This is a genomic window from Bradyrhizobium sp. Unk1, from assembly GCF_059512345.1.
Genome location: NZ_JCAMOP010000008.1, coordinates 1 through 57,671 on the forward strand (window position 1 = coordinate 1; position 57,671 = coordinate 57,671).

The following is a 57,671-nucleotide window of genomic DNA, read 5'->3' on the forward strand; positions in this document are numbered from 1 at the left end:
GATTACAACACCGTTCGTCCGCACAGCGGGATCGGCAACCTGCCGCCATCAACTTACGCCAGGCTAACAGCGTCCGACATGCAACGGGACGGGACGCTGCGCTGTGTCGAGGGCTCCGCGCCCCGTCCCGTTGCATCACCTAGCCACACAGGCTCAAATGACCAAAGGATTCTGCCCATCGCTGGATGACCTTTGGGGCTCAGGTCAACCGTAACGGCGGCGAACGCGTGGCTTGTTGCCCAGTAATATATGCGGCTCGGCCGCCGGTGATAAATCGTCGGCCGCGCTAGCGTAAGGTGCTAGCGGATCGGGGTAAGCAACTGGCCACATCCAATAACTAGTGCTCATAATTCGCAGGCGGCAAGAGAAAGACTGACTCCAGATTATACTACCTCTTCGCGAATCCGATTGAAGTGCTACCAGTAATAATCTAGCTTTGTTCTTGATTATCGTGGATGGAGTACTGTGTAATGGCCGCCCCCGAGCAGATTGACGCATTGGTTGATTACTGCATAAGCAAGGGATTTAAGCGCGTTCGAATTAAAGGAAGGACCCAGGAGTTACGTACCTTCTTCGCTAGAGATCAGGTTGAGAGCTATTTGTCTGATCGTCTCAAATCGTTCATCTCGGAGCTTTTGGAAGATAGGCACGGTGAGCTTGAGACCATTTACCTTGCCAAAGTGTTTGATGATCTTTGCGATCAAATTGGATTCGAAGAGCTTCAGGACCGCATTTCTGCGAGGTTGAAAGCTGTGTTCCCGCAAGAGGGGCCGCTTATGTGGACGCGATTCGAAGCCTCTCAAGTTACGTACCCGACTCCTGAATTAACGGCATATGATCGGCATCGGCGCGAGATAGAAGTAGGCTTTCGCGAGTTAAACCTGTTGTCCCAGTTGGAGTATCATCAATCGCTCGAACAGGTGTTGGCGGATGGTGACGAGACACGCGTGAGCCAACGATTGGAGCGGCTGGTCGGTGTGCTCGTAAAACAACCATACGCGGAGGTTCATTACGAGCAGTCCCCATCAAGTCGAACTTCGGCATATCGATCTTGGGATTTGAAGAGCGACAGCGAGTTTCAGAAGGCCGCGGCGGAGAATCCGCTACTCGACGAAATTCGGAATGAGTTGAAGGTTGAAGCGAGCACTTACCAACTCGCGCAAGATGCGAAACATGAGTTGGGGTTCTTTGGTCTCTATGCTCGCTCCATCCGAAAATACCTTTGTGGCGACAAGGCGATCCGAAAGAAGGCGGATGATGCGTTCAGGATCTATACGAAATCAAAACTCGGCGGCCCAATAAAAGCTCCTACGCCGGAAGCATTGGTCGGCGTCAGCGGCTTAAGCTTGGGCGTCGAATTATCTCAGGCTCACCCGATCTTTGCGGTAGCAGGAGCGCCCGTGATCGCCGGTATTGTGCTTATTCTTTACACGCTAGGCATCGATGCGTTCTGTAAGTGGGCCGAAGAAGGCGGCCGAACGGACGAAATCGAGAAGCACTGATGATTGCCCTTACATAAAGCAACTAGCGTGCTTTGTTTGCTATCCTCTAGGGGGCCGCGCGGTTGGCGAACGGATGGCTTGGGTTTTGGCGTAGCGCCTAGCGCCGACTACGGCCGGTGACGAAAGCCATCGGCCGGACTCGCTACGACCCACATTAGGTTCACATCGTTTGCACATCCCGACGAGGCAAATTGCACTAGCGGGCAAGCTTCCTTCGAACTCGTTGGCTGTATCCCACGCATCAGCATACACCCCGAACCTTATGCTAGGCACCGACCTGCGGCGACGCGGACCTACTCCGTCACAGCTTGTCGTTGTATCGTGTACTAATGGGTAGTATTGAATGGTTGCCGGTCTCAGTTACGGAGACTGAGCACTTTTCACATTTCTAATGCTTGATCCATTTTACTAATGAGTGTTCGTATGAAAGGCAGTTTTGGTAAGGGCGGGGGAGATTCGCTACAGCCCGACGACGAAATCTACATTTTGGACGCATCTCGACTGCAAATTGGAGATGTGATCTTGACCAGTTCACCAGGTCACTTCGAAAGCATGGCCATCAAACTTGCGACCTGGGCGAACTTCAGCCACGCGGTGTTGGTCTTGAACCCACCGGCTCTCATGGAGTCAGCCAACGCAGGTGTGGTCCAGTTCAGACTTGATCGGATGTGCGTTCGCGCTCCAGAGAACATCCTAGTGAGGCGAGTTTGTGCGGAACACCACTTTGATCCGATCATTTTGGTGAAGACCGCTGAGTCGATGATGGGAGTACCTTATGCGGACAATGATGCAGTCGCATCCATACTGAAGTTCATTCCACCAATAGATCGCGGCCGCGTGTTCTGCTCTCAACTTGTCGCATATTGCTTCCTTCAGGCCGGACTCGAAATCTGTCCGGGCAAGCAAGTGTTCAAGGTGGTCCCGGCAGACCTCGCGAAGTCATCAGTCCTTCACGACCTCGATAATGGCATGATACTCAAGAAGACCACGGTAAACGACTTAGGGTTTGTTCCATATTTGCTTGACGGCCCGAACGAGCAAACACCCAATGAGACAATGAATGTTATTGCTCACGCGGCGTTAGAAGGTATTCGGGATGAACTAGCGTCTTTTGGCTTAGAAATCTATTCCAGAGAGCAGGCCATAATGGCTGTGGCACGAGCTCACACGGTGCGGGCACCTTACGCAAGTGCTCTTGATGAAGCGGTGGCTCGCCTTTATCGAAAGTTGAACGCTCCGGACGTGCTCCGAAATTGGTGCCCGCCAGACGATGAAAGCTGGTTTGCGGACCTAGCTATCGCAAGGGCCATAGTGTCGGGTCAATTGGATAAAGAATACGCGGCCTCACTGCTTCGGTTTTACAAGCGGCGCAACGAAATCTCGGCAGATGCGGTGGCACGACGACAGTCCTTCATTCTTGCGGGCCGAGCCGCGTTTTATGCCACAGGATCAGAAAGCACGCGTCTGAATCTGGTCGCAGAGCTGGAAGCGTCTGAACTGAACCAGAAGTGGCTCGACCTAGCACTGAGGTGCATACAAGTGTTGGACGCCTTCTTATCGCACGACGGTGATCCAGCCGAACTCGACCAAACCTTGCCTTTCTTGCTTGCCCCCGGCTTGGATTCTCTCATTGCGCAGAACCGCACCTAGCCGCAGGTACCCGCACGTGCCACGGGGGGCTTCGATCTGTAGGGCTTTAAGGGGCTGAACCGGCCCATAGATAAATTGTTACCTCCACAAAATAGAGATTCTCGCCGGAACTAGGAATACCGTGGGGTTTAGATTCTGTACGGACCGGCGGATGAACGTTGCATGATCAATGAGGCTGCTGCGGCAGCGGAAATTTCAAGGCAGCACTGTCAGCCGGAAATATCGAGCCACTTGGCCGACCCATTAGGGTATTCCAAAACGGAGTCACAATCTGTTGGCGAAAGCAGTCTCTATCGTCAAGTGCCGACAAAGGTATCGCGAACAACCATGCGCGTTTTGTCCAAGGTGTCTGGTCTTTCTCCGTTCCGTCTAGATACTGAAGTAACCTTCCTTCTTCATATGCCACGTACCTTTCGGCCCATAGCGGCCAACCGTCAGTATCGAACCGTAGACTAAGGGGATCATAGGTTTGGTCAGTCACGTTGTTTCCAGCGATGAAGACGATCGTTAGAAAACTCTCCTTCGCATGGGGTAGCACGCTGCGAATGGCGGCAGGAGCAGTCTCTCGGAAAAGGTCCATACAAATTACGATTCTACCGATTGGCCTATTGTCTCTCGGGCCTTGGGCTAAGACAGTGGCGCTAATAGCCGCCCAAACACAAAGCCATTCGTGCTGCGCGTCCTTTTCGTGCGGCGCCCACCGAAAAGAAGAGAGGTCAAAGCCAGCCGGAGCGCTGAACAGATCGCGAGCCGTCTGTTGCAAAGACGACAACTCGCTTGTCACCCGAACGACGTTCGAGAAGGAATTGTAAATATTGGACATCTGACTCTTTCGTCAGGTGAGGGAAAACAGAGAGGGCGTTACGTCAGTCAATTCGGGTAATGACCATTGCCGTCGCGAGAAGCGATGGGATTCTACAATTTGGACCTTCTCCAAGCTGAGGTGGGCAAATCCGTTGAAGGTTCCGATGCCAAGCTTTTCGAGGAATGCTATCGCATCGATGCACCAAGCCGCAGATGCTCCGACCGTCGTTTCCTGGCCGTAAGCGCGGCGAAGAGAGGACAGTAGTTGGTACCACTGAATGATAGTACTATTTGGGCTTTGAAACGCCTCTAGTGCCGCTGTTTTAACTAACGACACATGAAAGGTCTGAGCGCCCGGCCTAGCGCACAGCCGGGCTTGCTCCTCGATTTGGGAGCGCAGTAATTCTGCATCCCATTTTACTTCGACAATCCAGCGGGCAGGTTCTCGGTCAAGCTGCCCGTCGAAGATAAGATCAGGCTCAATCGTGTACGCATTCAAAGCGCCCTTATCGACTCGGAAACGAGGCCAAAATTCGATTCGGCTTACTTCGATGGCGCGCGCAGACGTGGGGTAGATTAGCCAAGACAGTATCTTCCCAGCCTCTGGCGGAGACATAAACCTCAGCGGAGTGAAAAGCGTGGACGTAATCGGATCTTCGATCGGCCTGCGCGCGCCATCGACGTAGGTCGGAAGCTTCACTTTGCTCTTCAGATAGGCATCTAGCATCGGCGCTTCCTCTAAAAATCGTCTCGTTGGCTGGTTAGCCGCTTTGGTAGGGGGCGGCTAATCTTCACGCTGCAACGGTTCCGAACCTTTTCGTCTAGGACGCAATCGGGTCATCTAGAATGTCCAAGATTGTTCCAATGTCCGTTGCAAGAATCGCCTTTTCGCTTCGCCGCCTCTCTATTAGCACGCCAGCTAATTTTGCTGACTCCGTTGCCGTAGTGCTGATGGAGTCAATTTGACCAAGACAAAAGAGGCCACCGCCACTTAGCCCTTTTGGGCCGATAGAGTTCACGATGCTGCCATCAACAGCACGGGATTGCTTCTCGTAGCTCATGCGCAGCAAATGATTTGGCTCAAGTTTCTCGATGGTCGCCTGTGCTCCACTTGGCAGCCACAACGGGCCTCCGTGACTAAACCGCTGTGGGATGACACGGCGGATCTTATGATCTATCCGTTTCCTATTCTTTGAGTTCGGAAAACCAAGGGCCATATACGGCCGGCGGCTCATGATCGTCGTCTGAATTTCGTGGGGCTCAACATACCGAACTGCTCCAAGAGAACTAACGAGCTTTGGAGGAAGATCGAGCGCTGCGAAGTCGTAATGATCATCGTCACGCTTTCCATTGGGTGCGACTGTTATGATTCCGCTGCCCTCAAGCCGCTGTAGCCTTCCGTTCACGGGGATGTAAAGTGACGCTAACCTGTTCCCGTCTACAACGTGTGCTGCAGTAAGAAGCATACGTCTCGAACCGGTATTGAGAAGGACGCACGATCCAAGATGGTCGGCCCTACCATCGGTAGTGGCATAATAAACCGGGCAAACGGCGCGGCCAATGTCGCGGACGGCGCTGCTCATCAGCGAATGGAGGGCGTAGGAAATGGATCGGTGCAGATCGTCCAAAGCGCGAATACCTAGACATTACGGGGGTGAGAGGGTCACCTCAAGCATGAAGTGTGTGCGAGCTTGCGCTCGCCCGGGCAATCCTGAGGCAGCGAGCAATTACTCTCCCTGCTGTGGTTTTTGCCCGTGGTAGCGAAGTGCTTAGCTTCGCCAAGATGCTCTGTTAGCAACCCTCTCGTCTGCACCTTAGCGCTCTAGTAGACGGCGCTCAACTCCTTCTTTCTCAGGTGATTCAGAAGATCGATTTCTTTCCAATTCACAAACCAGGAGAACTTCTCCACTTCCTTCAAGAACAACAACGAATATAGCCGATTGGCTGAAAGGTTCAGACCTTTGAATAACGTCTCCGCACATAGTTTTCGAAAACCGCTAGTCAAATAGGGACAGGCAATGAGGTCCAAAAGAAAGTGCGCATCATGAGAGTTTCTAATTGGCGCGGCCTTCGGAAGAAAATGCTTCCCGAGCTTTCGTTCGACCTGCAAGGCGAAATCCCGATCTGCCCGACCGAAATAGAACAGAAGAGACACCACAGAGAAATAATCGACGTCATCCTCCCGTAGAACACGCCAGCCGATTGGGAACACATTGGTTCGATAATGCTCCGGCAACTCCGTAGATGCTAGGATGATGTTCAGCATCTCAATTGGTACGCATTCGCTCATTGCGACGCTCAGCAAGCTTGGATTGCTGATCGCGTCCTGAATTAGAAGCCGAACGATTTCGTTTATATGATCAGCCGCACTCGGAAGATGGTCCCTGAAGAACCGAATCGAAAGGACCGTAGCCTTTGCGACCTGATAGGAGCTGCCCACGGTCGCATGTACGACGAAGAAATAGTAAAGAGAGGATAGCAGCGCTTCGAAAGCACGGGCATACCTCTCAGCATCTTGCTGAACTTCGGTCGGCGTGGAGCTGTAGCCCGCAATAAGAGACTCAATAGTGTTAGTAATCGAACCGATGATAAATTGGCTCACGTCTTCGTAGCCCGCGTCGCCGTTGGTGCAAGCAACTCTCACATCATTGGCCAAGGCTCGCACCAATGCCTTCGGATCACGAACGCGTTTCGGTCGTGATGTGTAGTTCACGTCGCGTTCCTGCACTGCATCGCGAAATTTTCGGACCGCAGGAGTCGCCCCCGATGTGATTTGGGATTTGCGCGTTTGAAGAGGACGTGACTTTGTAAACGTTTTGGCCTCGTTCAAATGGAGGTTAAACATCAGCAGCGAATCTGAAACAGCGCGCTGCACTGCGTCAAGCACGTCATGCTTGTTCGCAAAGATAACAATATCGTCCACGTATCGTCGGATTGCATAGCCAGAGCCGTGGTCAATCGCCGGCCCGAGCTTTCGAAGTACGCTCGCATCGGCAGATTGTAATATTATCTCGGCGAATATCCTGGACAATTCCGCGCCAACCGGAATGCCGTTAGTCTCATTGTAATTGGAGAACTGCATCAATGCATCGAAGTCATTCGCGAACGATGCAGCCTGAGTAGACTCCTTGCCGTGCTGGACATCCTTAACTGCCCAGGCGAGTGTATGACTGTAGATTGACGAGAAGCACTTAGAAACGTCGGTCAACCGCATGATCGCGAAGGTCTTTTCGAGCCCGATAAATTCTTCCGAATTGAAGAACTTATAAAAACGGTCGTATCCTTTATAAGCAAAGAACGAACCTGGATTGCGAACGGTCTGGTCATGCAAGAGCATGTCGATGGCGGCGCCCTTATACTGCTTTCTTTCTGCGCCCGGGTTCACATAGAAGAACGTGCTCCCGACCTTGGTTGGCCTTCGCAAAGATACAGCTTCGTGACGACAAAAGTACGGAATCAAGTGCGCGTATTCTCGATAGAACTCGCACGCACGGTATTGGGCGGCGGGATGCGCCAAGCTTAGCTGGCGGCTTGTCGTATTGGAAAGCCTGATGCGATATCGATAGGGTATTGTGTATCTCTGGTCGTTCTCTTTCACCAAGGCAATTAGGACACGTCGAAGCCCTTCGGAAACCGGCCTGCGCCGCAGGTTGATGTGGTAGCCGTCATTTGAGAAAACGATTGGAACGTCCGTCGGGGCGGTGTCTGTCAGCAGCGCCCTGTCGAAGTCGGAGCGTTGGATATTTCCTCGCTTCCTCACCGACTTAGACATTCTGCCAACATCGCCGTAGTTCTGAAAGCTTATACATGGGAAAATTGTAGAACGGACGCGTCTTAAAATTGTCCACGAACCCGTATCGCAACAGGTATTGCCGCGCTTTGATATGAGCCGAAAGCGCGAATCGATTCGCGATGTGGCTTTTGTTTCCAACCAAGACTGACCGAAGGAATGAATCGAGTTCTGCTAGTGCTTCAAAGGAATTAACGCGCTTGTAGTTTGACCACAGACCAACATTTCTTGATCTGCCAGTCGAAAAGTCCTGCAGATTGTGGTTTCCTGTTAGGAGCTGAAGCCTCTGTTCGAGCGAGACGGAGTCGCTGTCCTGCAAATACTGGCAGACCGCAAGGCAAATGCGCGATTTGATTCTTCGAACCTTCTTATCCGCAATTGTCACCCCGACTTTCCGATGAAAGCGGTTGTCGGTGGTAGATCTCTCCACAGGGTGCATCAGGAAACTGTAACCGAGATAATCAAACTGGCCTACCAAACCACTTGCCTGCCCCCTGGTGAAAGCTGGGAGATCGATCCGCTTGGTCTTTTCGTCGTTGAACTTCAGTCCATAGGGCAGCAGGTCGCGGAGGGACCGCGCGAATTCCTTGGCGTTATCGCGCGCGCCTGTGATGACAATAATGTCGTCAACGTATCTGGCATGAAAGTACACATCAGGAAGTAAGGAAATCTCACGATCAAATTGCCTAAGAGCAAACTCAGACAGCGTGGCGCTCAACTGGACTCCTCTTGGGAGACCGGAGATACCGCGATCACGCAGTTCTTGGAAATAATTAGCCAATGCGGTTACGGCGTTTCGAGGAATTGCCGGAACGAGCCATAGTTCTTTTAGGAGCAAGCCCGCGTCAAGACTTTCGAAGAACGACCTGATGTCGAACTTGTAGACTCGGTGCTGGACACCTTCTCGGAGAATAGTAATGAGGCGTCGTATGATTGTGTCTCTATCAGCGGGTTGGATATTGGTTGTTTTCCGCAGTATTTGATTAAGCCCGCGAAGAACGAGTGTGTGCGGCGTTGATCGAATGCAATGTGCAGTATTTCCTCTGATTGAAATTGGTTCGATATTTAGGCTGGCGAACCCAAACCTGAGAACAAGCTCAGCCCGCTGCACTAGTCCTTCCTCATCGCAGGGGTTTGCGAGGATGTCCGGGTTTTGAAGATCGGTCGAAGTGACGCACCGCGACAGCAGGTCTTTATTCAGCCCCGATAGCACCGATTTCCCCAGATGTTCTTGCGTGACTCGTTGATCGCCATCCAAGCGCAACCAGCCAGCGAAATCAATGATTGTGTGGGAGGACGGCATCAGGCAAAAGTTGCGTTGCAATACGGCAACGGGCGAACGCAGGCGGATCGACTATAAGGCTAAGCTTCGGGTCGTAAAAATTGTCCACAGCCACAGTGGCCAGTAGGTCGATAGCTTTCCTGCGTCCAACAGATTGATAATTTGCACTATCGGATCCGGTGCGTATCTCTTTTGGCGCCATGTCCACGAAGTCCCGCCAGCCAAGGAAGCACGCAAGGAAGCGGACAAGCTGGCTTGCGAGGCGTGGAATTATCGCATGCTTGGCTACAAGGGGCCGGCTCAACCGTCGCCGACGATTGGCGATGCGATTAACGCCGGATACCTCTACATGGAGGTTCGATGTCTTGGGTGCGACACCAACCAGACTGTAGCCATCATCAGGCGCGCGAAGACAACACCCGTTCATGAGTTTGAGCGCTACATGCGCTGCAATGACTGTTCTGCGGTGCGACGATATCCGTATAGATTCCCAGCAGGACGGCCACGCTAAAGGATGATTCCGACAAAAACCTTGCTCATCACGAACAGCGCGCGCTTAGCCTTTTAGATTAAGGACGTACGGCCTCAGCGCTCTATCCAACATTATCATATGATCTACTAGTTGGGCGTGAAGGATAGGCCACTCCGCCTCCGGACTTCGATAGCCACCAGGCAGTATCCTTCGAACCCGGCAAGCTCGACTGTCGGGAAGCTCCTGCCACTCAAGCTCGCTACCGAATGCCTTTTCTATATTCGCGCGAGAAGTCTGGAGAGTATTAAGGAGCTCAACATTCGCTGCCTCGCTGTTTGGACCTAGGTCAATGTACAGCTCCACCTGCGACTCCCGCTCGCGGACCACGTAGTTGAGCTGGAAACCCCTTCCAATGGACGCGCCAATGTAACTGTGGATTCCGGGTGTCCTACCAGAGTGCAAATCGGTTTTGGTTTTTGCCAGCCGAAGCAACTCTGACCAGAATCGAAATCGGAGATCGTGCCGCTCTGCTCGCTCTGCCCGCCCCGCCTGGTCCTTAGCTCTAACTTGCGTCTGATACTCGGCCGCTTCAGGTAGCGGCAAAAGTTGCTGAACATCGATCAGCACGCTCCCATCAGCATCTCGATAAGGCTTCAGCCGTACACAGCGGATATCGAGGCCCATGTCATTTAGCCACAGGACTGACGTAGTGAGTTCTTTCGAAAAGTCGGCAGACGCTAGTACGATACGAACCTCCTTTGCAAAACGATCATCCTCTGCACGTTCCCACTTCAGGAAACCTAGGATGTTTTGTTCAGCAGCGGATGATTCATGTCCGAGCTTCTCCAGATAATACTTATGAGCTTCAACCAGCTGCTGAAATGTGACGCGGGAAATCATCGCAGCATATCGGACCGCCTGCAGCTCCATATGGCCGCCATCTTGCGTGCGCTTGAGCTCCACAACAACGAGGTTCGCGTCCTTGTCCAGGCATAGCAGATCGATGCTGCGAGAACTGTCGATCCATTGATTGAACTCTTCGCTGACAACCATTAAGTCAGGATCGATGAGAGCAATCTGGGATCGTAGCAGCCGCTGAAGGTCTTTTCGCTCGAGGACGTTCTCCACGGAGAATTGCGTCTCCGAAAGCGGAACGAACGCCTCTTTGGTCATCCTAAAGATCGCCATGCACTTGTTGCCTGTCGTTCGTACAATCAGTTCAGTCGTTCGTTACATCTAAATCGCCAAGATATTCTGAAACCGGTGCGACTCCCGTAATTAGTAGATGTTCCCGCGCTCGCGTGCAGGCCACGTAGAGCAGTCGCCTCTCAGTTTCATAGATGTCGTCCAACTCGGCTTCGTCGGCAGCGTCCGAGACGCGCTCGTCGAGTGGCAAAATGCCCTCCTCGCAGGCCATCACCACGACCACACGAAATTCCAAGCCCTTGGCCAGGCCCATTTGCGCGGTCACCATCTCGTTGGCACCTGGCAATCCATCAATTGCAGCCCGCGCGCGCGCGACCAGTTGTGGCGTCCGGACAAATAGGCCAATCTCTTGGGCTGCGATGCCCTCGCTGCGCCAGCCTTCGATTGACGCCCGAACAGCTTCGGCCTCCGCGGCAGGGGTTGGAAAGGATTTGACCTCGGGTGGAGGTCCGGCGAAAACCGAAACGATCCCACGCCGTTCGTCATCAAGACCATCGCTGTCACGCAAGACGGTTGGCAACAGCCGGTCTGCTGCCCGACGTATCTGTTGCGAGGTGCGATAGCAGACCTTCAAGGTGTGCGATCGGCCCCGCACGTCGACGCCAAGGCTTGCCCACGAATAGGGATGCTGGAAGATGCGCTGACCGATGTCTCCAGCGAGAAACAGGCAGTTCGACTGGGCTGGTGCCATCGCCGCGAAAAAGTGCAGCTCTGCCGGCGCCAAATCCTGCGCCTCGTCGATGATCACATGATCAAAAGGCTTGGTGGGACGTCCCTGAAGCGCTTTCGCCAACCCGGTGAAGACCTGCGCCCAAGTCAGATAACGCTCCGCCGCCAGCGCCTCCTGGACCGCCGCGAATACCGGCCACAGGCGCGCGCGCTGATTGGGCCCAAGCCTGCTCTTACGGCCCATTCGTTCGACGGTCGAATAGGCATCAAACGACGACAGCCCCCAGGCATCCACGACGTTGGTCCATTCGGAGAGCAGAAAGCGCTCCGAAAAGCCCTTCAGTCCGCTCGCGGCGGCGGCCGTGCGGAGGCACTCGCGCAGTGTGGTATCGGGTGCAATGCGCGGACGGACGCCGTGTTCGAGCTGAAACATCTGCTCGGCAATTCCCCGGAACGACGCGGTCGTGATCCGAGGAACGATACCGCCCGTCTCCGGCGCGAGCACCAGAAGCTTCTTCGCCAGCGCATCCGCCAGCGGTTCCGAAAAACTTGATAGCAATATTTTGGCGCTAGCATTCTCTCGGGCAAGGCGGACCGCGCGATGAACCGCAACGATCGTCTTGCCCGTACCCGCTGACCCTGCTACGCGAGCCGGCCCAGAGAAAGACCGCTCGACGAGCGCACCCTGAGACGGGTGGAGGAATACGCCCCATTTCTCCCATGGAAAGGCCAGCGCCCGTTCCAGCTCTTCCTGGTCCGCAATCAGACGAATCCGGCGCAGCGCATCAGGATGTCTGAAGGGATCGACCGTCGGCCGGGCCGGTACAGTTAGCCTGCCGGTGGCGGCAAACTCCAGCAGGGCTTCGGAAGCCTCAGCCGGAAGGTGAGCGGCCAGCGCAAAGAAGCGATCCTCATTGGCCGCGCCAACGTCCGCCAGCCAATCGGCAGGCACGCCGATCGAAAGCAGAGCGTCGTCATCCAACGAAGAAAACAGCGGCGGGGAGGCCGTCTCCTTATTCTTGTCCTTGGCCGGCTCTCTAAAAACAAAATCGAAGGTCGGCGGCGGAGCGACGTCCTCCACCCGCTCGCGAATTTCGACGATCTGGATGGCGCCGGTGCGCGGATGTGCCTCGATACGCCGCCGTTCTGCCCAAGCATAGGCGGCATCGTGGTGATCGACATAGGCAACGAGAAGACTTTCAGCTGTCTTGTGCACGATCAGGCGGATGTCGCGATTGACCCGAGCCGACCAGAAGTTTGAATCCTTGCTCTTGCCGATCCGATGCAGTTGCAGACCATTGCCGCTACGATCCATCTGCAGGTCGAAGACGCTCGCCTTCACCGCCTTCTGGTCCACGCCGGAGAGACGATTGAACGATGCCGTGAAGGTGTCTGCGATCAAAAAGTTCATAGTCCACCAAGCGCCATCCTTGCGCCAGCTTCCGCCAATAACCCTAGGCGACCGCGCTCGTGACGTTCGCCGCTCAACCAATTTGGCAGCAGAGGTCCTTGCGAGGCGAAGTGCTCAGTGTGGACCACAACTACCTTGCCATCAGCATAGGTCACCTCATTTATCTTTCGCCAAGGTCCGGGGCGGGCCCGACAGAGAGCTTGGCGACAAGCGGCGACATAATTTCCAGCCGTCCCGAGACCCAGCATGACAATCAACTTTGTCTGGTCCGGCAAATCGCTAAGAAATCGGGTTGAGCAGTTTGCAAGAACGTCCCTGCCGAAATCACTCTTGACAAATTTGTCCAACATGCCACCGCCTGTACCTTTCCATTGCTTTTCCGGATCGGTTTCCTTTTTATCGAACCGCTCGACCGTACATCGGATTAGCGAGGCAAAGTGAAACCTACCATCGCGATCGGCTATCGCTTGATCCACCAGCCGCCCCTCAGGAGCCTCCATCAGTCCAATGTGATGGAGTATTTTCGCCAAGTTTGTGCGGCCACCTCTATAGGCGATTTGGTCATGTGGCTGGCTGGCCAGCGCTCCAGCTTGAGTCGGCCCCTTGGAAAAGCCCAATACTACGATTTCGGGCCTAGAATTTCCCCAAGCTAGGGGATTGTTGGTTATCCGCCAGCCAGCTTCCTCCGTACGAGTCCTATCGAACGAGTAAGATTCACCGCGGTGGCAAAGAGCACATTGAACACGACCGTGAAAAGGGAGCTCAGTCATTCATTACACCCCAAACACCTTCATCACCTCGTCGCCAAAATGGTTGATCACTTTCACCGCGATGCGGTGGCCGGCGGGCCGGGGAAATGGGCGCGAGGTGTCCGAATAGAGTGTTGCCCACGCATCCTCATCAATCTCGGCCTGGAGCGCGGCCCTCAGGCTCTTGTAGGGATCATTCGCCCCAAGGAAGTAGGCATGACGAACGAAGAAGCTTTCTTGATTGTAGTCCGTGTCGATGAACCATGCGGCTATGCCCTTGGTGTCGTTGGAACGGATATCGCCGGTGTTCGGATCGAACACGTCAATGCCGTTCACCTTCACCCGGATTTCGGGCCCGCCATCATCAAGAATTTTCACGTCAGGCTCGCCGAACACGACGAACATGTTGCCGCGGCCAGTGTTCTTTAGTTCGTGCGACATGTGCATATCGGGATTGATGCGCGCCTTCAGGATCTTCAGGCTGCCCAGACTTCCCAGTTCTGAAGAATGAGCGTCGAAATTGAAGGCGCAGGCGATCAGCACGTCGAAGCGCGCATCCACTGCCTCTCGCGCCGCCGCGACAATGTCCTGCCTGCCAACGGTGCCGTATTCGGGGCCGATCAGGATCGCGGCGCGGCGCTCAGGGCCGTTCTGACCCTCGATAAAGGCACCGCTGGCCCCGATGAAATTGCCGGGCCACGGGGTCAGACTCTCGAAGCTGATGCGATCGCCCTTGGCATGCTGCTTAACGCCCTCAGATTTGAGGTAGTCCATCACAATGGTCGAAAAGTCCTGTCCGGCAAGGTCCGCGTCGGCGGCCGAACGTTTGCCCTCCGTAGCGTCCAGCACATCGATCAATTCCTCTTCGCTAGCGGGAAGCACACGGTGGGGAGATAGGCTCTCCACGGTGAAGGGGCCGGCGACGCGGACGCGAGCATTGTCGGTGTATGGCTTGTCGTAGAGATATTCGACATCGGCCCGCGCGGCGATGCTGGCGTCGATCTCGCGCTGCCGGGCGATTCGCGCCTCCCACAATTTGGCGTGTGGCTGGGTAGCAGCCGCCGGCGCACCGGCAAATAGTTCTCGTGGAACCTGCCACTCGCTCCAATTCTTGTTAGTCGCCTCATTCAGCGTGGCACGTAGCGGCTCGAGGATCGCTTCCCATTTTTCCCAGATATCGTCAATTAGCGGATTGCTAGCGATGGATTTCAAAGTGATGTGTGGAACGCGCTCATAGACGAATCCCTGGCGAATGTCGTTATGAACCGGGGTGTCAAGCAGCGTACGCTTCTGGAGATCGGCTTCCTTGGCGCGGCCCTCGCGGCTATCAGCGAGCAGATACCAGCGATAGCGCGCCGCCATCAGCCGCGTGCGCGCGAGCGTGAGCGCCACACGACTGGTGTCGATGGTGATCCAGCGCCGGCCCCATTGCTCGGCGACGTAGGCCGTTGTACCCGAGCCACAGGTGGGGTCCAGTACGAGATCCCCGGGATCGGTGGGATGCAGCGTTCAACAACCGCAGTTCCGGTTTGAACCACGTAAGTCTTGTCTCGCCCGGCGCCTGCAATTAGGTCGTCCCAAAAATCGGTAACAATCTGCCCGGGAGCATCATCGAGATACTTCTTCAGACGAATGTTGTTTCCTGAAAGGGCAATCCGGCCTGCCTTTTGAAGGCGCTTCATCCCACCTTCTGTCGTTGTCCAGCCGCGTCCTTTGGACGGCAGAAAGCGCATTCCCCGGAATTCAAAAGGGTATCCCATGGCTGACATCTCGGATGTGTCACGCCCTTGTCGCTGGCTAGTCAGCGTGATGAGTTGGAGAGCCTTACCATTACGCGATGCCTCGATGGCTTGAGCCTTGGTCATCCACTGATCGAAACCATATTCTACAAGACCGTAATCCTCATCGCGCCGAGAGCCGTCGGCTTGATACATTTTTCGGAACTTCAACTTAGCCTTACTATTGGCGAACCAACAAACGAAGTCTGTAATCCCTGGCAGATACTCGCTCGTCGCTCCGCCCGATTTCTTAAGCTGAATTTGAGCCACGAAATTCTCTGCTCCAAACACTTCGTCCATGACCGCCCGCACGCGATGTACGTTCTCGTCACCGATCTGCACGAAGATCGAGCCACTTTCGGTCAGCAGGTCACGCATCGTCGTGAGACGATCCCGTAGATAGGTCAGGTAGCTGTGGATGCCGTCCTTCCAGGTGTCGCGGAACGCCTTCACCTGTTCAGGCTCGCGACTGATATCGACCTGCTTTCCGTCCTTTACGTCACGCGACTGTGTCGATACCTGCCAGTTCGAGTTAAACTTAATGCCATAAGGCGGATCGAAATAGACGCACTGCACCTTGCCTTTCAGGGTCTCGCGCTCGGAGAGGCTCGCCATGACCTGCAGGCTGTCGCCCAGGATCATGCGGTTCGACCAATGTCCATCGTGCTTGTAGAATCCATCCTCCACCCAGTCCTTCGGCAGACCATTGAAGTCAGCAAACATGTCGGGCGCCTCAGTTTGCGCCTCACGCTTTTCGGCGGTGTGCCGTCTGAGATCAGCTATGATCGCCTGAGGTTGGATCTTCTCCTGGATGTAGAGTGGCGGCACGTTGACGACGAGGTCCGACCAGTCCTGCTTGTCCTTGCCGCGCCAGACCACTTGCGCATCCGACAGCGTGACCCGGCCAGTCTCGGCCAGCTCCTTCATCTGCTCTTCGGTGACGGTGAACTTCACGCCGTTCCATATCAGCTCCGGCGTGCGCGGCTCCTCTGCCGTACGCGTCGCGCGCTCCGCCAGCGGCCGGGCCCGCGGATAGCGCTTCGGAGGCATCGGCGAGGCATCTTCGTCGCGCCGGAAGAAGCTCTCCATCTCCGCGGTCGGGATGTTGCGCCGGCTCGCCGCGTCATGCTTCAGCGCGTCGACCTGCTTGGACGATTTTGGCAACTTCGGCGAACGGGCCATCACGCAGGAACCTTTTTCAACAGTCTGTCGACCAGTGTGGCAAAGTCTTCGTCCATCGCCGCCCAGTCGCGAAATTCGGCGAATGCCCAACTTCCGAAGCCGCCGAGGGCGTTGACGCTCGGCACCCACAGATCGCGCGCGGTCTGCGCCTTGGCCTTGTCGCTCTCGTCCCGGAGGCCCTTGACCTCGAGGATCAGGTTCAGCGGTGCATCGTCACTGACGTCGAGCTGCACCAGAAAATCGGGAACGAAGCGCCGCATCACGCCGGCGTCGAGGTAGGGAATGTCGAATCCCATCGCCTGATTCTTGGCGTAGGCGCGCACGCGGGGATGGTTTTCGAGGGTCAGAGCGAGTTGCTCCTCCCAACTTGAGTCGAGCACGACATGGCTGATGTGGCACTTCGGCGGCTGTGCGCCGGTCTTCCAGACCGGCTTCGAGGTGATGAAGTTGACGAGGCGCGTCGATCCCCTAGGATTGTAGGGATCAAGCACGGCGAGCAGGCGCCCTTCGGTGCCGCGCGTGAGCGCGATGTCGATCTTTTCCGCGGCACGGGCGAGTTGGTCTTGGTACAAGATCACACCGATCGGCACGCCCCTCGTGACCAGATAGCCATCGTCGAGCCATTTCCGCGCGATGCGCTGAATCTGCGGAAAGAGATGCTGCTTGGGAAAGCCCTCGTCATCGCGAAAATGGGTGTAGAGCAGATGCTTGGCCAAGTTGAAGCTGATCTCGGAGGGCCGCAGCCGCTCCAGCACCTGTGGCGTGATGGTCACGCCCGCACCGACGATCCCTTCCATCACGACTGAGGTCGGACCGATGTCGGCTGGTGTGATCTCCAGCCGGCTGTCCGCCGTGAATTTAGCCTCCAGCTTCTCCGACGGCAGGTCGCGACGATAGCCGCTGACGCGCGGAAAGCGGATTTCGAGCTCCGCTCGCTCCTTGATGGCGTGGACGCGCGCGACCGGCTTGGGCGCAGTCGGCGTTGCCTTCTGCGGAGAGGTCGCGAAGTCGAAGGGGATGCCCATGATGTCGGCATATTCGACGTCGAACAGGCCCGTGTTCGGATTGAGGTCGTAGGATTGGCGACGCAGGCCGCGGCCTACCACCTGCTCGCACAACAACTGGGTACCGAATGCGCGAACGCCGAGGATGTGAGTTACCGTGTTGGTATCCCAACCTTCGGTCAGCATCGACACCGAGACGACGCAGCGGATTTGCTCGCCAAGCCGGCCGGGACGGCCTACGGTGTTCATGACCTCGCGCAGCAACTCACTCTCGCTTGTTTCACCGTGCGCACCGCCAGCGCCTTCGCGGGCGGCAAGCTCACGCTTGAACTGCTCGATCTCCGGCCCAGCGGCTTCGCGAAATCCTTTGTCCAGTGCATGGCCTGATTCGATCTCGCGCGAATCGATCAGCAGCGTCTTCGGGCGGGCGAGGCGCCTGCCCTGATCGTCATAGTTCCGGAACAACTCAAGATGACCGGCGTGAAAGGTGGCGCGTTCTCCGTCCTCCGCGTCACCCCGCTCGAAGCCGGCGATCCACTCGAACACGAGTTTCGAGATTGCCGTATTCTGGCACACTACAATGAACACCGGCGGCACCCCGATGCCGGCGCGCTGCCAACGTTCGAACTCACCTTCGTAATGGCTGTAGAGCGCATTGAGCGCGGTTCGAAGCATGTTGGGAAGATCGAAGGGGCTCAGCTTATTGGCCCCAGCCGCGGTCTTAGGCAGGTCTTTGCCAATATGCTTCCACAGGTGACGATAGACGACCGAATCAGTCTGTACATCATTGTCGGTAACCGGAACGCGCGGCAGCTTGACGATGCCGCTCTCGATCGCGTCCATTAGGCTAAAATCGGACACGACCCAGGGAAATAGATACCCTTCGGGATAGCCCGAGCCCCGCAGGAAGAAAGGAGTGGCAGACAGGTCATAGACGGCCCGCACGCCCTTCGACAGTTTACGGCCCAGCGCTTCGATACCGTTGATCCAGAGCCTGGCGGCCTCCTCGTTCTCGGCAGCCTCCTTTTTGTCCTCCCCCGTCAGAGCACCTTCAGCGTCAGCGCCGACCTTGTGTCTGTAACAATGATGCGCCTCGTCATTGATCACATTGACGCGGTCAAAGTTCAGCAGCTTGCCGCAGGCTTCCGCGAGCATTTCCGCGTCGGTCTGTAAGGTCCTAAGCGATTCAGGCGCGTTGCCCTGGAGGAAACTGCGCGCCACCTTTGGCAAGGCCAAGCTCTCGCGATGCTGAAACGCATGGTAGTTGGTGATCACGATCTCTGCGCGGCGGACTTCCCGTAGCATTTCCGGCGGCACGATTTCACGCGTCTCGTAGTAGTTGTCGGGCTCGCTCGGAAGCAACACGCGCAGGCGGTCGCGGATCGTAATGCCGGGGGTGACGATCAGAAAGGCCCGAGAGAAATCCTTTGAATCCTTGCGGGCCGCATTCACTGCCTGCCAGGCGATTAACATCGCCATCACCGTGGTCTTGCCGCTGCCCGTCGCCATCTTCATGGCCAGACGGAAGAGTTCAGGATTGGCTTCGGCGTTTGCCTTTGCAAGCTGATCGAGCAGCCCCTTCGTCGCCGCACGTTTCGGCGCGACTTCCGTCAGCCAGATGATGGTTTCGACTGCTTCGATCTGGCAGAAGAACGGCGTGGGGCCGTTGAATTTATGATTGCGCCAGTGTTCGAGTAGGCGCTGCGTCACTCCGGTCACGCCCCAGTCGGCGGGATTGCGCAGCTGGCGCCAGCTATCGAGATAGCCGCGAATTTCATTGATCAGCGCGTTTTCGGTATAAGTCTCCAGATCAAGCGATGCCTGATCGTTCGCCGCCTTTTTCCTCGAAGCCGGGACGGGGACGATGAACCGAGATGGACGGCGACCACGCCGTGGCTCCCCTTCGACAGGCTGGCCGTTGTCGTCGAGAGGATGATGCAGACCGGGCGACCGGTACGGCGAGTTCAGAATCGGCCGTTCGTAAAAGCTAGTCAATTTCTACGGTCGCCCCATTTTTCGCGAAATTGATGCGATGCACCGCAGCTTAGGTCGCGCCGTGCGGCGAATGCACTCTAGGTTGAAGCTTGTAGATGGGCTATCGGAAAAACGAGTGGCGGCCTCGTTGTCCAGAGACACGGCCGGGCTTGAGTTGCTCTGTTTAGATGTTCACCGGTGCTCCGATTTGGACATCGCCGAGTGTCGACACTCGGAGATGCAGCAGGCCAATGATCGCTTTGCTGCAGGCCAGCAGCGATTCTCCACGCTCGAAAACTAGCTCGCCGACTGCAGCCGAAACTCGCATGTTCCGTACCCTCCTTCAGGCAGAACCGGGCTTTCGGGCCGACATCGAACTACGTTGGAGCTAGCTACGCGCCGCGTTACCCCAGGTGTTACCCTAGAGTTGTTTGCAGCCTACTGTAGGCCTTGCAGATTGAGGTAAGCCTTTGTAATCGCTGGCGATCCCGGCATGACTCGAACATGCGACCTACGGTTTAGGAAACCGCCGCTCTATCCGGCTGAGCTACGGGACCGCGGAACCCGCTGGTACGGGTTCGATCCCGTCATAGCAGAGCAAAATGCGGTTCGCCAGCCGTCAGGCGGGCCGGATCATCGTCAACCTGAACAGGGCGGCAATACAATCGCTTCCAGGCCCCTCTCGGCGGAGCAGATCACATGATCGAAAGCATCAGCGCCATCACGCTGGGCACGCATGACATGGGGCGCTCCGTGCACTTCTACCGGTCGCTGGGGTTCGAGCTCCTGTATGGCGGCGAAACCGCCGCATTCACCAGCTTTCGCGCCGGCACCGGCTATCTCAACCTGACGGCGCAGCCGGACGACAAGCGCTGGTCCTGGTGGGGCCGCATCATCTTCCACGTCGCCGATGTCGACGGGATCTACGAGCGCGCACGCGCCGCCGGATGGCAGCCGTCGACCACGCCGCGCGATGCAGAATGGGGTGAGCGCTACTTCCATCTCACCGACCCCGACGGCCATGAGCTCAGTTTCGCGCGGCCGTTGTCCTGACCGAACAAGTCACACCCGCTGACGTTCCCAACACGCAAGTAGCGCTGTCTCAGCCGCCGTGGCAAGCTCTGCGCGGTTGCCTCAAGCGAGAATTGGATCTGGGTTCTAACCAGGGAGGACGACCATGGTAACCTATGTCGTGCTGGCGAACTTCACTGATCAGGGAGTCCGCAACATCAAGGACTCGCCGAAGCGGGCCGACGCCTTCAAGGAGATGGCCAAAACGTTCGGCGTGACCGTGAAAGAGATCGTCTGGACGCAGGGACGATATGACGTTGTAACCGTTCTCGAGGCTCCAGATGAGGCTGCCGCGATGTCGCTCAGCCTTAGTCTCAGCGCACTCGGCAATGTCCGCACCGAAACGCTGCGCGCGTTTTCGGCGACAGATATGACAAAGATCGTCGGCAAGATGCTCTGACGCTCAAGCCCGCGCGAGCGCACCGGACTTGGCACCGAACCTGGGATGGCAATCCCGGGCATGGGCTTTTCATGCCTTGATATTGTTGTCCTTCACCACCTTACCCCAATAGGCGACCTGCTTGTCGAAGAAGGTCTTGAATGCGGCGCCGTCCTGGAGCAGCAGCGTCATCTGCTGGGTTTCCTTGAGCTGGGCGGCGGTCGCGGGCTCGCTCAGGATCTCCCTGGACGCCGTCGCCATGGCCGCAACGACATCCGGCGGCGTGCCCGCGGGCGCAAAGATGCCCCACCAGGCGAGCGTCTCGAAGTCCGGAAAGCCCGCCTCGATCGCAGTCGGCGTATCCGGCAACGCCGGCAGGCGCTCGCGGCCGAGTTGCAGGATCGGCCGCAGCATGTTGGTGCCGAGCTGAGCCGAGACCAACGCCGCCGATCCCGCGATCAGATCGACATGGCCGCCGAGCACGTCGTTCATCGCCGGGCCGCCGCCGCGATAGGGCACGTGCATGATCTCGACGCCGGCCTTGGTGCCGAGCACCGTCATGGCGAGATGGCCGAGCGTGCCGATGCCGACGGAGGCATATTTCACCGCGCCGGGCGTCGCCTTGCAGGCGGCGACCACGTCGGCAAAGCTCTTGTAGGGACGGCCGGCGCCGGCGGCGATCACATAAGGCGCGGTGCCCACCAGCAGCACCGGCATCAGCTCGCGCTCGACATCGACCGGCGGCTTGTCGAGGATGGACGGGATCACCGCGTGGGAATCGAAGGTGACCAGGAACGTCGAGCCGTCCGGCGGGCTCTTGGCGACTTGCGCGGCCCCGAGCGCGCCGGCGGCGCCCGACTTGTTCTCGACCACGACGATGCGGTTGAGCTTTGTCTGCAGATTTGCCTGCAACAGCCGCGCCATCGCATCGGTCGATCCGCCCGGCGGAAACGGCACGACCAGAGTAATCTTGCCGGCCTGCGCGAGCGCTGGCGCGATTGCGAGAATAACGGGCGCTGCCAGCAGCGTGCGTCGCGTGATCGTCATGGTCCCCTCCCCTTTGGTTTTGCGCCCGGCCTTATGCTCTTTGGCGCCTAGGTCGTGCCGAAGCCCGACCCCGCTTTTTTGTATTCTGGCCGTGGTGGACTGAAAATGTCCAGCACGCGGGCCCCATCGGGGCCGGCGCGCATCGTGTGCGGCACGTTGCCGGGCGTGCGCCAAAAATCGCCCTTCTTCACCGGAATTTCCTCATCACCCTGGACGCGGATGGCGGAGCCGTCGAGCAGCACGCCCCATTGCTCCTCGGGATGATGATGCAGCGTGCCCTGCGCATGCGGGGCCAGCGTCACCACCGAAAGCATCGCTTGCTCGCCGGAGAAGATGCGCGTGGTGACCCCCGCCGCGAGCTCGCGAAGCAGCCCGTCGCTGGCATCGTCGATATTGTGGAATTCGTCCTTCTGGCTCACGTCACTTTCCCTTCGTTTTCTCTGATCAGGATTTGCCGTAAGCCCCCTGGTAGCGGCCCTCGCGGATCGCCTTCATGGTCTCCTCCTCGCGCGCGACCTGGGCGCGGACGGCTTCCAGCAGCGCCGCGGCGCCGGCGACGGGGAACGAGACCACGCCGTCCTCATCGCCGACCACGATGTCGCCGGGCGAGATCACGCTGCCGCCGATCGTCACGGGCACGTTGATCTCGCCGGGGCCGTTCTTGTAGGGGCCGCGATGGATCACCGCGCGGGCGTAGCAGGGAAAGTCGTCAGCGGCGAAGGCGGCGACATCGCGGATCGCGCCGTCGATGACATAGCCTTCGGCTTTGCGCCACTGCGCGATGTTCTTCATGATCTCGCCGACCAGCGCGCGGGTCTCGTCGCCACCGCCGTCGACCACGATGACGTCGCCGGGGCCGACCAGTTCAAGTGCGCGGTGGATGGCGAGATTGTCGCCGGGACGGGTGCGCACGGTGAAGGCCGTCCCCACCAGCTTGCCGCCGCGATGATAGGGTTTCAGCCCCACCGCGCCCGGCAACCGGGCGAGATTGTCTGAAATGACCGAGGTCGGCGCGCCGCGAAAACCCTCGATGATCTCGGCCGGCGGCTTCGGCACGCTGTTCGCTGCGATGGTGATCGTCATGTCTCAGTCCTTCTGTATTCTTTTTATTCGGCGTGCGCCCGCGCCTTCGCCGGCCAAATCCGGAAAGCGCGCCCTTCCTTCATCCACGCCGCGCGCTCGTCGCGCAACAGGGTGCGGCGAACTTTTCCGGAATCATCGCGCGGCGGGGCGCTGACGAGCAGCAGCATCAGGCGTTTCCACTTCTTCTTGGCGTCGTCCCAGGATGAGGACGTCGCGAGACGAAGTGTAACAGCCGGAGCCAACGCTTCAAGGGATCTGCCTTCAAGGGATCTGGCTTCAAGGCATCGGCCTTCAAGGTGCCGCCTTCAATGCATCGGCATCAGCGCTCGGCCTCGCAGCCCGGAATATCGAACAGCGCCGCGAGGCCGCATTTCGAGGTCAGCATCTTGTCGCCGTCATGGCCGACGCCGGCGACGTCCCAGACCCGGTGATTGGGCGTGCCGCGGTCGCGCCTGGCCATCGCATCCGCATAAGCGTGGCCGCGGGCGTAGCGCGTGGGACCTTGCGCCTCGGCCATGCAGCTCTTGTCCAGCGCGGAGTGCTTCGGATTGGTGTCGAGCGTGCCGAGCAGATAGATCACCTCGCGCTCGACATAGCGCTGCTCCAGCGCGGCCGGCGTTGCGTTCGCAAGATAGAGCGGACGCCCGTCCATGCCGTATTTCCAATTGTTGTAGCCCGGGCAGGATGCGGCGATCGCCGGCACGGGCCGCGTGTTGCTGAAATAAGCGTAGGAGGAGGGATTGGCGACGACGTAGCGGACATCGATATGCTGGCGCGACAGCGCCGCCTCGCCTTTGCCGGCGATGGCATAGCGTTGCGCGACCTGGCCACCGCCGGAATGGCCGGCAACGACGACCTGCTTCAGATTCGGGAAGATACGCCGGTCCGAGAGTTTGGCGAGGATCGCATCGAGCGCATCGAAGGACGAGACCGGATTCGGCGCCAGCGCGGCGTCGCCGCCCTCCCATCCCTCCAGCGACCAGCGCAGCGTATCCGCGGGCAGCTTGTGCGCGTCGATATCGATCTCCGCCAGAAACTGCGGGACGATCATCAGCGCGCTCTTGCCGTCGTCGCCCGCCGCAACCTGCGCAGTATGGGCCGACATGTAATATTCGTCGGCATTGCGCAGGCGTCCGTGCAGCACGATGATGGCACGCGAGATCGCCGGCAGCGGCAGCGACCAGTCGCTGGAGAGATAGAGCGGCAGCATTCCCTGGCCGCTGACCGAGAGCCGCGCGTCGGCGATCGCCCTCACCGGCCTGCGGTTGGGCGCTTCCTCGTCCGCTGCGAACGCATGGCTGGAAATGAACGCCAATGTGATTGCGGCGAGACGGGCCAACGCTCTCATGACGGATATTCCCCTTCGAATTCAAACCAATAAAAGTCTAAGCCGATCATGGGCTGCGCGGCTGTGACTCCCGCGCCACGTCAAGCAAAAAATGTCAGCATTCCAGCCATGAAATTCCCGAGTTCCACGGGTGACAAGCCGGCGATAAAGGGGCAAAAATCGGACCCGACTCAGTTCGGGTTGAGTTTTGTAAGGAATGCTCCTGTAGAATGTCGGACGTAGTTGCATCGCGTCGTGCGGCGCTTGTCGTTGCCGCAGCAGGATTTTTTCTGCTGACGCCGTTGCATGCCCATGCCCAATGGTGGAAGCGCGCGCCCGTCGATTTCGAGGAATGCGCCGACGCCGCCGAGAAGGCGGCGAACAAGACCGAGAAGACGGCTGCGCTTGCCGATTGCAACGCCAAGTTCGCCGGCCGCCGCAAGCCAGGCGGCGGATATTCCTATTACGATTTCCTCCAGGACCGCACCTTCGACATCGCAGGTCCCAATCCGACGCCGGAGGAGCAGAAGAGGATCGACGAATCCTACACCGCCTACCTGGCAAATCAGCGCCGCAGCAATGAAGCGGCCCAAGTCGCCGCGCGCCAGCAACGCGAGCAGCGCGAGCAGCAGGAACAGCAAGCGCGGCAGCAGCAGGTCGCGCTGCGAACCGAGGTCGAGCGCGTGCCCGTCCCGGTCGAGCGGCCCAAGGTGCAGCAGTCCGTCAGCCCGCGACCGAAGGGCCCGCCCTGCACCAAGGGCTCGTTCTCCTGCGAATGGCCGCGGCTATCGGAAAGCTTGAGCGATCTGAAGAAGCTGTTCACCCCGGCGCCAAGCAAGCCGGCAAAGAAGGGCTGAGTCGCGGCTTCAGCCGTCATTGCGAGCGTAGCGAAGCAATCCAGAGTCTTTCCGCGGAGGGATTCCGGATTGCTTCGCTGCGCTCGCAATGACGAGTTGGATGGATATTCGTGCCCCCATCCTCAGTTCGGATGCTTCTTCTTGACGCGCTTGGGTGCGGGCACCGATTGACTCCCCGGCGCCGTTGTCGTCGGCGAAGCACTCAACGCCTTGCGACTCTCCTGCAATCGCGCGTCATAGCCGGGAGAGTTCATCACCGTCGGCGGCCTGGCGTGCGTGAGCGTCGATGCGCCGCAGAGCGCGGCCAGCGCGAGACCGATCGCCAAACAACGCCTCATCGCGTTCCTCCTTAGCACTCAGGCCGCTCCGCGGATCTGCTGCGGCGTCAGCCGCGGCGGACCATTGCCTGCCGCCTCCGCCTGCTTGATCAGCGCAACAATGCGGCGCATCAGCGGCACGTCGACATTGTTCTGCTCGGCGAGTGCGATGACTGCGCCCTGGAGATAGTCGATCTCGGTCTTGCGGCCCTGCTTCAGGTCCTGCCACATCGAGGAGCGCGCCTCGGGATCGATCTTCATCGTGCGCCCCAGGATCGCATTGAAGATCACATCGGGCAGTCTCAGCAGGGTCGGCGTCCACCTCAGCGGGATCGGCGTCGCCGAGACCGGCGCGATGCCGGCGGCCTTCATCGCAGCCACGCCTTCGGCCATCTGGTCGGCGAACAGTTTTCGCCAGTCACGGTTCGCCAGTTGCGCGGCGAGCGGCATGTCGGACAACGCGCTGAGCGCATTGTTCAAATTGATGATCAGCTTGCCCCATTGCACGCCGGTGATGTCACGGCTTGCGCGCATGGCGAGGCCGGGCACCGACAGCGAGGCGGCCGTATTCGCCTCATCCTCGCCGACATGGATGTCGCCGGACGTCGAGCGGTGGAAGCGTCCCTCGCCCATCGCGATCACGTTGAACGGCACCATGCCGGCGAGCACGCGCCGGCCGCCGAGCCGCTCGCGCAGAACCGCGACATTGCCGACGCCGTTCTGCAGGGAGACGATGACGGCGTCCTGCGGCGCGTGCCGGGCAATCTGGTCCGCGACATCGGCGGTGTCGGCGCTCTTCACCGTGACCAGCACGATGCCGGCGCTGTGGAAGATCGCGGGATCCTCCGACAGCGCGAGCTGGCCCGCGCCGAGCTTCTGCTCGGAGCCGTCGAAATCGGTCAGCCGCAGGCCGAACCGCTCGATCTCGGTTTTGACCCGCGGCCGCACCAGCAGCGCGACGCGGCGCCCTCCGGCCGCCAGTTGGCCTCCGACGAAACAGCCGATGGCGCCCGCGCCGGCCACCACGATCGGTCGATCCGCAACCACCTGACCTTGCTCCCTTGAATGACGCGCCCTCGATAGCAGAGGCAACGCCGGCTGCCCATTGGTTGCGGTGCATTCGCCTTGTAACCGTCATGAGAGCCTCATATGTTTTTGCCCCGGGGGCTGTCACCGGCGAGAACTCGCCGACGAGAACGCCAAAGGAGAGCACCATGGGTCTACTCGACGTCCTCAACGGCATGCAGAACGGCCCCCGCGGCCCGAGCACGCCCAGCTCCGAGAATTCCTCCGGCGGCATGTCGCCGATGACCATGGCGCTGCTCGGCCTGATTGCCTGGAAGGCCTTCAAGCATCTGACGGCAGGCCAGCCCGAAGCAGCGCCAGCATCGCAGCAGCGCTCGCCGCTGCCGCCTCCAACGCCTGTCAATACGGGCAGTAGCGCTGTTCCCGGCGGCCCCGGTGGTAGCGGCGGCCTCAGCGATCTGCTCAAGGGCGGCCTCGGCGGCCTGCTCGCGGGCGGCGCCGCCGGCACCGTGCTGAGCGGCGGTCTCGGCGATCTCCTCAACCAGCTCCAGCAGGGCGGCCATGGCGAGACCGCGAGCACCTGGGTCGGCAAGGGCGAGAACAAGGCGATCGCGCCCGGCGATCTCGCCAATGCGCTCGGCGCCGACCAGATCGAAAGCCTGTCCTCCCAGAGCGGCCTGTCGCGCGAGGAACTGCTCTCCGGTCTCAGCCAGTATCTGCCAAAGGTGATCGACCACCTGACGCCGGACGGACGGCTGCCGACCGAGAACGAACTCTCGGGCAGACTTTAATCGAACTTTGATCGACGCATTCTCGGGAAGGGGAGCACTGACATGAGCATGGGCGGCCTGTTGTGGATCATCGTCGTCGGCTTCATCGCCGGCCTCATCGCGCGCTGGCTGGCGCCGGGACCGAACAACCCGAGCGGCTTCATCCTCACCACCATCCTGGGCATTGCGGGTGCGTTTCTCGCCACCTTCGTCGGCCAGGCGATCGGGCACTATAGCCCCGACCAGGGCGCCGGCTTCATCATGGCCACGATCGGGGCGGTGGTGGTGCTCTTCATTTGGCACCGGCTGGTCGCGAGCGGCGTGATAAAAGGATAGCGGTGCGGGACGTCGGGCACGACGCCGCCCTCGCACTCCGTCATTGCGAGGAGCCCTTGCGACGAAGCAATCCAGATTGTCCGCGCGGACGCTCTCTGGATTGCTTCGCTTCGCTCGCAATGGCGAATTAAGTTATCAAATGCATCCCCGCATCCATGCGCACGACTTCGCCGGTCATGTTGCTCGACGCCGGCGTTGCCAGGAAGCAGACCAGCTGCGCGATGTCATTGGCGGATGATGCGACCTTGAGCGGCACCTTCGCCACCACGCTGTCGCGCACCTGCTTGGCGCCGGCCTCGCCGCGGCCCTTGGTGAACCAGGGCGTGTCGATATAGCCGGGGCACACCGTGTTGACGCGGATCAGCGGCGCCAGTGCACGTGACAGCGACAACGTCATCGTGTTGAGCGCGCCCTTGCTCGCAGCATAGGCGATCGACGAGCCGACGCCGCTGATGCCGGCAACCGAGGACACGTTGACCACGGCGGACGGCCGCTCCGAAGCCTTCGCGCCGGCCTCGAGCAGGCTGCGCGCCGCGCGCACCATCTGGAACGGGCCGATGGTGTTGACGCCGTACAAGCGCTGGAAATCTTCAGCCGACAATCCATCGAGATCGGCATGCGCGACATGCTTGGTGATGCCGGCATTGTTGACGAGCACGTCGAGCCGGCCCCAGCCGCTGGCTGCCGCGACGATCTTGCGGCAATCCTCGTCGCGCGAGACGTCGCCCTGCGCGACCAGAACTTCCGGAGAGCCCGCCTTGCGGCAGAGTTCGGCGGTGGCCTCGGCTTCCTTCTGGCTCGAGGAATAGTTGATGACGAGCCGCGCCCCGCTCCGCGCGAGAATTTCCGCGGTCGCAGCACCAAGTCCGGATGCGGACCCCGTCACGATTGCGCACAGACTGTCTTTTGCCATCCGGATTTCCTTCCCCTTGATTGAATGCAAGCCTTAAGCAGCTGGCCCTATTTAGCGAGTTTGCCGCGCCCTGCAAATCGAGCAAACTCCGCTAAGCGGAATTAGTCCATAGCAGCTCTTGCGCCCATGCCGGAGCCGCAGATGGGCCTGCGATCAACGCTTGTCAGGGCCATGGCTTTTTCGGATCATCGGGCGCAAGAAGAGACCGCGCGCCGCACCGACTGGACGGAACGCGCCAATGGCAAAACACGGGGAACGCTGTGGCGGAGAGTGACAATATCGTCGTCGAGACCGCGGAGAAAATCTTCGCCGATCTCGCCGATCCGCAGACCATCAACAACGACAAGAAGGGTTCGTGGCAGGCGCCGCTGTGGCAGGCGCTGAGCGAAGCCGGCTTGCCTCTGTCCTGGGTGCCCGACGATCTCGGCGGCTCCGGCGCCAGCCTTGCCGACGGTTTTGCGCTGCTGAACGCCGCCGGCCGCTTCGCGGTCGCGGTTCCCCTGGCCGAGACCATGCTGGCGGGCTGGTTGCTTGCGCAGGCGAAAATCGCTTCACCGGAAGGCGAGATGACGGTGCTGCCGGCCTCGCCGAAGGATCGCATCACGCTCGATGCCGACGGCGCGCTCTCGGGCCGCGCCCGCGGCGTGCCCTTTGCCAAGGCGGCGAAGCACTTTGCGGTGCTGGCGCACGGCAAGGATGGGATCTCGATTGCCTTGGTCGAAGCGAGCAGGGGCCGGATCGACTCCGGACTCAACCTCGGCTACGACCACAGCGATACCGTGACGCTCGACAAGGTCCAGCCCGTCGCCGTCAAGCCCGCGAAGGGCTTCGACCAGACCACGCTCATGCTGATGGGCGGCGTCGCGCGCAGCCTTCAGATCGCGGGCGCGCTGGAAGCGATGCTCGACATCTCCGTGCGCTATTCCAACGAGCGCGTCGCATTCGAGAAGAAGATCTCGAAGTTTCAGGCCGTGCAGCACAATCTCGCCCGTCTCGCCGGCGAATCCGCTGCCGCGCTTGCGGCCGCAACATCCGCGGCCGACGCCATCGCGAACGCAAAGTCATTCGACGACGAGGTCTATCTCGAAGCCGCCTCGGCAAAGATCCGCTGCGCGGAAGCCGCGGAGAAAGGCGGCGCCATCGCGCATCAGGTGCACGGCGCCATCGGCTTCACCAGCGAGCACATCCTGCACCGCTTTTCGCTACGGGCGCTGGCCTGGCGCGACGATTTCGGCTCGGAGAGTCACTGGGCCGTCGAGCTCGGCAAGCTGGTCGCAAACCGCGGCGCCGACGAATTGTGGCCGCTCGTGGCTTCGCGCTGATCAGGGGACGAGACAACAATGACCGCTGCCCTCCGTTTCGATCCGATCCGCCTGCCCGAGAAGTGCGAGCAATTGCGCAAGGAAGTGCGCGCCTTCCTCGCCGAGGAAATCGCGGCCGGCACCTTCGATCCGCACAAGCCCAACCGCGAAGACACCGACGCGCCGGAATTTTCCCGCCGGGTCGGCGCCAAGGGCTGGCTGGGCATGACCTGGCCGAAAAAATATGGCGGCCAGGAGCGCTCCTTCCTCGAGCGCTACGTGGTGACCGAGGAAATGCGCGTCGCCAACGCGCCGACGCGGCGTTTCTTCGTCGCTGACCGCCAGAGCGGGCCGGTGCTGATCAAATACGCGCCCGAGCATATCAAGATGGATATCCTGCCGCGCATCTGCCGAGGCGAGATCTGCTTTGCCATCGGCATGAGCGAGCCGAACTCCGGCTCCGATCTGTTCGCGGCGAAGACGCGCGCGACCAAGACCGACGGCGGCTATCTCATCAACGGCACCAAGATCTGGACCTCGTCGGCGCACATTGCCGACTACATGATCGCGATCTTCCGGACCTCGCAGCCGACCAAGGAAAACCGCCGTCACGGCCTGACGCAGTTTCTGGTCAAGATGAAGCAGCCGGGTATCCGAGTGAACCCGATCGGCCAGATCACCGGCCAGTACGAGTTCAACGAGGTCGTCTTCACCGACTTCTTCGTGCCCGATGATCACGTGCTCGGCGAAGTCGACGGCGCCTGGAAGCAGGCGACGAGCGAGCTCGCCTATGAGCGTTCCGGCCCCGAGCGTTTTCTGGAGACCTATTACGTGCTGACAGAGCTGGTGCGCGCGGTCGGCCCCAACCCGGACACGCGCAGCGCCGAGGGCATCGGCCGGCTCGTGGCGCAGCTCCACACCATGCGGCGCATGTCGGTCTCGGTTGCGGGCATGCTGCAGGCCGGCAAGGAGCCGGTCGTGGAGGCGTCCATCGTCAAGGACATCGGCACGGTCTGGGAGCAGCAGCTTCCGCACCGCGTGCGCGATCTCGCCGCCTTCGTCGAGGAGACCGCGACCAACCGCGAGACGCTGGAGCGGCAACTCGACTTCGCCATCAAGACCGCACCGAAACTCACCATCCAGGGCGGCACCACCGAGGTGCTGCGCGGCATCATCGCGCGCGGACTTGGGCTCCGCTAAACTTTCGAGGACATCATGAGCACCTACAAAGATATCGGCGTCGAGAAAATTGGCCACGTCGGCACCATCGAGATCCGCCGCCCGCCGCTGAACTTCTTCGACATCTCGCTGATCAACCAGATCGCGGATGCGCTCGACGAGTTCGATCGCGACATCGAGATCCGCGCATCCGTGCTGTCGGCGCAAGGCAAGGCATTCTGTGCCGGCGCCAATTTTGGCGATCCGGCGCGGCAAGCGCAGGAAGCGCGCGAGGCCGAGAAGAAGGGCGACCCGGCCGACAACCTCGGCCCGATCAACCATCTCTACATCCAGGCCGTGCGCATCTTCCGCGCCAAGAAGCCGATCGTCGCCGCGGTGCAGGGCGCAGCCATTGGCGGCGGACTTGGTCTCGCAGTGTCGGCCGACTTCCGCGTCACCTGCCCGGAAGCGCGCTTCTCCGCGAACTTCACCCGGCTCGGTTTCCATCCCGGCTTCGGCCTGACCGTGACGCTGCCCGAGCTGATCGGCAAGAACAACGCCGAGCTGATGTTCTACACCAGCCGCCGCGTCACCGGCGAAGAGGCCGTCAAGTGGGGCCTCGCCAACGAGCTGGTGCCGCAGGACCAGGTGAAGGCAGGCGCGATGAAGCTCGCCGCCGAGATCGCCGAATGCTCCCCGCTCGGCCTCCTCTCCACCCGCGCCACGATGCGCGCCAACCTCGCCGACCGCGTGATGGCCGCGACCAACCACGAACTCGGCGAGCAGACGCGCTTGCGGGCGACGGAAGACTTCAAGGAAGGCGTCAAGGCCACCGAAGAGCGCCGCGCGGCGAATTTTAGGGGAAGGTAGTCTCTTTCTTCCTTCTCCCCTTGTTGTGGGAGAAGGAAGCACGGGCCGGCTTTCAGCTTACGCGGAACGTCACCCCGCCGAGCAAAAACTCATTGCCCGCCACCGCGAGCCCCTTTGCCTTCGCGGCATGCAGCACGCTCGCGACATCCGCCACCTGAAACTCCAGCGCGCTCATGATCTCGCTCGCGCCCCTCACGAAACGGAAGGCGGCATTGGGCAGTTTCAATTCGGCATCGCCACAAGGCGCGACCCCGATGATCTTCCCCCAATGTTCTGCGAGCCCCCGCGGATCCGGGCTCTGCATCTCAACGCCCGTCAGCGCCAGCGTCACATCCTTGCGGATGAACTTTTGCCAATCCGGCCCCGCGGGCGGATACGGCCCCAGAATATCGTCGCTGCCTTTTGTATGGTTGAACTCGATGAAGGCGGCGCGGCAGTCGCGCGGGTGGAGCTGCACGCCGTGATAGGGCGCGTGGTCGATCACGTTGGCGGTGCGCACGCCCATCGCATTGGCGTTGCGGCCGCGTTCATCCGGATCGTTGCAGCAGAAGATCGCCATATAGCCGCCGCGGCCGCCGGTCTTCTCGATGAAGCGGCCGGCGGTGGTGCCGCCCTTGAACGGCGCGACCACCTCCAGCAAGATCGTGTCGACCGGAAGCAGCGCGTTCTCCAGGCCGTATTTGGCAACATTGCCATCGCGGTAGCAGACGTCGAGGCCCATGATCCCGGCGATGTCGGCGACCACAGGCGCGAGCTGCGGCGCGACGAGGCAGATCTGCCGGAGCCGCATATAGGGCGCCATCGTCATGCGCCCCTGAAGGTCGGCTTGCGCTTTTCGACAAAGGCCTTGGCGGCTTCCTTGTGGTCCTCGGTGTCGCTGCAACGGGTGTGATGGATCGCCTCGCCGTCGAAGCAATCTTCCAGCGCCAGATGCTCGGCGTTGTTGATGTTGCGCTTGATGAAGCCGAGCGCGATCGATGGGCCCTGCGCCAGCGACAGCGCGAGCTCGTGCGCGGCTGTGTCGATCTCGGCGTCGGGCACCACCTTCGTCACCATCCCGATCGCATGCGCCTCCTTCGCGGTGAGCACCGGCGACATCAGATAGAGCTCGCGCGCCCGCGCGCTGCCGAGCAGCTGCGTCAGGAAATAGGTGCCGCCATAATCGCCGGAGAAGCCGACCTTGGCGAAGGCGGTCGTGATCTTGCAGGATTCGCTCGCGATGCGCAGGTCGCAGGACAGCGCCATCGAAAGGCCGGCGCCGGCTGCAGCGCCGTCGAGCTGCGCCACCACGGGCTTCGGCATCTGGTGCAGGATGCGCGATACTTCCATGCCGCGGCGCAGGTTCGCCATTTTCACTTCGAACGGCAGCGGCGCACGGCCTGCCGCCATCGACTTGACGTCGCCGCCGACGCAGAACGAGCCGCCTGCGCCTTTGAACAACACCGCGCGCACCTCGGGATCGTCAGCCGCGCGCCGCGCGGCCTCGACCAGCCCCGCGACCATGTCGGGATTGAGCGCGTTCTTCCGCTCGGGACGATTCATCGTGATGGTGAGCAGTCCGCCTTCGAGCTTTTGCAGGACCATGTCGTTCATGGGACGCCTCCCTTGTTATTTTGCTCTGTCGATCGCCACACTCGTCATTGCGAGCGAAGCGAAGCAATCCAGGAATGCTTCGGCGGAGACGATTTGGATTGCTTCGTCACTTCGTTCCTCGCAATGACGAGGCTTATTTCTTCACCAGCGGGCAGCGCGACTGCTCCAGCGACTGGAACGCCTCGTTGCCGGGCACGGTGGCGAGCAGCTTGTAGTCGTCCCAGCGGCCCTTGGATTCCGACGGCTTCTTGACCTCGAACAGGTACATGTCGTGGATCATGCGGCCGTCCTCGCGGATCTTGCCGTTCTTGGCGAAGAAGTCGTTGATCGGTGTCTCCTTCATCACCTTGATGACCGCGGCCGAGTCGGTCGTGCCCGCGGCCTTCACGGCCTTCAAATAGTGCGTGACGGACGAATAGACGCCGGCCTGCGCCGAGGTCGGCGGCCGCTTCATGCGTTCGGTGAATCGCTTCGAAAATGCGCGCGTGTCATCGTTGAGGTCCCAGTAGAAGGCTTCCGCCAGCAGCAGGCCCTGCGCGGTCTCCAGTCCGATCGAGTCGATGTCGGTGACAAAGGCGAGCAGCGGCGAGACTTTCTGGCCGCCCTTGGTGATGCCGAATTCGGCCGCCTGCTTGATGGCGTTGACGGTATCGCCGCCGGCGTTGGCAAGGCCAATCACCTTGGCTTTGGACGCTTGAGCCTGGAGCAGGAACGACGAAAAATCCGAGGTGTTGAGCGGATGGCGCACGGCGCCGAGCACCTTGCCGCCGGTCTTGGTGACGACGGCGCTGGTGTCCTTCTCCAGGTCCTGGCCGAAGGCGTAGTCGGCGGTGAGGAAGAACCAGCTGTCGAGGCCGGACTTCACGGCGGCAAGACCGGTCACGTTGGCCTGGCCGTAAGTGTCGAACACGTAGTGAATGGTGTAGGGACCGCAGGCCTCGTTGGTGAGACGGATCGAGCCCGGGCCGTTGAACATGATGATCTTGTTGCGCGCTTCGCGATCTCGCCGGCGGCAAGCGCAGTGGCCGAGGCCGCGACATCGTAGATCATCTCGACGCCCTGGTTGTCGAGCATGTCGCGGGCGATGTTGGCGGACAGGTCAGCCTTGTTGAGATGGTCGGCTGCGAGCACCTGGATCTTGCGTCCCAGCACCTCGCCGCCAAAATCTTCGACGGCCATCTTGGCCGCGGTCTCGCTGCCGGGGCCGGTGATGTCGGCATACAGGCTCGACATGTCGAGGATGCCGCCGATCTTCAGCGGCGGCTTGTCCTGGGCCTGCGCGGCGGCGCTCGCACTCAGCGCAAACGCTGCGGCAAAAATGCCCGACAAAATATGCTTCATCGAAAAAGACCTCCCTTATCGCGCCGTACTCTGATGGCGGCTTGGTTATTGCTCTTGGTTGAAGCTGTTGCCGCAATCATGCCGCATGCGCGAAAGCACAGCAAGCGCGAGGGATGATGCGGCAGCACGATTGCCGCGCATGTTTTCCGCAAAGCGGAATGAAAATTGAACCGCACCTCCTTCCACGCGTCATTGCGAGCGCAGCGAAGCAATCCAGACTGTCGCCGTGTAAAGACGCTGGATTGCTTCGCTGCGCTCGCAATGACGGAGTGTGAGGCAGAAGCGAAGTGTCACACGTCGACTGCCCCCTTCGTCATTCGCCGCGTTTGGGTTAAAGCTAAAGCGCAACGCAACCTCTCCGGGTCATGTGACGCAACGGCTTCACCTCATCGTCGCATTTCTTCTCGCCGCGGCTCACACTGCGTTCGCCGCGCCGTGCCAATTCGAGACTCAGGGCGAAGGCCGCGTCGCGGCGATGGTCGATGCCCGCAGCGTGCGTCTCGATGACGGCCGCGAAGTCCGCCTCACCGGAATCGAGCCGACCGCGACGACGAAGCAGGCACTGACCTCGCTGCTCGTCGGCCGCGACGTGAGTCTGCGGAGCGCGGACGACACGCCCGACCGCTACGGCCGCCAAGCCGCGTTCATATTTGCCGGCGACAGCGGCATCTCCGTGCAGGCCGTGCTGCTCGCCCAGGGCGACGCCCTCGTCTCCGCCGAGATCGCGGACAAGGACTGCGCGGCAGCCCTGATGGCGGCGGAGACCGAGGCACGGCGCCAAAAAAAGGGCAACTGGGCTGACCCGTCGGCCATAAAAAACGCGGAAAGTCCGGACGATATTTTGGCGGGGATCGGGCGCTTTATGGTGGTCGAGGGCAAAGTCCTGTCGGTCCGGCAAGCTGGGACAATGACCTACCTCAACTTCGGATGGAACTGGACACGCGGCTTTGCCGTGACTATTTCAAAGCGCACGCAACCCGCGTTCGAAAACGCCGGGATTACTCTTAAGTCCCTGGAAAATCGACGCATTCGCGTCCGGGGCTGGGTCGAGGGGAATACAGGGCCGCGCATCGATGTGCGCCTTGCGGGACAGATCGAGTTGCTGGGCGCAAACGAGCCGACAGGGGTAAGGCCCTAATAAAGGGCCAGGCACGGGTTGAGCGACGTGAATGGGGTGCTAGAACGGCACGTATCGAGTGAACGCCGCCGCCTGCGGGCTGCGCCGGCCGCGCTGTGCCTCGTGCTGGGCTCAGCCCTTGCCGGTTGCGGCGACATGAACCGGTTCCAGACCGCGGCGGCCCCGCCGACCGTGGCGATGCCCAAGCCGAAACCGGCCGTCGCGCAGACCCCCGCCACCGAAAAAGAGCACGAGCGCATCCTGGCGAGCTACGGCGGCACCTACGACGACCCCAGGCTCGAATCGCTGGTCAGCAAGACCGTCGACCGGCTCGTCGCGGCGTCCGACCGCCCCGACCAGGGCTATAAGGTCACCATTCTCAATTCCGGCGCCGTGAACGCGTTCGCGCTGCCGAACGGCCAGCTCTATGTCACCCGCGGACTTCTTGCGCTTGCGAGCGATACTTCGGAATTGTCCTCCGTGCTCAGCCACGAGATGGCGCATGTGCTGTCCAAGCACGCCGCGATGCGCGAGGACCAGGCGCGCCAGGCCGCGATCGTCACCCGCGTCGTCACCGACATGAGCAACGATCCAGATCTCACCGCGCTTGCGCTGGCCAAGACCAAGCTCACCATGGCGAGCTTTTCGCGCAACCAGGAGTTCGAGGCCGACGGCATCGGCGTCGGCCTTTCCGCCAAGGCACATTTCGATCCCTATGGTGCCGCCCGCTTCCTCTCGGCGATGGAGCGCAATGCCGAGCTCAAGGTCGGCAAGACCTCGCTCGATCCACGCGCGCAGGATTTCACCTCGTCGCATCCGGCCACCCCCGAGCGCGTGCAGAATGCGCAGACCATCGCGCGGCAATATGCGGCGCCCGAGGGCGCCGAGCGCGACCGCGAGACCTACCTCGCCGCGATCGACAACCTCGTCTATGGCGAAGATCCCAGCGAAGGTTTTGTGCGCGGCCGGCGTTTCCTGCACCCGAAACTCGGCTTCACCTTCCAGGCGCCGGACAATTTCACGCTCGACAACACCGCGCAGGCGGTGATCGGCGTGCGCGACGGCGGCTCGCAGGCGATGCGCTTCGACGTCGTGAGGGTGCCGGCCGAGCAGTCGCTCGGCGATTACCTGAATTCCGGCTGGATGGAGGGCGTCGAGAAGGCCTCCATCGAAGACATCACCATCAACGGCTTTCCGGCCGCGTCCGCCACCGCCAAGGGCGATCAGTGGCAGTTCAAGGTCTATGCGTTGCGCTTCGGCAGCGACGTCTATCGCTTCATCTTCGCGACACGGCAGAAATCGACCGAGAGCGAGCGCAACGCGCGCGAGACCGTCAATTCATTCCGCCGCCTGACGCTCGACGAGATCCAGGCCGCGCGCCCGCTGCGCATCAAGGTCATCACCGTGCAGCCCGGCGACACCGTGGAATCGCTCTCCCACCGCATGGCCGGTGTCGATCATCCCGCCGAACGCTTCCGCGTGCTCAATGGGCTCGATCGCACCGCGCAGGTGAAGGTACGGGATCGCGTGAAGGTCGTAGCGGATTGATGCTGCCGTAGGGTGGGCAAAGCGAAGCGTGCCCACCATTCCCTAACGCAATCGTTGAGAGATGGTGGGCACGGCGCTACGCGCCTTTGCCCACCCTACCAGCTCCGCGCTGATTAAGCGCCCGCGTCCATGTCGCCCGCCTCGCGCTGGCCGCTGAGCCAGAGTGCGAGCAGGGTCCAGAACGCGCCTGACAGCAGATACGCACCCGACGCGATGACGCCGAGATTGGTGGCGAGCAGCAGCGCCACCAACGGCGCGAAGCCGGCACCGAACAACCAGGCCATATCCGAGGTCAGCGCGGAAGCCGTGTAGCGGTACGCCTGCCGGAAGTTCGAGGCGATCGCGCCCGAGGACTGGCCGAAGGAGAGACCCAGCAGGATGAAACCGATCACCATGTAGATGGTCTCACCGAACGCGCCGGCATCGAGCAGCTGCGGAGCAAAACCGCTGTAGATCGCGATCGCAATGGCCGATCCCATCAGCAGCGATTTGCGGCCGACGCGGTCGGCGATGATGCCGGAGGCCACGATCGCCGCGACGCCGAACACGGCGGCGACGATCTCGATGATCAGGAAGCGCACCGGGCTTTCGCGGGTGAACAGGAACACCCAGGACAGCGGAAACACCGTGACCATGTGGAACAGCGCGAAGCTCGCCAGCGGCGCGAATGCACCGAGCATGATGTTCTGGCCTTCGCGCGCGACGGTCTCGGAGATACGCGCGGGCTGCAGTTCGCGGGTCTCGAACAACGAAGAATATTCTTCCGTCGTCACCATGCGCAGGCGCGCGAACAGCGCCACGACGTTGATGGCGAAGGCGACGAAGAACGGATAGCGCCAGCCCCAGTCGAAGAAGTCGTCGGCCGAGAGGTTACCGGCGAAATAGGCGAACAGCGCGCTCGCCACGATCAACCCGAGCGGCGCGCCGAGCTGCGGAACCATCGCATACCAGCCGCGCTTGGACGGTGGCGCGTTCAGGGCCAGCAGCGAAGCCATGCCGTCCCAGGCGCCGCCCCAGGCCAGACCCTGCGCGATCCGCGCCAGCGCCAGCAGCCAGATCGCGGCAACGCCGATGTCGTGATAGCCGGGCAGGAACGCGAGCGCGACCGTGGCGGTGCCGAGCAGAAACAGCGCCGAGACCAGCTTGGCCGTTTTGCCGTATTCGCGGTCGACCGTCATGAAAATGACGGTTCCGATCGGCCGGGCCACGAAGGCCAGCGCGAAGATCATGAAGGAATAGAGGGTGCCGGTCAGCTCGCTCGTGAACGGGAACACCAGGCGCGGGAATACGATCACCGAGGCGATCGCGTAGACGAAGAAGTCGAAGAATTCCGAGGTGCGGCCGATGATGACGCCGATGGCGATCTCGCCGGGACTGGCCTGGTCGTGGCCGTGCTCGCCCGAGTGGATATCCGCCATTGCGGGGGTCTGTGCCGTCGCCATTCGTGCGCCCTTAACGTCCTGAAAACCAAAGCCGACCGCCCGGCGGGGCGCCAGGCAATCCGCCCCTGTGTGACCCAACATTTCGCACTGCAACATTGGACAAATTGTCCAATGTCCGGATTGCTGCGCCGCAGCTACCCCTTGGGCCCGCAAAGGAAACTCATTCTCATAAGGCTCGGCCCGTGTCCCGTCTCAAGATCCTGGCGCTGCTACCTCTGGCAGCTGCGCTCAGCGGCTGCAACTACGTCGTGCTGGCGCCTGCCGGCGATATCGCAGCGCAACAGCGCGACCTCGTCATCATCTCCACCGTCCTGATGCTCCTGATCGTCGTCCCCGTGATGGCGCTGACGGTGCTGTTCGCGTGGCGCTATCGCCAGTCCAACACCTCGGCCCGCTACGAGCCGGATTGGGACCACTCGACCAAGCTCGAGCTGGTGATCTGGTCGGCGCCGCTGCTGATCATCATCTGCCTGGGCGCGCTGACCTGGATGGGCACGCATCTGCTCGACCCCTACCGCACGCTCGGCCGCATCAAAGCGGAGCAGGCCGTGGACCAGTCCAAGGCCCCGCTCGAGGTCGACGTCGTCGCGCTCGACTGGAAGTGGCTCTTCATCTATCCGGACTACGGCATCGCCACCGTCAACGACCTCGCTGCTCCGGTCGATCGTCCGATCAAATTCCGCATCACCGCCTCTTCGGTGATGAACTCGTTCTATATCCCCGCGCTCGCCGGCCAGATCTACGCGATGCCGGGCATGGAGACGAAGCTCCACGCCGTGGTGAACCATCCCGGCACCTATAAGGGCTTTTCGGCGAACTACAGCGGCGCCGGCTTCTCCGGCATGCACTTCAACTTCCAGGGCCTCGACGACAAGGGCTTTGATGCCTGGATCGCCAGCGCCAAGTCCGCCGGTGGCTCGCTCGGCCGCGCCGAATATCTCCAGTTGGAGAAGCCCAGCCAGAACGAGCCGGTGCGCCGCTACGGCACCATCGATTCCGATCTCTACCGCCTGATCCTCAACATGTGCGTCGAGACGGGCAAGATGTGCCAGAGCGAGATGATGGCGATCGACGCCAAGGGCGGCAACGGCCATGAGGGCCTGAACAACACCCTGCCGCTCGCCTACGACAAGTACGCCCGCCGCGGCAGCCCGCTCGGGCCGGAGCCGACCTTCGTCGCCGGCACCTGCACGCCCGATGCGCCGCAGGGCAAGACCACCGCCTCCATCATGGCCCCCACTGACACCGCGCCGCTGCTCGGCGCCGGCCTGAGGCGGCCGACGTTCACGCCGCTGAAGTCCTCGTCCTTCTTCCTCGGACAACGTCCGAAGTCAGACTCCTAAAGAGATCCCGCATGTCTCCTGATCTTCTCAAGCTCATCTTCGGCCGGCTCGGCCTCGAATCGCTGCCGCTGCACGAGCCGATCGTCGTCGGCACCTTCGCGGTGGTCGCGCTCGGCGGCGCCACGCTGCTCGCCGGCCTCACCTATTTCCGCCTGTGGGGCTACCTCTGGCGCGAATGGTTCACCACGGTGGACCACAAGCGCATCGGCATCATGTACATGATCCTCGGCATCGTGATGCTGCTGCGCGGCTTCGCGGACGCGCTAATGATGCGTGGCCAGCAGATGCTCGCGTTCAACGGCTCCGAAGGCTATCTCAACGCCCATCACTACGACCAGGTCTTCACCGCCCACGGCGTGATCATGATCTTCTTCGTGGCGATGCCGCTGGTCACGGGCCTGATGAACTATGTCGTGCCGCTCCAGATCGGCGCACGCGACGTGTCGTTCCCGTTCCTGAACAATTTCAGCTTCTGGATGACGGTCGGCGGCGCGGTGCTGGTGATGGCCTCGCTGTTCATCGGCGAATTCGCCCGCACCGGCTGGCTGGCTTATCCGCCGTTGTCGAACATCGGCTACAGTCCTGATGTCGGCGTCGACTATTACATCTGGGCGCTGCAGGTCGCCGGCGTCGGCACGACGTTATCCGGCATCAACCTGATCTGTACCATCGTCAAGTTGCGGTGCCCCGGCATGACCATGATGAAGATGCCGGTCTTCACCTGGACCTCGCTCTGCACCAACATCCTGATCGTCGCCTCCTTCCCCGTTCTGACCGTCGTGCTCGCGCTGCTCTCGCTCGATCGCTACGTCGGCACCAACTTCTTCACGAACGATTTCGGCGGCAGCCCGATGATGTACGTGAACCTGATCTGGATCTGGGGCCATCCCGAGGTCTACATCCTGGTTCTCCCCGCCTTCGGCGTCTTCTCGGAGGTCACCTCGACCTTCTCGGGCAAGCGCCTGTTCGGCTACACCTCGATGGTCTACGCCACGGTGGTCATCACCATCCTGTCGTACCTGGTCTGGCTGCACCACTTCTTCACGATGGGCTCCGGCGCCAGCGTCAACTCGTTCTTCGGCATCACCACGATGATCATCTCGATCCCGACGGGCGCGAAGATGTTCAACTGGCTGTTCACGATGTATCGCGGCCGTATCCGCTACGAGCTGCCGATGTTGTGGACGATCGCGTTCATGCTGACCTTCGTGCTCGGCGGCATGACCGGCGTGCTGCTGGCGGTGCCGCCGGCCGACTTCGTTCTGCACAACAGCCTGTTCCTGATCGCGCATTTCCACAACGTGATCATCGGCGGCGTGGTGTTCGGCGCCTTTGCCGGCATCAATTACTGGTTCCCGAAGGCGTTCGGCTTCAAGCTCGATGTGTTCTGGGGCAAGCTGTCGTTCTGGTTCTGGGTCGTCGGCTTCTACCTCGCCTTCATGCCGCTCTACGTGCTCGGCCTGATGGGCGTGACCCGCCGCCTGCGCGTGTTCGACGATCCCAGCCTCCAGATCTGGTTCGTCATCGCCGCGATCGGCGCCTTCCTCGTCTTCCTCGGCATCCTCTGCATGCTGATGCAGTTCGCGGTCTCTTTCCTCAAGCGCGAGCAGCTCAAGGACGTCACCGGCGATCCCTGGGATGCGCGCACTCTGGAATGGGCGACCTCCTCACCCCCGCCGGACTACAACTTCGCTTTCACCCCCGTCGTTCACGACAATGACGCGTGGTGGGACATGAAGAAGCGCGGCTACCAGCGTCCGCTCACCGGGTTCAGGCCGATCCACATGCCCAGCAGCACCGGCACCGGCATCATCCTCGCCGGCTTCGCCACCGCAATGGGATTTGGCCTGATCTGGTACATCTGGTGGCTGGCGGCTGGGAGCTTCATCGCGATGCTCGTCGTCGGGATCGGTCACACCTTCAACTATCACCGCGACTTCGACATTCCGGCTGAAGACGTCATCCGGACCGAGGACGCGCGTACCAAACTGCTCGCCGGAGCCAAGTAAATGACTGTCTCTGTCAATCCCGCCCAGACCGGCGAGCCGATGTTCTACCTCGCCGACGAACACCCGCATCCCGAAGGCTACAGCACCTCGTTCGGCTTCTGGATCTACCTGATGAGCGACTGTCTCATCTTCGCGATGCTGTTCGCCGCCTTCGGCGTGCTCGGCGGCAACTACGCCGCCGGTCCCGCCCCGAAGGACCTGTTCGAGCTGCCGCTGGTCGCCGTGAACACCTCGATGCTGCTGCTGTCGTCGATCACCTATGGCTTTGCCATGCTGACGATGCAGCAGAACAAGATCGCCCAGACCCAGATGTGGCTGGCGATCACCGGCCTGTTCGGCCTCGCCTTCATCGGCATCGAGCTCTCCGAGTTCGCCCACATGATCCATGAAGGCGCGACGCCCCAGCGCAGCGCCTTCCTGTCCGCCTTCTTCACCCTGGTTGGCACCCACGGCCTGCACGTCTCCTGCGGCCTGATCTGGCTGGTGACGTTGATGGTGCAGGTCTGGAAGTTCGGCCTGATCGAAGCCAACCGCCGCCGCCTGATGTGCCTGTCGATGTTCTGGCACTTCCTCGATGTGGTCTGGATCGGCGTCTTCACCTTCGTCTATCTCCTGGGAGTTCTGCGATGAACACCGATACCCACGCCGCTCACGCGGGCGACCATCACCACGACGACGGCCACGCGCACAGCACGTTCTCGGGCTACATGCTCGGCTTCGTGCTCTCGGTCGTGCTGACCGCGATCCCGTTCTGGCTGGTGATGAGCGGCGCGCTGCCGAGCAAGCAGATCACCGCGCTGGTCATCATGGCCTTCGCGGTCGTGCAGATCGTCGTGCACATGATCTACTTCCTGCACATGAACACCAAGTCCGAGAACGGCTGGAGCATGATGGCACTGATCTTCACCATCGTCATGGTGGTGATCGCGCTGTCCGGGTCGCTGTGGGTGATGAACCACCTCAACAGCAACATGATGCCGATGCACGAGATGACGGGAATGAAGTGAGCGAGATCCGGACCGTGACGAGCAAGGCGGATGGGGCGCGCGGCAAGGCTGCGCGCTTCCCGTCTCTGTGGCTCACGGCCCTCGCGCTCACCGCCTTTGCTGTTCTGATCGCGCTCGGCGTCTGGCAGATCGAACGGCGCACCTGGAAATTGGCGCTGATCGACCGCGTCGAGCAGCGCGTCCATGCCCCGGCCCAGCCGATCCCGTCGCCCGCGGCCTGGCCGGCCGTCTCCACCGCAAGCGACGAATACAGGCACGTCAGCGTCACCGGCCGCTTCCTGCATGACCGCGAGACACTGGTTCAGGCCGTGACCGAGGAAGGCCCCGGCTATTGGGTGCTGACGCCGCTTCAGCGCGGCGACGGCGCGCTGGTCCTGGTCAATCGCGGCTTCGTGCCGTCCGAGCGGCGCGACGCATCGACGCGCCAGAGCGGCAATCCGGACGGCCAGGTCGAGATCACGGGCCTGCTCCGCATGACCGAGCCGCAAGGCGGTTTTCTCAGGAACAACGTGCCCCAGCACAACCGCTGGTATTCGCGGGATGTCGCCGCGATTGCGGCAGCGCGCGGCCTCCATGAGGTCGCGCCCTTCTTCATCGATGCAGACGCCGGATCACTTTCCGGCAGCGGCCCGATCGGCGGATTGACCGTGATCCGCTTTCCCAATAACCACCTGATCTACGCGCTGACGTGGTTTGCTCTGGCTTTCATGCTGGCGGGTAAACTTTTCGTCACATTCGGTGGCGGGCTGTTCCGCCGCAAGCGCTTCGTCCACGAACCGGCCGGCGGCTCGGATGCCTCCGCCCGCAGGACGGGATCAGATGCTGGAACGATCGTCGAATCTACCTAACGACGGAATGACGCATGACGCCGTCACACTGCAATCGCAGGCGGACGCGCGCAGCGAGCTGATCGGCGTTGCGCCGACCGACGACGAGACCAACCGCAAGAACATGGCGCTGCTGATCCAGCTGCGCTGGACCGCGGTGGTCGGCCAGATCGTGACCATCGGCGGCGTGCATTTTGGCCTGGGTATTCCCCTGCCATTGGAACGGATGGGCGCGGTGATCGGCGCGCTGGTGCTGCTCAACGTCTCCAGCCTCGTCTGGGTGCGCCATCGCGCAGCGATCACCAACAACGAGCTGCTGGTCGCCTTGATGCTCGACGTCGTCGCGCTGACCGCGCAGCTCTACCTCAGCGGCGGCGCCACCAATCCCTTCACCTCGCTGTTCCTGCTCCAGGTCACCCTGGGCGCGGTGCTGCTTAATGCCCGCTCTACCTGGTCGCTGGTCGCACTGACCTGCGCGAGTTTCATCTGGCTGACCATGGCCTACCGGCCGCTCGACCTGCCGCCTAACCCGATCAGCGAGGCCTACAGTCTCACCGTAACAGGCATGCTGCTGGGCTTCGTCCTCAACGCCGTGCTGCTGGTCGTGTTCGTCACCCGCATCAACAGGAATTTGCGCGAGCGCGATGCGCATCTGGCGGCGCTGCGCCAGCATGCGGCCGAGCAGGACCACATCGTCCGCATGGGCCTGCTCGCCTCCGGCGCGGCGCATGAGCTCGGCACGCCGCTGGCCTCGCTGTCGGTCATCCTCAGCGACTGGCGCCGCATGCCCGATCTCGCCGCCGATCAGGAACTTGCCGAGGATCTCGCGGAGATGGAAACCTCTCTGCAACGCTGCAAGACCATCGTGACGGGCATCCTGGTGTCGGCGGGCGAGGCGCGCGGCGAAGGCTCCTCGCCGACGACGGTGACGGCCTTCGTCACCGCGCTGGTGGACGAGTGGCGCGACGCGCGCTCGGCGCGCACGCTCTATTTCGTCAACACGTTCGGCGAGGACGTCGCGATCGTCTCGGACATCGCGCTGAAGCAGGTGATCTTCAACGTGCTCGACAATGCCTATGAGGTCTCGCGCGAATGGGTGGAGCTGCTGGCCGAGCGCGAGGGCGACAATCTCGTGCTGTCGATCAGCGATCGCGGCCCGGGCTTCGCGCCGGAGATGCTGGCGCAGCTCGGAAAACCCTATCACTCGAGCAAGGGCCGCGCCGGCGGCGGGCTCGGCCTGTTCCTGGTGGTGAACGTCGTGCGCAAGCTCGGCGGCAGCGTGACCGCCGAGAACCACAGGAAGCGCGGCGCCACCGTCCGCCTGACGCTGCCGCTCGCAACGCTCGCGATCGGAGGGAAGTTTGACGCCTGACCGTTCGCTCATCGTCGTCGAGGACGATGCCGGCTTCGCGCGCACGCTGAGACGCTCGTTCGAGCGCCGCGGCTACGACGTCGTCCTCGCAGCTTCGATCGAAGAGGTGCGGAAGGTGCTGGAGGAGCGATCCTTCGGACACGCAGTGGTCGATCTCAAGCTCGGCGGCGCCTCGGGCCTCGCCTGCGTCGAGCTGCTGCACACGCACGATCCGGAGATGCTGATCGTGGTGCTGACCGGCTTTGCCAGCATCTCCACGGCCGTCGAGGCGATCAAGCTTGGCGCCTGCCACTACCTGGCAAAGCCGTCGAACACCGACGATATCGAAGCCGCCTTCAACAGGGCCGAAGGCAACGCCGAAGTCGCACTCGATGCACGGCCGACATCGATCAAGACGCTGGAATGGGAGCGCATCCACCAGACGCTGATCGAGACCGATTTCAACATCTCGGAAGCGGCACGAAGGCTGGGCATGCACCGGCGCACGCTGGCAAGGAAGCTCGAGAAGCGGCCGGTGAAGTGAGCGGTTCGCTGCGCGGGTGGAAAACACTCACCCGAGCTGATGACCTCGCGGCCATGCATCACTAGACTGAAGATCGGTTGCGGCGGCTGACAGCCGTCGTCGTGCTGCAACGGCCCAAGCGAGGAGACCGCCCCGTGACAATGCTCGTCGAGCGCCGCGAATCGTCTGCCGAGCCTTCGCGCGCGCGCAGCCAGCGCGAGACCGAAACCGTCCAGTTCGCGCAGGCCGCACTCGCATCCGCCAAGCAGGAGGGCCTGCAACTGGCCGTGCGGGCGCGCTATGTCGCGCTTGCCATCATCGCTTGCCTGCTGCCGGCCATCAACCCGGCATGGGAGCAGCTCTACTACGTGGCGCTGCTGGGCCTGTTCGCACTGATCGGCTGGGCCCAGGTCAGGGTTGGGCGGGTCGGCGTGTCGCGGTCGGAATTGGCGCTTTTGTTCTGCGACCTGGCGCTGCTCACATTCGTCATCGTCGTCCCGAACCCCTTCGGCACGACGCACTGGCCGGTGGCGATGCAGTACCATTTCGGCAACTTCATCTACTTCTTCGTGCTGCTCTCGGGCGCCACGCTGGCCTATTCCTGGCGAACCGTGGTTGCGGTCGGGACATGGACCGCAGCGCTCTGGGTGATCGGCATAGCCTGGGTGTGGTGGCAACCTGATCGCGATCCCGCACTGACCGCCCGCATTGCGGACGCGGTGGGCAGCGATCACAGGCTGTTCGCGCTGATCTCGCCCGCTGCGATCGGATTCGGCATCCGCATCCAGGAAATCGTCGTCTTCATGATCGTCGCCGTGACGCTGGCGCTCGCCGTCCGCCGCAGCAACGATCTGCTGATCCGGCATGCCGCGGTGGAACGGGAGCGCGGCAATCTTGCGCGCTACTTTTCACCCAACGTCGTGACGGAATTGTCGAAGCACGACGAGCCACTGAAACAGGTGCGCACGCAGGACGTCGCGGTGCTGTTCGTGGATATCGTCGGCTTCACGGCCTTTGCCGATGCGCGCACCCCGGAGGAGGTGGTGCGGACGTTGCGCGAATTCCACGGATTGATGGAGCAGGAGGTTTTCCGTCACGACGGCACGTTGGACAAATATCTGGGTGACGGATTGATGGCGACATTCGGCACGCCCTTCGCCGGCACGCGCGACGCCAGCAACGCGCTGCGCTGTGCCCAGGCCATGATCGCGGCGGCGGACAGGTGGAGCGCGCAGCGAAGAGCATCCGGTGAGCCGCCGATGCACGTCAGCTTTGGCCTGCATTACGGGCCGGTGGTGCTCGGCGACATCGGGCACACCTGTCTGGAATTTGCCGTGATCGGCGCGACCGTCAACGCAGCAAGCCGTCTCGAAGCGCTGACGCGCACGCTCGACTGCGCGCTGGTGGCAAGCCACGATCTCGTCAGCCGCGCCATGCTGGAGCTCGGCAGCACAGCCGAGACATTTGCATCGTTGATCGCGCTGGATCCCCAAGCGATCCGCGGGCTCGAGCGGCCGATCGCGATCTGGACCCAGCCGCGCGCGGCGCCGTAGGGCAAGGCTCGACCGCCGTTGCATCAGAAACGAAAAGCCCGGCCAAGCAGCCGGGCTTTTGATCTCTTGCCTTGACGACGCGCTTAGGCGGCCTCGTCGGCGACGGTGGTGTCGTCGCCATCGGTATCGTCGGTCTCGCCCTCGGCATCCGCCTCGCCTTCAGCGGCTTCCGCCTTGGCGCCGGTACGACGCGGGCTCTTGGCGAGCTGGGCCTCGATCTCCTTGACCGCTTCGGTCTCGGTCGAGTGCTGCACAACCGCGATCTCGCGGGAGAGACGATCGAGCGCCGCTTCATAGAGTTGGCGTTCAGAGTAAGACTGCTCGGGCTGCGACTCGGAACGGTAGAGGTCGCGCACGACTTCGGCGATCGCGACGATGTCGCCCGAATTGATCTTTGCTTCGTATTCCTGGGCGCGGCGCGACCACATGGTGCGCTTGACGCGGGCGCGGCCCTTCAGCGTCTCCAGCGCCTTCTTCACCAGCGCGGGGTCGGACAGCTTGCGCATGCCGACGTTGGCGACCTTGGCGGTCGGCACGCGCAGCGTCATCTTGTCCTTGATGAAATTGATGACGAACAGCTCGAGCTTCGCACCGGCGATCTCCTGCTCCTCGATGGCCAGGATCTGGCCGACGCCGTGAGCGGGATAGACCACGAATTCGTTGGCCTTGAAGCCCTGACGCTGGGTCACGACCTTCTTTTCCTCGACCTTCGGCGCAGCAGCCGCCGGCTTCACGACCGGCTTGGCAGCGACAGGAGCCTTGGCAGGAGCAGCAGCAACGGGAGCCTTCGGCGCGGCCGGCTTGACAGCGGGAGCCTTGGCAGCAGCAGGCTTGGCAACGGTCGCTTTCGCGGCCGGTTTGGCAGTCTTGTTAGGCATTGCGCTTCTTTTGTTCTTCGAGGACTTTGCAGCCGGTGCCTTCGTCGCGGTCCGACCCTTGGATGCGCTACGGCTGGCCGCGGCGACTTTTTTGGCCTCCTTATGGGAAGCCCTCGCTGAAGTACTCTTTTTACGCGTTTTCTGTGACACAGCCTGCGCGCGGAAACTGCCACGCCCCTGTTCGACATTTGGTTTCACGGGAACCCAACGGGGCCAACGGGGCTGACGGGGTTCGGCTTAATGTGCCCAATATAGCACATTTCCCGCAAAAATCAATGATTTAGGGACTTTTGTGACTGGTTTTCGGCGCCGACGAAGGTATTAGGGTTAAGTTTGGGCGAGAATTAGTCTCCCGAGCCCGGGTTCGGAGAAAAATATTTCTCGAACTTGCCTTCCTGGCCGTCGAATTCCTTCGCGTCGGGGGGTGATTCTTTCTTCTGGGTGATGTTCGGCCAGCTTTTGGCGTAGTCGGCATTGACCTGGAGCCACTTTTCCAGGCCCGGTTCCGTGTCCGGCTTGATGGCGTCGGCTGGGCATTCCGGCTCGCACACGCCGCAGTCGATGCATTCGTCAGGATGGATGACGAGCATGTTCTCGCCCTCGTAGAAACAGTCGACCGGGCAGACCTCGACGCAGTCGGTGTACTTGCACTTGATGCAGGCTTCAGTGACGACGTAAGTCATCCAACGCTCCGAAAAGCTCTTTTAAAAGTCGCGGCTTGCGTAGCGCGGATGGCCCGGCGCCGCAAGGTCGGGAACGGCCGATCATGACGGCTTTACGCGTTTGATCGACCAAGAAATGAATTCAAAGCGCAATTAATTGCGCTGAGAACTTTGATTGCCTTCGCTCAGCTCCTCGTAGAGCACGCGGGCCGAGGCGGCATCGCCGCGGCGCTCGTTGAAAGCGGTTACTTTCAGCACGCGCACGGTGCGATCGAGCGCGATGGTGATCACGTCGCCGATCTTGATCGCATGGCCCGGCGACTTCTCGCGTGTGCCGTTGATGCGAACGTGGCCGGACTCAACGAGCTCGGCCGCGGAGGTGCGCGCCTTCACCACCCGCGCGTGCCACAGCCATTTGTCGAGACGCTGCCGCTCGGTCGTGGGATCACTCCTTGCGACCGGACAGCTGCTCTTTCAGCGCAGCAAGCTTTGCGAAGGGCGAGTTCGGATCGGCCGGACGATCGCGCTCGCGCGGGTTGGCGCTCGAGGCGTAGGGGCGCAGCGAGGGACCGCCCTGGCGGTCGCGGCCCTTGTCGCGGTCACGACCGCGATTGTCGCGGCCCTTGTCCCGATCTCCGCCGAACTTGCCCTTGTTGCGATCGCGATCCTTGTTGTCGCGATCCTTGCCCTCGAAGCGGCGGTTCCTGTCGTCGCGCCCCTCTGGACGCGGCGCGCCTTCGGCGCCACCTTCGCGCGGCTTGCGGAAATCTCTGCCGCCATCGCGGCGATGACCGCCGTGACGATGACGCTCGCCGCGCTTCTCGCCGTCAGCGGCTTGCGCTGCTTCGCCTTCCGCTGGTGCAACACCCGCCTCGGCGCCCGCCTGCGGGCGCTGATTGTGGTGACGCTGGTGGCGATGACGCTCGTGGCGCGGCTTGCGATCCTCGTGGCGGCCGCCGGGGCGCCAGACCTCGACGAGTTCGGGCTCGGCAGGCGCAGCGGCAGCCTCGACGGGCGCGGCCGCATCGGCGGATGCAGCGGCTTCCGTTGCAGCAGCCTCGGCGGGGGCGGCCTCCACAGCCTCGGTGGGTGCAGCAGCAGCCTCTTCCGCCGGCGGCGCGATGCCGGGGGCATCCTCGGGCGTGACGGGGGCATCAGGCGATGCTTCGAGCGCCGGCTCCTCGTGCGCGGGCTCGTCGTGCTGCTCCATGCCGGGCGCGTCTTCGACGGTGACTGGCTCGGCGGCAGCTTCGATCGCGGTGTCCGCGGTTGTCGCAGCATCGTCGGTCGCAGTCGGTTCCGTCGGAGCCTCCGCGCTGGCTTCGGCCGCCGGCGTCTCGACGGCAGCAGCCACCGGCTTCGGCGGCAGCGGCGCACGCTTCTCCATGCGATAGCCGAGCGCGCGCAGCACCGAGGCGAAATCCTCGCCGGCCGAGCCGGTGAGCGAGGTCATCGCCTGCGTCACCACAAAGCTGCGGCCGTCGAACGCGCCGGCAGGCTTTTCGCCGGGCGAGTTCTCGCGCCAGGCCAGCGCCGGGCGGATCAGGTCGGCGAGCCGCTCCAGGATGTCGACGCGCACGGCGCGCTCGCCGGCCTGCTTGTAGCCGAGCACGCGATAGGCATCGCGCGGCAGCTGCTTGTCGACCGGGAACGAGGTGCGGCCCGAAGATGCCAGATGCTGCGCGCCCGAGAGCGACGACAGATCGACATTGTCCTGCTTCAGCGCCCACAGCAGTGCGGCCAGCGCACGGCCGGCGGGCTTCAGCAGGCCGGGGAAATAGATGTGATAGGCCCCGAAGCGGACGCCGTATTTGCGCAACACGGCACGCGAGGGCTGGTCGAGATCCTTCAGCTCGTTGGCGATCTTGGGACGCTCGAGCACGCCGAGCGCCTCGACCAGCTGATAGGCGATGCCGCGGGCAATGCCGGTGACGTCCTCGGCCTTCGAGAGCTCGAACATCGGCCCGAGCAGCTTTTCGATATGCGTCTTGAGCCAGAGCTCGAGCCGGGCCTGCACCTTCTCACGCGGGCTACCGGTGAGGCGCTCGTCGGAGATGATGCGGATGCGCGGCTGCAGCGCCTCCTCCGCGGCAGACAGGCGCGCCACGGCATCGCCGGTCCAGCGGATGGTGCCTTCCGAGGTCAGCACGAACTGATCGTCCGGCGCATTGCCCAGTTTTTCGGCGCGCGCGTTGATCTCGCCGGCGAGCACCGCTTGCGCTGCAGCCTGCAAGGCTTTCGCATCGGAGCCTGCTTCCGCTGCATCCGGTGCAAAGGTGAAGCCATCGAGGCGGCCGATGACATGGCCTTCGACGATGACTTCGCCGGTCTTGCCGATTTCAGTATTCAAGCTCGTGTTCTCCCGCAGGCGGCGCATCAATACACTGGTCCGGCGATCAACGAAACGCTCAGTCAAGCGTTCATGGAGCGCATCCGATAATTTATTTTCGACCTCCCGCGCGATCCCCTGCCAGCGTTCGGGGTCCCGCAGCCAGTCCGGGCGGTTGGCGACGAAGGTCCAGGTGCGAATTTGCGCGATCCGGGCCGACAGCGTGTCGATGTCGCCGTCGATGCGGTCGGCCTGGTCGACCTGGGCCGCGAACCAGGAATCGGGGATGCAGCCCTTCTGCATCAGGAACCCGTACAGCGTGGTGACGAGCTCGGCATGGGCGGCCGGCGACAGTTTTCGGTAATCGGGGACCTGGCAGGCCTCCCACAGCCGTTCCACCGCCGCCTTGCCATGCGCGATATCGCGCACCTCGACGTCGCGGGCGGCGTGATCGAGCACGCGCATGTCCTCGGCGATCGGCGCGCGCGTCAGCGCCTCATGGCCGGGCGACTGGTTCAGCGACACCTGGAGCGCGCCGAGGGAGGCGAAATCCAGCTTCGCATTGCGCCATTGCAGCATCTTCACGTTGTCGAAGGTGTGGTTCTGCAGCGCGTTGACGAGCTCGGGCTCGAACGGGGCGCAGCGGCCCGTCGTCCCGAAGGTGCCGTTGCGCGTGGCGCGGCCCGCACGGCCGGCGATCTGCGCGAATTCGGCCGGCGTCAGGCGGCGGAACTGGTAGCCGTCGAATTTGCGGTCGGAGGCGAAGGCGACGTGGTCGACGTCGAGATTGAGGCCCATGCCGACGGCGTCGGTGGCGACGAGGTAGTCGACGTCGCCGTTCTGGAACATCTCCACCTGCGCATTGCGCGTGCGGGGCGAGAGCGATCCCAGCACCACGGCCGCGCCGCCATGCTGGCGGCGGATCAGCTCGGCGATGGCGTAGACCTCGTCGGCCGAGAAGGCGACGATGGCGGTGCGGCGCGGCTGGCGCGTGATCTTGCGGTCGCCGGCGAATTCCAGCTGCGACAGGCGCGGCCGCGTGATCATGGACACGCCGGGCAGCAGCCGCTCGATGATCGGGCGCATCGTGGCGGCGCCCAGCAGCAGCGTCTCGTCGCGGCCGCGGCGGTTGAGGATGCGGTCGGTGAAGACGTGGCCGCGTTCGAGATCGGAGGCGATCTGGACTTCGTCGACGGCAAGGAAAGAGACGTCGAGGTCGCGCGGCATCGCCTCGACGGTGGAGACCCAATAGCGCGGGTTCTTCGGCTTGATCTTCTCCTCGCCGGTCACGAGCGCGACGGCCTCGCTGCCGACCCTGGCTGCGATCTTGTTGTAGACCTCGCGCGCGAGCAGCCGCAGCGGCAGCCCGATCACGCCAGAGGGATGCGCGAGCATCCGCTCGATGGCGAGATGGGTCTTGCCGGTGTTGGTCGGCCCGAGCACCGCAGTGACGCCCGCGCCGGGTGCGCGCTCGGAGGCGAAGGGGGAGGAGGAGAAGGCCATGTCTGGGGATTAGGTAGTGGCGATTTGGGCGAATGTCAGTGCTGTTTTGGGGTGTGTTGAGGGCTGTGAGGTGTCAGCCATGTCTCCGAACGCTACCCTGCAGCCAGGCATTCCGCTGTCATGCCCCGGCTCGACCGGGGCATCCAGTACGCCGCGGCCTGCCCGCTCGACCACAGCCGCCTCGGCGTACTGGATCGCCCGGTCAAGCCGGGCGATGACACCAAGCGTGTGGGAGCGCGCTCCCCAAACCTCGCGCAACTGTCTCACTTTGCGACGCTTTTCCCGTTGGCCTTAAGCTTCGGAACGACTCTAGAACGAATCGCGGCCGAATCGCTGACTCCCGCTGAAGTCCTGTTCCGTTCACGCCACATGTCGCGGGACTCTTATTGGCTGTGCACTAGATGGAGTTTTGCCCTGCCGCACAAGCGGCGTTTCGATGACTGGTTCCTTAAAATTGGGGACGGCGCGGAGTCGAATCAGAATCGGAGAGGAGTCAAATGGATTCCGGACCAGAGGGCGCCAAACTCATTTTCGCGAAAACAACCCCATGCACAGTAGAAACGGGTGGCGCGGTAATGGTGGGGCGGCGATGGGTAAGGTGTTGATGCGGCGGGCTTTCTTACCCTCCCCTGGAGGGGGAGGGTCGTGACGCATGGAGCGAAGCGAAATGCGGCGCGGGGTGGGGTGATCTCTCCCCTCGAACAGTGCCCGTGGGGAGAGATCACCCCACCCCGCTCGCGCTGCGCGCGATCGACCCGCCCCCTCCAGGGGAGGGTAAGATCACTGCGTCTTGGCGACCTTTGGCGGCTGGGCTGAGGTGATGAAGCTGGTCGCTTCCAGCATGGCCGGGCCGAGCGGCGTTGGCACCTTCAGCCAGAACGGAACCAGGATGCGCGTGCCTGCCACCGGTGCGAACGCGATCTCGATGTTGCGCTGGGCGGCGAGGTATTTGATCACGGGGCGATCGGGGATGTAGCCCGCCACGGGGACGAAATAGAGCGCGCAGACCACGACCGGGCCCCTGTAGCCCTTCTCGGCCTTCACGCTCTCCATGCGCTTGAAATCGAGCTTGAGATCGTAGCGCATGCGGCCGTCGAACACCGGCGCGGCGTTGCGGCAGGCATCCGGCGTCACGGGGTCGCCGGTGCCGGGCACGCGCAGCAGCGAGGCCGTCATCGGGTCCCAGACGCCGCGGCGATGCGCGTCGGTGACGACGATGCGGTCGGCATCAACAGGCGGCTCCGGCACGATGCCGAACTCCTTCACATTCCCCTTGTCGAGCGTGATGTGGATCTGTTCGGTCTTCTTCGAGGTGGTGGTGGAGGCCTGGTAGCCGGTCGCGACCAGCGCGCCGTTGACCACCCTGCCTTGCGAGGCGCCGGTGCCGGACCCGCCCGCGAAGGATTTCAGCAGCCCCGCGGTGCCGCCGGAGGCCGCGGCCGCGAACACGTCGTCCCCGATGTCGATGTTCCAGGCGCCCTTGCCGACCGGAATGCCCGCCAGCGTCGCCTCATACTGCGCCTCGAGCTTGCCCTGCGCCGCCACGGGCTCCGCCCCCCACGCGACGACGAGCCCGCAAAGGGCCGCGAAGGCAAGCCGGCCGGCGGAGCGCGGACCGACTGAGCGCGGGCTGACCGAGCCTTGGGGCCAAAGTCGTGGTGATGCGAGCACGAAACAATCCAATCGGGGCGCGAACGGTTGTTACTTAAGCCAAAAACCGCCGCAAACAATGCGTCCGGGCGTCAAGGCTTGCGGAACTCCACCTGACGTTTCGGGGGTGAATACGCCCTTTATGTGATGGTAAGGCACTTCAATCATTGCCGTTTTGGTGATCGGGGATGGTAAGGTCGTGCCACTTATTCCCCTGTCATGCCCCGGCTTGACCGGGGCATCCAGTACGCCGCCGCCCTTCGGCTCCAGCCGCGCCGCTGGTGGAATACTGGATCGCCCGGTCAGGCCGGGCGATGACACCTGATATGAGGCCTGAGATCCCGGGTTCGCGCTCGCGCGCGCCCCGGGACGACGGGCCAAAAACGGCCCGTCGCCTTGACGTCCCGCCCCTTCCCCCCTATACGTCCGCCCGCTCCCTGCAAGGACACAGAATTAGCCCCCGTGGCGCCCAGAATGGCGGCCGCAAATCGTTGGGGGACAGAAGAGGATTTCTACCATGTCTCGCCGCTGCGAACTGACGGCCAAGGGCCCCCTCGTCGGCCACAAGGTCAGCCACTCCAACATCAAGACCAAGCGCCGCTTCCTGCCGAACCTCGTCAACGTGACGTTCATCAGCGAAGCGCTCGGCCGCAACGTGCGCCTGCGCGTCTCCACCAACGCGGTCAAGAGCGTCGACCACAATGGCGGCCTCGACCCCTTCCTGCTCAAGGCCAAGGCCGACGTCCTGTCGCCGCGCGCCCTCGAGCTGAAGCGCGCCATCCAGAAGAAGGTCGGCCCGACGGCCGCGCCGGCGAAGAAGGCCAGCTAATCCAATTTTGAAATCGGGCGGGGGCTAAGTCGCGTGGCGTAGTCTTAGCCAGTAGAGTTGCGTTGCGGCCGGATCGAAAGATCCGGCCGTTTTTGTTTTTGGTCTCAGCGCGTTTCCGATTTGCGAGCACTAGAAGAAACCTCAATCGCAAAAAGGTCACCCTGCGTGGGAGGAGCGCTGACGTGCTGAAGCTCCAGTACCCGCGACAAACCGTAGATCTCGGCTATTCGCTCCCCGTTAGACGTCAGGTGGTGATCAGTCGATGCCCAGCGCCACTTCGCGGCATTCCCTGTCGATGCGGTCCTCCTGTGAAGACCGTCTATGTAGGAGTCGCCCTGACTGTAAGCTGGACCAGCATAGAACGCCTGCGAAGTCAGTAGATCAGCCACAGGGAAAATCGCCTCATACCCATGAGGCTTCTTTACGGAAGTCCCTTTCGCAATTGCATACATCCGGGGCGTCGAATACCGGAGGTGAGCTGACGGCGTTCGTCTCTGAGGCTTTTGGATTGGTGACGTATCCAGCGCGTAGTCCCCATACATCGGGGTTCTCAAGAGCCCTTTGGGGTTGGAGATCAACTTCTCATAGAGCGACAAATCCGTCCGTGGATATTCCTTCACCTGCCCCGAGTGTAACTTAGCCGCGGCAGGAAAAGAGCTCAGAGCGATCGCAAACCCTTTCCAATGGTGGAGAAAGGGGAAGTCCGCAATCTGATCAGCGATCAACTCAACGAACTCATCTTGCATCTCACCGACGGACGTTTCGAGCGTCTTGAAGTCGAGCACTAAAAGAGAACGCGAGGCACCACAGCCGAGATCGTCCAGCATCGCTCTCAAGTCGGATTGAAAAGTCGGGCTATCCAAGTGCGTCGCTTCAACACGAACACAAATTGGAAATTCCGGATGCCATTCAACGAAGCGTCGGCAAGCCTTCCGATACGTAACTGAGTGGCTAAGAGAAATAGCAGGACAAGCTGCGACGCCTGCGAGCCTGGCTCGTTCTAAGAGCTCGGTTAGCGGATGCCGCGTCAATCCCTCTTTATGCAATTCGTCATCGATGTGGCCAGCGTCAACAAAAGCGATCTGATCACCCCAGACCTCGCGTAAACGACGTCCAAATAGCTTGATGTGTTCGGTTGGCGTTAGGGGCCGCTGCTTTTCGTGATCAAAGTCACCCGCTGGTGGCATCTCGAATAACACATGCAACCGGCTGGGACTCCGGCGATAAGTTGCCAAGGCTGCGCGCTCGCCCTGCTTCCATCGCATAATGACGAAGAGGTCGCTGTGGCGAGACACGTCACCTACGACCTGACGCCTCTCATCGAGAAGCTGCAGCCGTGGGGGGAGGAACGCAGCGCCGAGAAACACGCTCGGCGCGAGCAGAAACGCAGTGTAGCTCAACAGGAGAGAGCACCCGGTTACGACAGCCTTCTTTGATTCGCGGTCTGTAGGAGGTTGACCGGGGAGGTTGCAGGTTCGAGTCCTGCCGCTGCGCCCAACTTTATTATTTGGCTCGGATACGCGCGGACTAACGCGCGTATCCGATTTCAATTGGGGCCGCCCGAATGCGCCTTATCTAGCGGCCCTCGTCGGCAAGCGTCTTGCCTGCGCAAGACGGACAAGACACAGCCCCTCGCGCGTTAACCGTCCGTTAACCAACGCAGCCTAGCCTGCGGTAATCGTCCAGCCATCATTAGCTCGAAATGCCTTCCCGGTTTGCTCCAGGAGAAGCGCCGATGTGCGTTGCGTTGTTGACGTATGCCGATCTCAGTGCCCGGCTCAATATCTCGCGCGAGGCCGCTCGTGCCCTGGCGAGACGTCGCCGCTTGCCGCGCTCGCGGGCGGAGGACGGCAAGGCCCTGGTGAGCGTTGATCTCGCCGAACTCCGCTACACGCCCCGCCCGCGACGGGCCCGCCGGGCGGACCACGTCGATGCCCCCCTGGCAAAGATCGAGACATTGGATTCCTGTTCTGACGCGTTTTCCTTGCGCGAATCGGTACCCACTTCGCTCGAAAACGCTATGGAGACCGAAGCATTCAAGGCGGAGATCGCGCGGCTCGAAGATGTCGCCGCCGCCTACAGGGCAGTGTTCGAGCGCGAGCGCGAACGTGCCGATCGCCTGGCCGTCGAGCTGCTGCAGGCGGCCGCCGAGACGGCGGCAGCCAATGCGTGGGCGGCACGACTGGAAGACGAAGTGGCGGACTTACGGACCGGTCGCCAGGCTGGCGGCACGACCGC

48 protein-coding genes, 2 tRNA genes and 3 pseudogenes (1 of these 53 running past the window's edge) are annotated in these 57,671 nt (G+C 61.6%); 24 read left to right on the plus strand and 29 right to left on the minus strand.

All coding sequences use genetic code 11. The features are described 5' to 3' along the window. Positions 1-470 precede the first annotated feature (470 nt). Both AC5ZFO_RS11980 and AC5ZFO_RS11985 read left to right on the plus strand, forming a co-directional pair. Positions 471-1,502, plus strand: a complete 1,032-nt coding sequence (locus AC5ZFO_RS11980; protein ID WP_496122097.1) for a hypothetical protein — start codon at positions 471-473, stop codon at positions 1,500-1,502. Positions 1,503-1,925: 423 nt separating this feature from the next. Beyond that, positions 1,926-3,152: a hypothetical protein gene (locus AC5ZFO_RS11985; RefSeq protein WP_496122098.1), complete on the plus strand. Its 1,227-nt coding sequence runs from the start codon at positions 1,926-1,928 to the stop codon at positions 3,150-3,152. Between the two features lie 835 nt (positions 3,153-3,987). On the opposite strand, the gene AC5ZFO_RS11990 is transcribed toward AC5ZFO_RS11985, so the two are convergent. From AC5ZFO_RS11990 to drt3a, 4 genes are all read right to left on the minus strand, one after another. Then, positions 3,988-4,683 (minus strand): hypothetical protein, encoded by a 696-nt coding sequence (locus AC5ZFO_RS11990; protein ID WP_496122099.1) that lies wholly within the window; start codon positions 4,681-4,683, stop codon positions 3,988-3,990. 94 nt (positions 4,684-4,777) lie between these two features. Next, complete coding sequence (locus tag AC5ZFO_RS11995; RefSeq protein WP_496122100.1) at positions 4,778-5,584, minus strand: trypsin-like serine peptidase; 807 nt, start codon at positions 5,582-5,584, stop codon at positions 4,778-4,780. 194 nt (positions 5,585-5,778) lie between these two features. Next, positions 5,779-7,728, minus strand: coding sequence for an antiviral reverse transcriptase Drt3b (gene drt3b / locus AC5ZFO_RS12000; protein WP_496122101.1), 1,950 nt, complete (start codon positions 7,726-7,728; stop codon positions 5,779-5,781). Further along, entirely contained in the window at positions 7,721-9,049 is a 1,329-nt protein-coding gene (gene drt3a, locus AC5ZFO_RS12005) for an antiviral reverse transcriptase Drt3a (protein WP_496122102.1), read from the minus strand. Before drt3a ends, drt3b begins: the two co-directional genes overlap by 8 nt. 139 nt (positions 9,050-9,188) lie before the next feature. Here drt3a and AC5ZFO_RS12010 point away from each other — a divergent pair. Further along, positions 9,189-9,515 (plus strand): annotated as a pseudogene (locus tag AC5ZFO_RS12010) (hypothetical protein); the annotation flags it as partial. Between the two features lie 69 nt (positions 9,516-9,584). Here the strand turns inward: AC5ZFO_RS12010 and AC5ZFO_RS12015 are convergent. The 7 genes from AC5ZFO_RS12015 to AC5ZFO_RS12045 all read right to left on the minus strand — a co-directional run bounded on the left by AC5ZFO_RS12015 (position 9,585) and on the right by AC5ZFO_RS12045 (position 20,030). Next, on the minus strand, positions 9,585-10,673 hold the full coding sequence (locus AC5ZFO_RS12015; RefSeq protein ID WP_496122103.1) for a DUF4268 domain-containing protein: 1,089 nt from the start codon (positions 10,671-10,673) through the stop codon (positions 9,585-9,587). A 46-nt stretch (positions 10,674-10,719) separates the two neighbouring features. Further along, a complete protein-coding gene (locus tag AC5ZFO_RS12020) occupies positions 10,720-12,786 on the minus strand; it encodes a UvrD-helicase domain-containing protein (protein WP_496122104.1) in 2,067 nt (688 codons plus the stop codon). Beyond that, positions 12,783-13,316 (minus strand): hypothetical protein, encoded by a 534-nt coding sequence (locus tag AC5ZFO_RS12025; protein WP_496122105.1) that lies wholly within the window; start codon positions 13,314-13,316, stop codon positions 12,783-12,785. The genes AC5ZFO_RS12020 and AC5ZFO_RS12025 overlap by 4 nt, the downstream gene beginning before the upstream one ends. 243 nt (positions 13,317-13,559) lie before the next feature. After that, the gene (locus AC5ZFO_RS12030; RefSeq protein WP_496122150.1) at positions 13,560-15,011 is read right to left on the minus strand and encodes a hypothetical protein; all 1,452 of its coding nucleotides are present in this window, start codon (positions 15,009-15,011) and stop codon (positions 13,560-13,562) included. Continuing rightward, positions 14,897-16,495 carry a DNA methyltransferase gene (locus AC5ZFO_RS12035; RefSeq protein ID WP_496122106.1) on the minus strand — a complete coding sequence of 533 codons (1,599 nt, stop codon included), beginning with the start codon at positions 16,493-16,495 and terminating at the stop codon, positions 14,897-14,899. The genes AC5ZFO_RS12030 and AC5ZFO_RS12035 overlap by 115 nt, the downstream gene beginning before the upstream one ends. Further along, positions 16,495-19,494, minus strand: a complete 3,000-nt coding sequence (locus tag AC5ZFO_RS12040) for a BPTD_3080 family restriction endonuclease (protein ID WP_496122107.1) — start codon at positions 19,492-19,494, stop codon at positions 16,495-16,497. Before AC5ZFO_RS12040 ends, AC5ZFO_RS12035 begins: the two co-directional genes overlap by 1 nt. 459 nt (positions 19,495-19,953) lie before the next feature. Further along, positions 19,954-20,030: transfer RNA gene (locus AC5ZFO_RS12045), tRNA-Arg, on the minus strand. A gap of 142 nt (positions 20,031-20,172) precedes the next feature. On the opposite strand from AC5ZFO_RS12045, the gene AC5ZFO_RS12050 reads away from it, so the two are divergent. Continuing rightward, positions 20,173-20,526, plus strand: a complete 354-nt coding sequence (locus tag AC5ZFO_RS12050) for a VOC family protein (RefSeq protein ID WP_282520288.1) — start codon at positions 20,173-20,175, stop codon at positions 20,524-20,526. A 124-nt stretch (positions 20,527-20,650) separates the two neighbouring features. Further along, positions 20,651-20,944: a GYD domain-containing protein gene (locus AC5ZFO_RS12055; RefSeq protein WP_282520287.1), complete on the plus strand. Its 294-nt coding sequence runs from the start codon at positions 20,651-20,653 to the stop codon at positions 20,942-20,944. Between the two features lie 69 nt (positions 20,945-21,013). On the opposite strand, the gene AC5ZFO_RS12060 is transcribed toward AC5ZFO_RS12055, so the two are convergent. The 5 genes from AC5ZFO_RS12060 to AC5ZFO_RS12080 all read right to left on the minus strand — a co-directional run bounded on the left by AC5ZFO_RS12060 (position 21,014) and on the right by AC5ZFO_RS12080 (position 24,401). Beyond that, complete coding sequence (locus AC5ZFO_RS12060; RefSeq protein ID WP_282520286.1) at positions 21,014-21,970, minus strand: tripartite tricarboxylate transporter substrate-binding protein; 957 nt, start codon at positions 21,968-21,970, stop codon at positions 21,014-21,016. A gap of 47 nt (positions 21,971-22,017) precedes the next feature. Continuing rightward, complete coding sequence (locus tag AC5ZFO_RS12065; protein WP_282520285.1) at positions 22,018-22,389, minus strand: dimethylsulfonioproprionate lyase family protein; 372 nt, start codon at positions 22,387-22,389, stop codon at positions 22,018-22,020. A gap of 25 nt (positions 22,390-22,414) precedes the next feature. After that, the gene (locus AC5ZFO_RS12070) at positions 22,415-23,053 is read right to left on the minus strand and encodes an RraA family protein (protein ID WP_282520284.1); all 639 of its coding nucleotides are present in this window, start codon (positions 23,051-23,053) and stop codon (positions 22,415-22,417) included. A 23-nt stretch (positions 23,054-23,076) separates the two neighbouring features. Further along, positions 23,077-23,220 (minus strand): hypothetical protein, encoded by a 144-nt coding sequence (locus AC5ZFO_RS12075; protein ID WP_282520530.1) that lies wholly within the window; start codon positions 23,218-23,220, stop codon positions 23,077-23,079. Positions 23,221-23,372: 152 nt separating this feature from the next. Continuing rightward, on the minus strand, positions 23,373-24,401 hold the full coding sequence (locus AC5ZFO_RS12080; RefSeq protein WP_282520283.1) for an alpha/beta hydrolase: 1,029 nt from the start codon (positions 24,399-24,401) through the stop codon (positions 23,373-23,375). Positions 24,402-24,610: 209 nt separating this feature from the next. Between AC5ZFO_RS12080 and AC5ZFO_RS12085 the strand changes: the two genes are divergently transcribed. Beyond that, positions 24,611-25,237, plus strand: a complete 627-nt coding sequence (locus tag AC5ZFO_RS12085) for a hypothetical protein (protein WP_282520282.1) — start codon at positions 24,611-24,613, stop codon at positions 25,235-25,237. Positions 25,238-25,359: 122 nt separating this feature from the next. On the opposite strand, the gene AC5ZFO_RS12090 is transcribed toward AC5ZFO_RS12085, so the two are convergent. Together AC5ZFO_RS12090 and AC5ZFO_RS12095 are read right to left on the minus strand one after the other, a co-directional pair. Further along, positions 25,360-25,575: a hypothetical protein gene (locus tag AC5ZFO_RS12090; RefSeq protein WP_282520281.1), complete on the minus strand. Its 216-nt coding sequence runs from the start codon at positions 25,573-25,575 to the stop codon at positions 25,360-25,362. Positions 25,576-25,593: 18 nt separating this feature from the next. Continuing rightward, positions 25,594-26,601: a 2-dehydropantoate 2-reductase gene (locus AC5ZFO_RS12095; protein ID WP_282520280.1), complete on the minus strand. Its 1,008-nt coding sequence runs from the start codon at positions 26,599-26,601 to the stop codon at positions 25,594-25,596. 167 nt (positions 26,602-26,768) lie between these two features. Here AC5ZFO_RS12095 and AC5ZFO_RS12100 point away from each other — a divergent pair, with 167 nt between their 5' ends. Both AC5ZFO_RS12100 and AC5ZFO_RS12105 read left to right on the plus strand, forming a co-directional pair. Next, positions 26,769-27,371: a YidB family protein gene (locus tag AC5ZFO_RS12100; protein ID WP_282520279.1), complete on the plus strand. Its 603-nt coding sequence runs from the start codon at positions 26,769-26,771 to the stop codon at positions 27,369-27,371. A 42-nt stretch (positions 27,372-27,413) separates the two neighbouring features. Beyond that, positions 27,414-27,686, plus strand: coding sequence for a GlsB/YeaQ/YmgE family stress response membrane protein (locus AC5ZFO_RS12105; RefSeq protein ID WP_083636342.1), 273 nt, complete (start codon positions 27,414-27,416; stop codon positions 27,684-27,686). A gap of 127 nt (positions 27,687-27,813) precedes the next feature. On the opposite strand, the gene AC5ZFO_RS12110 is transcribed toward AC5ZFO_RS12105, so the two are convergent. Next, entirely contained in the window at positions 27,814-28,599 is a 786-nt protein-coding gene (locus AC5ZFO_RS12110) for an SDR family NAD(P)-dependent oxidoreductase (protein ID WP_282520278.1), read from the minus strand. Between the two features lie 260 nt (positions 28,600-28,859). Between AC5ZFO_RS12110 and AC5ZFO_RS12115 the strand changes: the two genes are divergently transcribed. From AC5ZFO_RS12115 to AC5ZFO_RS12125, 3 genes are read left to right on the plus strand one after another with little or no spacing between them, the layout of a single operon-like run. After that, positions 28,860-29,921: an acyl-CoA dehydrogenase family protein gene (locus AC5ZFO_RS12115; protein WP_282520277.1), complete on the plus strand. Its 1,062-nt coding sequence runs from the start codon at positions 28,860-28,862 to the stop codon at positions 29,919-29,921. An 18-nt stretch (positions 29,922-29,939) separates the two neighbouring features. Next, entirely contained in the window at positions 29,940-31,100 is a 1,161-nt protein-coding gene (locus AC5ZFO_RS12120) for an acyl-CoA dehydrogenase family protein (protein ID WP_007599295.1), read from the plus strand. Positions 31,101-31,115: 15 nt separating this feature from the next. Continuing rightward, on the plus strand, positions 31,116-31,928 hold the full coding sequence (locus AC5ZFO_RS12125; RefSeq protein WP_282520276.1) for an enoyl-CoA hydratase/isomerase family protein: 813 nt from the start codon (positions 31,116-31,118) through the stop codon (positions 31,926-31,928). Between the two features lie 52 nt (positions 31,929-31,980). On the opposite strand, the gene AC5ZFO_RS12130 is transcribed toward AC5ZFO_RS12125, so the two are convergent. The 3 genes and pseudogenes from AC5ZFO_RS12130 to AC5ZFO_RS12140 form a co-directional block, all read right to left on the minus strand. Continuing rightward, entirely contained in the window at positions 31,981-32,730 is a 750-nt protein-coding gene (locus AC5ZFO_RS12130) for a VOC family protein (protein ID WP_496122108.1), read from the minus strand. Between the two features lie 2 nt (positions 32,731-32,732). Further along, on the minus strand, positions 32,733-33,521 hold the full coding sequence (locus AC5ZFO_RS12135) for an enoyl-CoA hydratase (protein ID WP_282520274.1): 789 nt from the start codon (positions 33,519-33,521) through the stop codon (positions 32,733-32,735). Between the two features lie 133 nt (positions 33,522-33,654). Continuing rightward, positions 33,655-34,862 (minus strand): annotated as a pseudogene (locus AC5ZFO_RS12140) (ABC transporter substrate-binding protein). Between the two features lie 367 nt (positions 34,863-35,229). Here AC5ZFO_RS12140 and AC5ZFO_RS12145 point away from each other — a divergent pair. Further along, positions 35,230-36,000 (plus strand): thermonuclease family protein, encoded by a 771-nt coding sequence (locus AC5ZFO_RS12145; protein ID WP_282520273.1) that lies wholly within the window; start codon positions 35,230-35,232, stop codon positions 35,998-36,000. Positions 36,001-36,036: 36 nt separating this feature from the next. Beyond that, the gene (locus AC5ZFO_RS12150) at positions 36,037-37,527 is read left to right on the plus strand and encodes a M48 family metalloprotease (RefSeq protein WP_496122109.1); all 1,491 of its coding nucleotides are present in this window, start codon (positions 36,037-36,039) and stop codon (positions 37,525-37,527) included. Between the two features lie 113 nt (positions 37,528-37,640). Here the strand turns inward: AC5ZFO_RS12150 and AC5ZFO_RS12155 are convergent, their stop codons facing one another. After that, positions 37,641-38,969 carry an MFS transporter gene (locus AC5ZFO_RS12155; protein ID WP_282520272.1) on the minus strand — a complete coding sequence of 443 codons (1,329 nt, stop codon included), beginning with the start codon at positions 38,967-38,969 and terminating at the stop codon, positions 37,641-37,643. Between the two features lie 182 nt (positions 38,970-39,151). On the opposite strand from AC5ZFO_RS12155, the gene cyoA reads away from it, so the two are divergent. The 8 genes from cyoA to AC5ZFO_RS12195 all read left to right on the plus strand — a co-directional run bounded on the left by cyoA (position 39,152) and on the right by AC5ZFO_RS12195 (position 47,582). Then, complete coding sequence (gene cyoA / locus AC5ZFO_RS12160; protein WP_496122110.1) at positions 39,152-40,312, plus strand: ubiquinol oxidase subunit II; 1,161 nt, start codon at positions 39,152-39,154, stop codon at positions 40,310-40,312. A gap of 11 nt (positions 40,313-40,323) precedes the next feature. Beyond that, positions 40,324-42,321: a cytochrome o ubiquinol oxidase subunit I gene (gene cyoB / locus AC5ZFO_RS12165; RefSeq protein WP_282520270.1), complete on the plus strand. Its 1,998-nt coding sequence runs from the start codon at positions 40,324-40,326 to the stop codon at positions 42,319-42,321. Next, positions 42,322-42,951, plus strand: a complete 630-nt coding sequence (cyoC, locus tag AC5ZFO_RS12170; protein WP_496122111.1) for a cytochrome o ubiquinol oxidase subunit III — start codon at positions 42,322-42,324, stop codon at positions 42,949-42,951. Beyond that, positions 42,948-43,328 (plus strand): cytochrome o ubiquinol oxidase subunit IV, encoded by a 381-nt coding sequence (cyoD, locus tag AC5ZFO_RS12175; RefSeq protein WP_028151376.1) that lies wholly within the window; start codon positions 42,948-42,950, stop codon positions 43,326-43,328. The genes cyoC and cyoD overlap by 4 nt, the downstream gene beginning before the upstream one ends. After that, complete coding sequence (locus AC5ZFO_RS12180) at positions 43,325-44,176, plus strand: SURF1 family protein (protein WP_282520268.1); 852 nt, start codon at positions 43,325-43,327, stop codon at positions 44,174-44,176. The genes cyoD and AC5ZFO_RS12180 overlap by 4 nt, the downstream gene beginning before the upstream one ends. Further along, entirely contained in the window at positions 44,148-45,527 is a 1,380-nt protein-coding gene (locus AC5ZFO_RS12185) for an ATP-binding protein (protein WP_496122112.1), read from the plus strand. The genes AC5ZFO_RS12180 and AC5ZFO_RS12185 overlap by 29 nt, the downstream gene beginning before the upstream one ends. After that, entirely contained in the window at positions 45,517-46,050 is a 534-nt protein-coding gene (locus AC5ZFO_RS12190; RefSeq protein WP_282520266.1) for a response regulator transcription factor, read from the plus strand. Before AC5ZFO_RS12185 ends, AC5ZFO_RS12190 begins: the two co-directional genes overlap by 11 nt. 140 nt (positions 46,051-46,190) lie before the next feature. Further along, entirely contained in the window at positions 46,191-47,582 is a 1,392-nt protein-coding gene (locus AC5ZFO_RS12195) for an adenylate/guanylate cyclase domain-containing protein (protein WP_282520518.1), read from the plus strand. Between the two features lie 83 nt (positions 47,583-47,665). On the opposite strand, the gene AC5ZFO_RS12200 is transcribed toward AC5ZFO_RS12195, so the two are convergent. From AC5ZFO_RS12200 to AC5ZFO_RS12220, 5 genes and pseudogenes are all read right to left on the minus strand, one after another. Further along, positions 47,666-48,460, minus strand: a complete 795-nt coding sequence (locus AC5ZFO_RS12200; RefSeq protein ID WP_282520265.1) for a CarD family transcriptional regulator — start codon at positions 48,458-48,460, stop codon at positions 47,666-47,668. A 344-nt stretch (positions 48,461-48,804) separates the two neighbouring features. Continuing rightward, entirely contained in the window at positions 48,805-49,143 is a 339-nt protein-coding gene (gene fdxA / locus AC5ZFO_RS12205) for a ferredoxin FdxA (protein ID WP_063980643.1), read from the minus strand. A gap of 132 nt (positions 49,144-49,275) precedes the next feature. Next, positions 49,276-49,557 (minus strand): annotated as a pseudogene (locus AC5ZFO_RS12210) (RNA-binding S4 domain-containing protein); the annotation flags it as partial. Positions 49,558-49,567: 10 nt separating this feature from the next. After that, positions 49,568-52,954 (minus strand): helicase-related protein, encoded by a 3,387-nt coding sequence (locus tag AC5ZFO_RS12215; RefSeq protein WP_496122113.1) that lies wholly within the window; start codon positions 52,952-52,954, stop codon positions 49,568-49,570. Positions 52,955-53,734: 780 nt separating this feature from the next. Further along, positions 53,735-54,625 carry a DUF3108 domain-containing protein gene (locus tag AC5ZFO_RS12220; protein WP_282520263.1) on the minus strand — a complete coding sequence of 297 codons (891 nt, stop codon included), beginning with the start codon at positions 54,623-54,625 and terminating at the stop codon, positions 53,735-53,737. A 496-nt stretch (positions 54,626-55,121) separates the two neighbouring features. Here AC5ZFO_RS12220 and rpmB point away from each other — a divergent pair, with 496 nt between their 5' ends. After that, positions 55,122-55,433: a 50S ribosomal protein L28 gene (gene rpmB, locus AC5ZFO_RS12225; protein WP_063980641.1), complete on the plus strand. Its 312-nt coding sequence runs from the start codon at positions 55,122-55,124 to the stop codon at positions 55,431-55,433. Positions 55,434-55,537: 104 nt separating this feature from the next. Here rpmB and AC5ZFO_RS12230 read toward each other — a convergent pair whose 3' ends face one another. After that, the gene (locus tag AC5ZFO_RS12230; RefSeq protein ID WP_496122114.1) at positions 55,538-56,833 is read right to left on the minus strand and encodes a beta family protein; all 1,296 of its coding nucleotides are present in this window, start codon (positions 56,831-56,833) and stop codon (positions 55,538-55,540) included. Here AC5ZFO_RS12230 and AC5ZFO_RS12235 point away from each other — a divergent pair. Both AC5ZFO_RS12235 and AC5ZFO_RS12240 read left to right on the plus strand, forming a co-directional pair. Continuing rightward, positions 56,819-56,930: transfer RNA gene (locus AC5ZFO_RS12235), tRNA-OTHER, on the plus strand. The genes AC5ZFO_RS12230 and AC5ZFO_RS12235 overlap by 15 nt on opposite strands. Positions 56,931-57,168: 238 nt before the next feature. Continuing rightward, positions 57,169-57,671 carry the 5' portion of a hypothetical protein gene (locus AC5ZFO_RS12240; RefSeq protein ID WP_282520261.1) on the plus strand. The gene runs 70 nt beyond the window's last position, so 503 of the gene's 573 nt are visible here — the first part of the coding sequence; it begins with the start codon at positions 57,169-57,171; its stop codon lies off the right edge, out of view.

Excerpts from the sequence above, each read along its gene's own strand:
- AC5ZFO_RS12195 (WP_282520518.1), top strand. The coding sequence starts at position 46,191 with ATGCTCGTCGAGCGCCGCGAATCGTCTGCCGAGCCTTCGCGCGCGCGC.
- AC5ZFO_RS12075 (WP_282520530.1), bottom strand. The coding sequence starts at position 23,220 with ATGCTGCTGCTCGTCAGCGCCCCGCCGCGCGATGATTCCGGAAAAGTT.
- drt3b (WP_496122101.1), bottom strand. The coding sequence starts at position 7,728 with ATGTCTAAGTCGGTGAGGAAGCGAGGAAATATCCAACGCTCCGACTTC.
- AC5ZFO_RS12135 (WP_282520274.1), bottom strand. The coding sequence starts at position 33,521 with ATGAACGACATGGTCCTGCAAAAGCTCGAAGGCGGACTGCTCACCATC.
- cyoB (WP_282520270.1), top strand. The coding sequence starts at position 40,324 with ATGTCTCCTGATCTTCTCAAGCTCATCTTCGGCCGGCTCGGCCTCGAA.
- AC5ZFO_RS12015 (WP_496122103.1), bottom strand. The coding sequence starts at position 10,673 with ATGACCAAAGAGGCGTTCGTTCCGCTTTCGGAGACGCAATTCTCCGTG.
- AC5ZFO_RS12090 (WP_282520281.1), bottom strand. The coding sequence starts at position 25,575 with ATGAGGCGTTGTTTGGCGATCGGTCTCGCGCTGGCCGCGCTCTGCGGC.
- AC5ZFO_RS12200 (WP_282520265.1), bottom strand. The coding sequence starts at position 48,460 with ATGCCTAACAAGACTGCCAAACCGGCCGCGAAAGCGACCGTTGCCAAG.
- AC5ZFO_RS12020 (WP_496122104.1), bottom strand. The coding sequence starts at position 12,786 with ATGAACTTTTTGATCGCAGACACCTTCACGGCATCGTTCAATCGTCTC.
- AC5ZFO_RS12120 (WP_007599295.1), top strand. The coding sequence starts at position 29,940 with ATGACCGCTGCCCTCCGTTTCGATCCGATCCGCCTGCCCGAGAAGTGC.
- AC5ZFO_RS12085 (WP_282520282.1), top strand. The coding sequence starts at position 24,611 with ATGTCGGACGTAGTTGCATCGCGTCGTGCGGCGCTTGTCGTTGCCGCA.
- AC5ZFO_RS12185 (WP_496122112.1), top strand. The coding sequence starts at position 44,148 with ATGCTGGAACGATCGTCGAATCTACCTAACGACGGAATGACGCATGAC.
- AC5ZFO_RS12035 (WP_496122106.1), bottom strand. The coding sequence starts at position 16,495 with ATGGCCCGTTCGCCGAAGTTGCCAAAATCGTCCAAGCAGGTCGACGCG.
- fdxA (WP_063980643.1), bottom strand. The coding sequence starts at position 49,143 with ATGACTTACGTCGTCACTGAAGCCTGCATCAAGTGCAAGTACACCGAC.
- AC5ZFO_RS12100 (WP_282520279.1), top strand. The coding sequence starts at position 26,769 with ATGGGTCTACTCGACGTCCTCAACGGCATGCAGAACGGCCCCCGCGGC.
- AC5ZFO_RS11990 (WP_496122099.1), bottom strand. The coding sequence starts at position 4,683 with ATGCTAGATGCCTATCTGAAGAGCAAAGTGAAGCTTCCGACCTACGTC.
- cyoD (WP_028151376.1), top strand. The coding sequence starts at position 42,948 with ATGAACACCGATACCCACGCCGCTCACGCGGGCGACCATCACCACGAC.
- cyoC (WP_496122111.1), top strand. The coding sequence starts at position 42,322 with ATGACTGTCTCTGTCAATCCCGCCCAGACCGGCGAGCCGATGTTCTAC.
- drt3a (WP_496122102.1), bottom strand. The coding sequence starts at position 9,049 with ATGCCGTCCTCCCACACAATCATTGATTTCGCTGGCTGGTTGCGCTTG.
- AC5ZFO_RS12130 (WP_496122108.1), bottom strand. The coding sequence starts at position 32,730 with ATGGCGCCCTATATGCGGCTCCGGCAGATCTGCCTCGTCGCGCCGCAG.
- AC5ZFO_RS12110 (WP_282520278.1), bottom strand. The coding sequence starts at position 28,599 with ATGGCAAAAGACAGTCTGTGCGCAATCGTGACGGGGTCCGCATCCGGA.
- AC5ZFO_RS12105 (WP_083636342.1), top strand. The coding sequence starts at position 27,414 with ATGAGCATGGGCGGCCTGTTGTGGATCATCGTCGTCGGCTTCATCGCC.
- AC5ZFO_RS12055 (WP_282520287.1), top strand. The coding sequence starts at position 20,651 with ATGGTAACCTATGTCGTGCTGGCGAACTTCACTGATCAGGGAGTCCGC.
- AC5ZFO_RS12050 (WP_282520288.1), top strand. The coding sequence starts at position 20,173 with ATGATCGAAAGCATCAGCGCCATCACGCTGGGCACGCATGACATGGGG.
- AC5ZFO_RS12080 (WP_282520283.1), bottom strand. The coding sequence starts at position 24,401 with ATGAGAGCGTTGGCCCGTCTCGCCGCAATCACATTGGCGTTCATTTCC.
- rpmB (WP_063980641.1), top strand. The coding sequence starts at position 55,122 with ATGTCTCGCCGCTGCGAACTGACGGCCAAGGGCCCCCTCGTCGGCCAC.
- AC5ZFO_RS12125 (WP_282520276.1), top strand. The coding sequence starts at position 31,116 with ATGAGCACCTACAAAGATATCGGCGTCGAGAAAATTGGCCACGTCGGC.
- AC5ZFO_RS12060 (WP_282520286.1), bottom strand. The coding sequence starts at position 21,970 with ATGACGATCACGCGACGCACGCTGCTGGCAGCGCCCGTTATTCTCGCA.
- AC5ZFO_RS11980 (WP_496122097.1), top strand. The coding sequence starts at position 471 with ATGGCCGCCCCCGAGCAGATTGACGCATTGGTTGATTACTGCATAAGC.
- AC5ZFO_RS11985 (WP_496122098.1), top strand. The coding sequence starts at position 1,926 with ATGAAAGGCAGTTTTGGTAAGGGCGGGGGAGATTCGCTACAGCCCGAC.
- AC5ZFO_RS12215 (WP_496122113.1), bottom strand. The coding sequence starts at position 52,954 with ATGGCCTTCTCCTCCTCCCCCTTCGCCTCCGAGCGCGCACCCGGCGCG.
- AC5ZFO_RS12070 (WP_282520284.1), bottom strand. The coding sequence starts at position 23,053 with ATGACGATCACCATCGCAGCGAACAGCGTGCCGAAGCCGCCGGCCGAG.
- AC5ZFO_RS12155 (WP_282520272.1), bottom strand. The coding sequence starts at position 38,969 with ATGGCGACGGCACAGACCCCCGCAATGGCGGATATCCACTCGGGCGAG.